Origin of the sequence: Alloprevotella sp. oral taxon 473 str. F0040 (assembly GCF_000318095.2) — a bacterium.
Classification (GTDB): Bacteria; Bacteroidota; Bacteroidia; order Bacteroidales; family Bacteroidaceae; genus Alloprevotella.
In genome coordinates, this window is sequence record NZ_KB290718.1 from 160605 (window position 1) to 205415 (window position 44811).

General features: G+C 43.7%; 36 protein-coding genes and 1 tRNA gene (1 of these 37 cut by a window edge). 35 read left to right on the top strand and 2 right to left on the bottom strand.

The genetic code is table 11. The features are described from left to right. The 27 genes from HMPREF9999_RS10060 to HMPREF9999_RS09160 form a co-directional block, all read left to right on the top strand. Nucleotides 1-206, top strand: partial view of a glycosyltransferase family 32 protein gene (locus HMPREF9999_RS10060; RefSeq protein WP_083475849.1) — the 3' end only. The gene continues 610 nt to the left of window position 1, outside the view; 206 of the gene's 816 nt are visible here — the last part of the coding sequence; the start codon falls outside the window, past its left edge; it ends in the stop codon at nucleotides 204-206. Between the two features lie 20 nt (nucleotides 207-226). Then, nucleotides 227-1228, top strand: a complete 1002-nt coding sequence (locus tag HMPREF9999_RS09035) for a glycosyltransferase family 2 protein (RefSeq protein WP_009752432.1) — start codon at nucleotides 227-229, stop codon at nucleotides 1226-1228. Further along, on the top strand, nucleotides 1225-2214 hold the full coding sequence (locus tag HMPREF9999_RS10065) for a glycosyltransferase family 2 protein (RefSeq protein ID WP_009752433.1): 990 nt from the start codon (nucleotides 1225-1227) through the stop codon (nucleotides 2212-2214). Before HMPREF9999_RS09035 ends, HMPREF9999_RS10065 begins: the two co-directional genes overlap by 4 nt. Before the next feature lie 139 nt (nucleotides 2215-2353). Beyond that, nucleotides 2354-3913 (top strand): lipopolysaccharide biosynthesis protein, encoded by a 1560-nt coding sequence (locus HMPREF9999_RS09045; protein ID WP_009752434.1) that lies wholly within the window; start codon nucleotides 2354-2356, stop codon nucleotides 3911-3913. A 47-nt stretch (nucleotides 3914-3960) separates the two neighbouring features. Then, on the top strand, nucleotides 3961-4947 hold the full coding sequence (locus HMPREF9999_RS09050; protein WP_009752435.1) for a glycosyltransferase family 8 protein: 987 nt from the start codon (nucleotides 3961-3963) through the stop codon (nucleotides 4945-4947). Nucleotides 4948-5152: 205 nt separating this feature from the next. After that, nucleotides 5153-6106 (top strand): glycosyltransferase family 8 protein, encoded by a 954-nt coding sequence (locus HMPREF9999_RS09055; protein WP_009752437.1) that lies wholly within the window; start codon nucleotides 5153-5155, stop codon nucleotides 6104-6106. 7 nt (nucleotides 6107-6113) lie between these two features. Continuing rightward, nucleotides 6114-7154 carry a glycosyltransferase family 2 protein gene (locus HMPREF9999_RS10070; protein WP_198144641.1) on the top strand — a complete coding sequence of 347 codons (1041 nt, stop codon included), beginning with the start codon at nucleotides 6114-6116 and terminating at the stop codon, nucleotides 7152-7154. Further along, entirely contained in the window at nucleotides 7124-8329 is a 1206-nt protein-coding gene (locus tag HMPREF9999_RS09065; protein ID WP_009752439.1) for a glycosyltransferase, read from the top strand. The genes HMPREF9999_RS10070 and HMPREF9999_RS09065 overlap by 31 nt, the downstream gene beginning before the upstream one ends. A 63-nt stretch (nucleotides 8330-8392) precedes the next feature. Further along, nucleotides 8393-9397 (top strand): acyltransferase, encoded by a 1005-nt coding sequence (locus HMPREF9999_RS10940; protein ID WP_009752440.1) that lies wholly within the window; start codon nucleotides 8393-8395, stop codon nucleotides 9395-9397. A 43-nt stretch (nucleotides 9398-9440) separates the two neighbouring features. Then, nucleotides 9441-10154, top strand: coding sequence for a glycosyltransferase family 32 protein (locus tag HMPREF9999_RS09075; protein ID WP_009752441.1), 714 nt, complete (start codon nucleotides 9441-9443; stop codon nucleotides 10152-10154). A 17-nt stretch (nucleotides 10155-10171) separates the two neighbouring features. Continuing rightward, nucleotides 10172-11272, top strand: coding sequence for an EpsG family protein (locus tag HMPREF9999_RS09080; RefSeq protein WP_009752442.1), 1101 nt, complete (start codon nucleotides 10172-10174; stop codon nucleotides 11270-11272). A gap of 26 nt (nucleotides 11273-11298) precedes the next feature. Then, nucleotides 11299-12192, top strand: a complete 894-nt coding sequence (locus HMPREF9999_RS09085; RefSeq protein ID WP_009752443.1) for a glycosyltransferase family 2 protein — start codon at nucleotides 11299-11301, stop codon at nucleotides 12190-12192. Beyond that, entirely contained in the window at nucleotides 12174-13160 is a 987-nt protein-coding gene (locus tag HMPREF9999_RS09090; protein WP_009752444.1) for a glycosyltransferase, read from the top strand. Before HMPREF9999_RS09085 ends, HMPREF9999_RS09090 begins: the two co-directional genes overlap by 19 nt. Before the next feature lie 52 nt (nucleotides 13161-13212). Further along, nucleotides 13213-14274 carry a glycosyltransferase gene (locus tag HMPREF9999_RS09095; protein ID WP_198144643.1) on the top strand — a complete coding sequence of 354 codons (1062 nt, stop codon included), beginning with the start codon at nucleotides 13213-13215 and terminating at the stop codon, nucleotides 14272-14274. Nucleotides 14275-14286: 12 nt separating this feature from the next. Continuing rightward, nucleotides 14287-15450 (top strand): glycosyltransferase family 4 protein, encoded by a 1164-nt coding sequence (locus HMPREF9999_RS09100; RefSeq protein WP_009752446.1) that lies wholly within the window; start codon nucleotides 14287-14289, stop codon nucleotides 15448-15450. Continuing rightward, nucleotides 15447-16058, top strand: a complete 612-nt coding sequence (locus HMPREF9999_RS09105) for a hypothetical protein (RefSeq protein ID WP_009752447.1) — start codon at nucleotides 15447-15449, stop codon at nucleotides 16056-16058. Before HMPREF9999_RS09100 ends, HMPREF9999_RS09105 begins: the two co-directional genes overlap by 4 nt. A gap of 66 nt (nucleotides 16059-16124) precedes the next feature. Then, entirely contained in the window at nucleotides 16125-16700 is a 576-nt protein-coding gene (locus tag HMPREF9999_RS09110; RefSeq protein ID WP_009752448.1) for a sugar transferase, read from the top strand. Next, complete coding sequence (locus HMPREF9999_RS09115; RefSeq protein ID WP_009752449.1) at nucleotides 16697-17851, top strand: DegT/DnrJ/EryC1/StrS family aminotransferase; 1155 nt, start codon at nucleotides 16697-16699, stop codon at nucleotides 17849-17851. Before HMPREF9999_RS09110 ends, HMPREF9999_RS09115 begins: the two co-directional genes overlap by 4 nt. A 608-nt stretch (nucleotides 17852-18459) precedes the next feature. After that, nucleotides 18460-19656, top strand: a complete 1197-nt coding sequence (locus tag HMPREF9999_RS09120) for a polysaccharide biosynthesis protein (RefSeq protein WP_232301296.1) — start codon at nucleotides 18460-18462, stop codon at nucleotides 19654-19656. A gap of 44 nt (nucleotides 19657-19700) precedes the next feature. Further along, complete coding sequence (locus tag HMPREF9999_RS09125) at nucleotides 19701-21515, top strand: hypothetical protein (protein ID WP_009752451.1); 1815 nt, start codon at nucleotides 19701-19703, stop codon at nucleotides 21513-21515. Between the two features lie 184 nt (nucleotides 21516-21699). Then, on the top strand, nucleotides 21700-22017 hold the full coding sequence (locus HMPREF9999_RS09130; RefSeq protein WP_009752452.1) for a YbjQ family protein: 318 nt from the start codon (nucleotides 21700-21702) through the stop codon (nucleotides 22015-22017). A gap of 111 nt (nucleotides 22018-22128) precedes the next feature. After that, a complete protein-coding gene (locus tag HMPREF9999_RS09135; protein WP_044063413.1) occupies nucleotides 22129-22794 on the top strand; it encodes a ribonuclease HII in 666 nt (221 codons plus the stop codon). Nucleotides 22795-22809: 15 nt separating this feature from the next. Then, nucleotides 22810-25293, top strand: a complete 2484-nt coding sequence (priA, locus tag HMPREF9999_RS09140; RefSeq protein WP_009752454.1) for a primosomal protein N' — start codon at nucleotides 22810-22812, stop codon at nucleotides 25291-25293. A gap of 161 nt (nucleotides 25294-25454) precedes the next feature. After that, on the top strand, nucleotides 25455-25898 hold the full coding sequence (locus HMPREF9999_RS09145) for a DUF2946 family protein (RefSeq protein WP_044063414.1): 444 nt from the start codon (nucleotides 25455-25457) through the stop codon (nucleotides 25896-25898). Between the two features lie 254 nt (nucleotides 25899-26152). Next, nucleotides 26153-28489, top strand: coding sequence for a TonB-dependent receptor (locus HMPREF9999_RS09150; RefSeq protein WP_009752456.1), 2337 nt, complete (start codon nucleotides 26153-26155; stop codon nucleotides 28487-28489). Nucleotides 28490-28545: 56 nt separating this feature from the next. Further along, complete coding sequence (locus tag HMPREF9999_RS09155; protein ID WP_009752457.1) at nucleotides 28546-29319, top strand: hypothetical protein; 774 nt, start codon at nucleotides 28546-28548, stop codon at nucleotides 29317-29319. 28 nt (nucleotides 29320-29347) lie between these two features. Further along, the gene (locus tag HMPREF9999_RS09160; RefSeq protein ID WP_009752458.1) at nucleotides 29348-30397 is read left to right on the top strand and encodes a hypothetical protein; all 1050 of its coding nucleotides are present in this window, start codon (nucleotides 29348-29350) and stop codon (nucleotides 30395-30397) included. 242 nt (nucleotides 30398-30639) lie between these two features. Here the strand turns inward: HMPREF9999_RS09160 and HMPREF9999_RS09165 are convergent, their stop codons facing one another. Both HMPREF9999_RS09165 and HMPREF9999_RS09170 read right to left on the bottom strand, forming a co-directional pair. Beyond that, nucleotides 30640-31437 (bottom strand): LEM-3-like GIY-YIG domain-containing protein, encoded by a 798-nt coding sequence (locus tag HMPREF9999_RS09165; protein WP_009752460.1) that lies wholly within the window; start codon nucleotides 31435-31437, stop codon nucleotides 30640-30642. Nucleotides 31438-31475: 38 nt separating this feature from the next. Further along, nucleotides 31476-32813: an NADP-specific glutamate dehydrogenase gene (locus tag HMPREF9999_RS09170; protein WP_009752461.1), complete on the bottom strand. Its 1338-nt coding sequence runs from the start codon at nucleotides 32811-32813 to the stop codon at nucleotides 31476-31478. A 254-nt stretch (nucleotides 32814-33067) separates the two neighbouring features. Here HMPREF9999_RS09170 and HMPREF9999_RS09175 point away from each other — a divergent pair, with 254 nt between their 5' ends. The 8 genes from HMPREF9999_RS09175 to HMPREF9999_RS09210 all read left to right on the top strand — a co-directional run bounded on the left by HMPREF9999_RS09175 (nucleotide 33068) and on the right by HMPREF9999_RS09210 (nucleotide 44793). Next, nucleotides 33068-34060, top strand: a complete 993-nt coding sequence (locus HMPREF9999_RS09175) for a malate dehydrogenase (RefSeq protein ID WP_009752462.1) — start codon at nucleotides 33068-33070, stop codon at nucleotides 34058-34060. Between the two features lie 421 nt (nucleotides 34061-34481). Continuing rightward, nucleotides 34482-34826, top strand: a complete 345-nt coding sequence (locus tag HMPREF9999_RS09180; RefSeq protein ID WP_009752464.1) for a YkvA family protein — start codon at nucleotides 34482-34484, stop codon at nucleotides 34824-34826. A 1068-nt stretch (nucleotides 34827-35894) separates the two neighbouring features. Further along, a tRNA-Gln gene (locus HMPREF9999_RS09185) sits at nucleotides 35895-35965 on the top strand. A gap of 111 nt (nucleotides 35966-36076) precedes the next feature. After that, nucleotides 36077-37558: an oligosaccharide flippase family protein gene (locus tag HMPREF9999_RS09190; RefSeq protein ID WP_009752467.1), complete on the top strand. Its 1482-nt coding sequence runs from the start codon at nucleotides 36077-36079 to the stop codon at nucleotides 37556-37558. Nucleotides 37559-37711: 153 nt separating this feature from the next. Further along, complete coding sequence (locus HMPREF9999_RS09195) at nucleotides 37712-39031, top strand: M16 family metallopeptidase (RefSeq protein ID WP_009752468.1); 1320 nt, start codon at nucleotides 37712-37714, stop codon at nucleotides 39029-39031. A 251-nt stretch (nucleotides 39032-39282) separates the two neighbouring features. After that, a complete protein-coding gene (pnp, locus tag HMPREF9999_RS09200; protein WP_009752469.1) occupies nucleotides 39283-41493 on the top strand; it encodes a polyribonucleotide nucleotidyltransferase in 2211 nt (736 codons plus the stop codon). A gap of 515 nt (nucleotides 41494-42008) precedes the next feature. Beyond that, entirely contained in the window at nucleotides 42009-43436 is a 1428-nt protein-coding gene (locus tag HMPREF9999_RS09205; RefSeq protein WP_009752470.1) for an McrB family protein, read from the top strand. Beyond that, nucleotides 43429-44793, top strand: a complete 1365-nt coding sequence (locus HMPREF9999_RS09210; RefSeq protein ID WP_009752471.1) for a 5-methylcytosine restriction system specificity protein McrC — start codon at nucleotides 43429-43431, stop codon at nucleotides 44791-44793. The genes HMPREF9999_RS09205 and HMPREF9999_RS09210 overlap by 8 nt, the downstream gene beginning before the upstream one ends. Nucleotides 44794-44811: the final 18 nt, after the last annotated feature.

Consider the following 44811-nt stretch of genomic DNA (forward strand, 5'->3'; position numbering starts at 1 on the left):
TCATCGTTTTTCCTAATACCTATTTCGATGCAATAAAAAGCACTCTAAATAGTTTTGGACACCATCATGCGCTCGGCAGTTGGCGTGACTACTACGGAGACAGATTCTCCTATACACTCTCCTACAAAATTAAATGGAGATTACTAGCTCCACTCAAGTGGTTAATCGAAAAATTCTTCGATGCTAACGTCGTGCAGTTGATATAACATTTTACTCATATATTATAATGGCAACAACTGATAAACATAACAATGAGATTCCTCTCGTTAGTATCGTTGTCCCCATATACAATTCAGCCTCCTACCTTCCTCGATGTCTTGATAGCATCTTGAAACAAACATATACAAACTGGGAATGCATTTTAATTAATGACGGCAGTACAGATAATAGTTCTGAGATTGCTCAGAATTATGTTGCAAGAGATAGTCGTTTTAGTCTATATTCTCAGGAGAATCGTGGTCTTTCGGCTGCTCGCAATTTGGGATTAGACCACGCAAAAGGTAAATGGCTTGCTTGTGTAGACAGTGATGATGAGTTACTACCCGAATACCTTGCAGTGCTCTGCGAAACGGGTGAAAAGAACAACGCAGACTTGGTAAATGGAAGCAGACAAACGGTTCATGAGAATGGACCTAGAATTCCTTTCATTATAGAAGCCATTGTCTGCCACACGAAAGATGCACAGCTAGAGTATTTGCACCATGACCATCTGGTCACCATTGTTAAACTCTTCCGAATGGATATCATTCGAGACAATAAACTCCGCTTTAACACTAACATACGCTGGGCGGAGGATATCATTTTTGTTTTAGAGTTTTATCTTCACACCCAATGCTACGCTGCATGCTCACAACCCAACTACTTGTATCACATAAGAAATGATGATAAAAGCCACCTCCACAAACAGTTTTTTGGGCTGCAAGAAGAATTGGCTTTATGGAATACCCTTGTTCCTCTTTGCGAAAAGTTTATTAGCAAGTACCCTCTACTTGCCCATAAACTACCCTATACATTCGGGTTGGCAAGATTTTTGGATAGGCTTTTTAAAACCATTGAACAACAGAAAAAAACAGCCTTTGAACGCTACAAACTGTATCGGCTTATCAATCTCCCTGTTAGGCTAGTATATCCGGAGAGTAAAGCCCAAACCCTTCGCTATTGGTTATTATACAAGAAACAATATTTCCTTTTTGCACTCAGTCGAATATGGTTAAATAGAGATCAATGAAAACTATAACTACTGAAAAACACCACGCAACCTGCTCCGTACTTATTAGTATTGTCATGCCAACTTATAATAGGGCACACTATATTACTCGGTGCATTGAAAGTATCTTAACTCAAAGCTATACCAACTGGGAACTATGGGTTATAGATGATGGGAGCACAGATGAAACCTCGCAAATCGTCCAAGACTATATCTCAAAAGATGAGCGTATCCATCTGTATGCACAAGAAAACCAAGGCCCATCTACCTCTCGAAAAATTGGCATACGATTATCAAAAGGGGCCTGCATCACCTTTGTTGACTCTGACGACTACATTGAACCTCATTATCTCGAGCATTTATTAGAGCCACTAAAAATCTTCCCCAATTTAGAATGTATCAAGGGAGGCTACTGTCGACACGAAAAAGGCAGAACAACCATAATCAGGGCATTAGAAATTAGTAATTATCTTCCGTCTGAGGCGATAGCGCAGCCATTCCATGCTAGGCCAATTTGGAGTATGCTTTGGAGTACATCATTCTTGAAAAGCCATCTAGATGCAATCCCAGACAATATAAATCTGGCCGAAGATGTTATCATGACTCTTCTAATGTACCCACATTTGAAGAATGTGTGCTTTTCTCCTCATGCAGATTATCATTATATTGTTCATGGAAATAATATATCATATAACCCTTACCCAGTAAAACAACTCCTCAATGTTTCTTCGGCTTTAATTACAGCAGCTAAACACCCATATTGGCACAATTCAGTACTAGTTTTCTCACTACAATTTTCCATGATAGCAAAAACTCTCAAAGAAATTGTAAGAACTAGAGGAACAACAAATCAAAAAATAGCCTTATTGAAACAACTCCCAGCCCCAATGCTAGTGTACCGTTTTTTTAAACGACGCGTCGGCTTCGGCTCTTTTTTGTATACATGGCTTTTAAAGCATAGATTATACAAGACACTTCTATTCATTGCGAATTATCGTTTATGTTGATGTTGGATTTATACATTCAAAGACCGACCTCTATATAGCGTAGTAAAGAACTAGGCTGAATCCTTGTAACAACATAGACACGACTAGATAGAAATAGCATCTCGTAAGTTTATCAATAACTATCAGAGCATATATATATATGACAGAAACTAGATTAAATAATCAAGAATTTAATGCGCGCCGCGCTTCAAAAAATGCTGCTCTTCTCATCTTTCGCTCTGTTATCACTGTTATCATTGGATTAATAACTTCACGTATTATTTTTAATGCTCTAGGAATAGAAGATTATGGTATTAATGTCGTAGTTGCAGGTATTCTTCCTGCTTTCACTTTCGTTGGAGGCATTTTGGCCACAGCCACTTCACGTTTCCTCACTTTTGAGATTGGAAGAGGAAACAAACAACTCATCCGAGAGACATTCACAGCGACATTTTATGCTCATTTAGCGTTAGCCGTTATTCTAGTATGCATCTGTGAGTTTGGAGGAGTCTATTTGCTTCATCATAAGCTAAACATCCCTGAGATAAGAGAAGAGGCCGCTATGATAGCTCTACAATGTGCTATTGTTGGGGTATTCTTTAATATTACTCAGGCACCATACAATGCTATTCTTATAGCAAGAGAGCAATTTAAGATTTATGCCTATGTGTCATTGATAAGTGCATTATATGGTCTATTATCTGCTTTACTCGTCAAGTATACAACCTTTGACAAACTTATAATCTACGTCATACTAGGGTTTACCAACAGTGTCGGCAGCACCCTATTCTTACGCTACTATTGTTTACGCCATTATCAAGAAGCGCGCATTTATCGTCGCAGTCGTTTGACGATTCTAAAGCCAATTTTAGTGTATACAGCATGGGAGCTTTTCGGTAATTCCTGTTTGGCAATTTACAATCAATCACGCAACTATTTGGTGAATGTCTTCTTTGGAGTTACCTACAATAGCTCAACAAGTGTAGCTACTACTGTTTCAGGGTCTATCAATGGATTTACAAGCCCCATACAATCTGCATTTTCTCCCTCCATTACCAAGCAATATGCTCAAGGCAATCTAAAGGAGATGCAAAGAGCAATGAAAACAACACTACGATTTAGCCTGATAGTATATGCAATGATTGCTATTCCCTTAGCATTTAACGCAGAATTACTATTTCAATTGTGGTTAAATTCAGTTCCGATTGCTGCTCCTGACGTCCTGCGCTGGATTTTATTAGCGAGTTTTTTCGGACTTATGACTAGCCCTCTAGGGCTAGCTATCCATGCAACTGGAAGAATGCAGTTAATTTCTATTATAGGAGGCATCTATGTACTTGCCCAGTTTTTTATTATCTTTGCGCTATATAGTTACTATCACAACTACCTACACGCATTTATGGTAATCGCTATGGGCAACTTTATTGAAGTTTTTCAGCGCGCCGCTATTCTCAAGAAACAACTCCCACAATTGCCATTACGGCCCTTATTTGTGGTAAATGCTAAAGTGATATCTCTTGTACTCTTTGCTTCTATTTTCCCCTTTATCCTCAAGGACTATATCACAAATCCTATACTCTATTTAGTCATAACAACATTGCTTTACATCACCATACTAGGTAGCACTGCCTTTTTGCTTCTTTTAGAGCAACACGAACGTGATATCATACGGCAGTATGTTTTACAGTTCAGTGTAAAAATACGTGGTTCTCAAAAATAGATATGGCTATCTCAAATCATCCTTGAATATAGAAAATCGTCTCTTTTATGATACAAACTCATTATATAGCCTATGCCTGCAATGAACCTTATGCGCAATACGTTGCCGTGAGTTTGAAATCATTGTGTGATAGTCAACCTTGCCATACCAATGTCTCGTGGGAAATCCACATACTCACTGACGGACTCTCTAAGAAATCAAAACAACAACTTGAAGCTGTTTCCTCATTGCGCAATGACTTTAAGCTAACAATACATACGATTCAAGCAGAGAGATTAAAGGGACTTCCGATAGAACGATTCACACACATCACGTACTTTCGTTTCTTCATAGCTGATGTTATCCCTCATGCTAATCGTGTATTCTATATTGACACAGACTGTTTGGTACTAGATGATTTAAGCGGTTTGTTCAATACACCCTTAGACAAAACAATCGGAGTTGTCACTAAACCAACTGATGAGGATAATAAACGACGGTTAGGGCTATCAGAGAAGAATAATTATTTCATTGCAGCTCCGATACTCATAAATATTCCCCTATGGAATGAGAGAAACTATACTCAACGATTGATTCAGTGGTGTCACGACCACAAGCATATTTTACGATATCCCGATCAGGATGCTCTGAACGTAGTACTACAAGATGATTTGGTCCAACTACCTATGCGCTATAATGTTGCTCCATTTTTTCTAAGTTATCAATTATTTAAGACTAGTGCTTTACTACCACAAATCAGAGACTGCCTTTTCTCTCCTGCCATTGTTCACTTTGCTTCTGGTGCTCCTTGGTATCAAGATGAAGTACAACATCCCTTTGCTCACTTGTGGCACGCGACAAATGAGACTCTAGATAAACCAGCTAAAATCACTTATCGCTGTAAAGGGTGGTTAAGATTAAAACACCAAATCAAATTTTGGCTGTTTCCTGCAAGCCGCCCTAAAGCTCCATCCTTGCAAGAACTACAAGAAAAATTCCTTGAAAGCACTTGTACTAGCCCCCAACAAAGATTAGACACAAGCATAGAACCATAGATATTTATGGACTTTTCTATTTCGGAGGAAATAAAAAATAACTGAGACTTTTGCAGCGATAATCTTCATGTAGCTTGTAGCTCCTCTAAACAGCGCAATAGAGGGACTTACAAGAATCATCAAAATCACCTACCTATATCCAATTAACTCTAACCACAGATACAGAATTATAGGTAGTCCAACACTCACACTAAACTAGCACTCTATGACTACTTATCACATAGCCTTTGCTGCAAATACTGCTTACGTACCATATGCTCTGGTTACGATTCATAGTATTATGGCACATCAGCCTAAGCAAGCAGACGAATCCTATTGTTTCCATTTAATTACAGAAAAGGGAACAAACCATAGGAAAGACGTTCGAGAGTTTTTGGGCACGTATAAGAATGCCCAACTGGTAACCCACCTCATTGATCCCCTAAAATATAAGAAGTTTGATCATCCCGTTTTCACCCTATGGACGAACATTCGTGCGGAACTCCCCAACTTGCTACCGAATGTTGATAGAGTTTTGTATCTAGACACAGACACTTTGGTCGTTGGAGACATACGCCCTCTTTTTAAAATGAACCTTGAAGGTAAATCCTTGGCAATGGTGGAAGAAGCATTCCTTCGCAATAGGACAGATAGGAGTATTCCATCCTACTTGACATTGCCTATATTTAATGCGGGAGTAATGCTTATGGATTTGTCACAACTGCGTGCAGAACAGTTTACAGAATCATTTTGGAACTTCTTGGAAACTAATTATGACACACTTGCTCTTCCCGATCAGAACGTTATCAATATCCTATATAAGGACCGTATCCATCCATTACCCCAGGCCTATAATGTAAATTCAGTCTTTCTATGTAGACAAGAACCATACATACCTCAATATAAAGAGGAGCTGCAACAGTGTTTATGGTCACCAATCATCATTCACTACGCACGTACAGCCCCATGGTTCATTGATGGGCAAAAACATCCTTTTCACCAACTTTGGATTGATTTTAATCATTCTCTCAAGTATCCAGCACCACTCACCTATGAGGCCAAAGGAAAGATTCTACGTTTCAAAGTTTGGCTCAAAATGTGGCTAATGCCTAGCTGCAAGCCACTCCCCATTTCAATCGACTTGCTAAAAGAGCGATGGTCTTCTATCCCTGATGCCTAACCCTGATATGAATTCTCTTTCTGTAATCATCCCTCTGTATAATGTGGCCCCTTATCTTGAGACCACTTTAGACAGTATTGCCCGACAGACACTTCGAGATTTTGAGGTGATTCTGGTGGACGATGGGAGCACTGACGGCACACACAAAATAGCAGAGCATTATTGCCTACAACATCCGACATGGCAACTCATCTCACAACAGTGTCAAGGAGTAAGCGTGGCCAGAAACGTTGGAACCCTCCAAGCTAAAGGTGACTATGTGGTATATGTAGATGGAGATGATTGGTTAATGCCCCAGACTTTACAGACTCTTCTCTACATCGCGACACAAGCACAAGCAGATTTAGTGCAATGTGGGTTTTTCTATGCGTATGATACTCATCTACTTTACGATAGTCGTAGACAACACCCTAGTGGAGAAAAACAATACTTCAACACTGAAAACGCATTGATAGCCCTATGTCGACAACAACCTCTGCTTAACAATTTTCTTTGGGCAAAGCTCATTCGTAGAGACATCGCTCTAGACTGCCCCAATCCTCCTGGAAAAGTGGCACAAGATGCCTTTGTAATGCACGAAATTGTTTCGCGATGCAAGAAACTCGTAACGACTCCACAACCGTTGTGGTATTACCGTCAGCGTAGTACCGGACTTTCAGGTCATTTCTCGGTAAAACGGAAAGACTTACTTGAGGCTTATGAAGTTCGTATCAAATTTTGCCAACAGACTCATCGAGAACATTTGCTAAAAGAGGTTGTTCCAGAATATATTCATCAGATTTTTCTACATCGAGCAGCAGCCAGACGCAGCCAAGATAAAGCTACTGCTTTGGTCTTTGAACAATATGCTCAAGAAGCAAGAAAACACTACGCCTCACTCTTTAAGACATACGCTCCATATATTTGGCTAAAATCACAAATTAAGCACTTATCTCTCATCAATTTTGCCCTTCGTGCGAAGCAAAGATTATCACCTAATCCTATGCTTCGGTATTCATATTCTGAGGTTATTGAAATATGCGCATTTTCATCGCCATCCACTACCTAGAAATAGGAGGAGTAGAAACGAGCCTAATCAATCTACTTCAAGCACTCGATCCTGAACGTGTCGAGGTGGACTTGTTTGTGTATGATCCACGTGGAGAGATGATGGAGTTTATCCCCAATAGGGTAAATCTGCTCAAAGCCCCTAAAGCTTACAACTATATCGAACGCCCAATCAAAGAAGTTCTTCTTGCTGGACAATTCAAGATAGCTTTAGCAAGACTGAAAGCAAAATGGGAGATGCAACAATACACAAGAGTTAAGCATCCAAAAGATTCTAGTGCCATTTTTGGATATATCGGCAAATGTATCACTCCTATTTTGCCCTCACTATATTACCTTGGAGAATATGATTTAGCTATATCTTACCTCATGCCTCATAATATAGTGAAGGAAAAAGTGAATGCACGCAAAAAAATTGCATGGATTCATACGGACTATAGTACTATTGATGTTAATGCAGATCTGGAACTCCCCATTTGGGATAGTTACAACCACATCATCAGTATTTCAGACCACGTGAGCAAAACTTTTAGTACCGTTTTTCCGAGTCTCAGACCTAAATTGCTACGCATAGACAATCTACTGACCTCTGATTTTGTAAGACAACGTGCCCAAGGAGAGAGACCTATAGATATGTCTCTCTATAAGGATGCTATTCATTTACTCACTATAGGTCGATACTCTTACCAAAAAAACATCGAAAGTATCGCACTTCTATGCCGTTTACTTCGAGAGCAGGGATTGAATATCCACTGGTTTGTCATTGGTTATGGAGACGACACGCTGATTCAAAATGCACTCTCGCTAGAGCAGATGGAAGGTTATGTCCATTTATTAGGAAAACGTACTAATCCATACCCCTACATAGCTCATTGCGACTGGTACATCCAACCTTCTCGCTATGAAGGTAAATCAATTGCTGTGACTGAAGCGCAGATTCTTGGCAAACCAGTCATTGTCACAGCCTATCCTACTGCCGCCTCTCAAATAAAACAAGGCAAAGACGGCCTCATCGTGCCTATGGATTCTCCTGAAGTCACGGCCAAGGCTATGGCAAAAGCTCTGCGCGACACTCCGCTTCGAGAACATATATTTACTTATCTTCAAGCTAACGATTATGGCAATGCCGAAGAAGTGGAGAAAATTTATCATCTTGTTAGTGATCTTCATCGGTAAAGAAAAGAATTTCGTAGATATACATTTTATCTCTAAGAGAACCCCTCTCAAAAATAAGAAGCTATGAGTGAAAAAACAACAAGAAATATCAGTTTTGACCTTCTTCGCATCTTGGCTTGTCTAATGGTTCTCACTATGCATGCTCAGCCTACAGTTTCTAACCCTAATGGAATTGTATTATCTGTATCAAGCTATGCCACTGCTCCATGTATAGGATTATTCTTTATGATTTCAGGTGCATTAAGACTGTCTCGTCCCATTTCCAGTTATAGACAATTCTTTGTTGGCATCATACATAAAATCATCTATCCTGTACTTTTATGGAATCTACTATATGGAATCATAAGCACCATTACACTAGAAAAGTCCTGGTTGGAATGGAGTACTTATCACTTTCTATTTGAGTTGAACAATCCTACATTATGGTTTATATTCCCTCTACTAGGTCTTTACCTCTTAACTCCAATTTTACAATCATGGGTACACTCAAGCAATAGAATACACCAACAATACTACTTAATCCTATGGGGAATCACCCTATGCCTACCATGGTTTAAGGACTATATTCCAATAGAAGAGGGACCTCGTAGCGCATTCTACTATTTTTCTGGCTATATAGGATATTTCCTTTTAGGCTATTATATCCACCATTATTCTGCGGATCTTACGAGATACTCACTAATAGCTATTTTTCTGGCATGGTTAATACCCACTATTATCAAAGTAACAAATATCCAGATTAATTTCTATGAGACTTTTTGGTATCTTTCCATTTTTGTAGCTTTCCAGTGCATCTTTTGGATGCAATTAGCCAACCATTCTACTATAGTAAAAAAAATGATGCAATATCAACCTATTGTACAACGACTTTCACAGCTTACTTTTGGGGTTTACTTAGTACATTGGCTGTTTATTGTATTTATCCGTTCCTATCTCTCCGTCCACACGACAGGCACTCCTTTCATCTTCGTATATTTAGGAGCGACTATTTTCAGTCTTATCGGTAGTTTCCTTCTCTCATATTTACTCTCTAAGTTCAGAAGGCTACGATTTATCATAGGTCTATAAAGTTATAGCCCTTTTGTCACACTTGTCTACAAGATACCCTAACATGATTCCACATATCATACATTATTGTTGGTTTGGTGGTCGTCCACTGCCCAAGTCTGCTCTACGATGCATCGCATCATGGAAAAAATGGTTACCAGGCTACGAGATTCGAGAATGGAACGAAGATAATTTTGATGTAAATGCTCATCCTTACACTCGTGAGGCTTATGCTGCTGGAAAATTTGCCTATGTCAGTGACTTCGCTCGTTACAAGATACTAGAAGAATATGGTGGACTCTACTTTGATACGGATGTTGAAGTAATCGCTTCATTGGACGATTTATTAGAGAAAGGAGCTTTTATGGGCATGGAGAAAGCCTTTCCCCCTACGGTGAGTTCTGGTTTGGTGATGGCAGTAGAACCAAAGCATCCGATTATTCAAGAGATGCTCATTTACTACGACAATCAAACGACTCTATCAAAGGAATCAATGCTAAAAGCGGGGTTGGTGGTACGTGGCATGACTGAAATATTCATACACCATGGTTTCATTCCTGAGGATTGCTATCAGGAAGTTGCTCTAATATCAATTTATCCCTCTGAATACTTTGATCCAATGGATAATGCCACAGGACGTGTTACCCTTACCCCCAACACGCGTACTATTCATCATTATGACCGTACATGGAGTAACCAAAGTGCTTTCTACATTTGGTTGTCAAGGCTATGGCACCGTACATGGCTATATCATTTACTCCAATCCTCTAAAGTTTAACTTTCACCGAGTCTACAATGGACGCTTCGCTTTATCATCCGCTATTCTTTGGCCTTTTCTGTCTGTGGGGAGCAATTCTCGCGTTATCATACCGAGCATCATACAAGTCCGCGTTCTTACAAAAAAAAGAATCTTTATTGTGGGGGTGGATTTTCACCGTTATTGTGGCCATTTGGCTAGGATTGCGCCCCATCAGTGCAAGGTATTTCGGAGACATGGCCTCTTATGCTAGGATATATAATAGTCTAAGTAGCGAACACATCGGGTTTGATTTGGAAACAGAATGGCTATGGAATAGCCTAGGGGCTATATGCCACTTATTAAATTTCAGCACACAGATGTATTTTGTAGTTGTCGCATTGCTCTACACCTTATGTGCTTTTGCCGCCCTTCGCATTCTCATCCCAAAGAAACCGCTAACGTCTTTAGTCTTAATCTGCGGCTCGCTCATGTTTTTCTCATTTGCAACCAATGGTCTGCGTAATGGTCTAGCATGCCATATCTCCATGTTGGCTTTTGCATTGTTTTTGAAGGATAAAAAAATCAGTGGGGTTCTTTTAGCCTTCCTGGCCTATGGTGTACACCATAGTGTCGGCATTCCAATTGCAGCCTTTGTGGCCAGTCTCTTCATCTACAGACGTCCACATTGGGCATTATACATTTGGTTACTTTCCATCATAGCATCATTGTTCTTAGGCAATAGTGTCACTGGTTTCATAGAGCAACTGAGCTTTGACGATCGTTTGTCACAGTATACATCCTTAGAACAAGGAGGCCTTGGTACTACATTTTCTCGCTATGGTTTTCGCTGGGACTTCTTGCTCTATAGTGCAATGCCTATAGCCTTGGGTTATTACACTATCATTAAGAGAAGAATTACCGATAATTGGTATTCAGTATTCTTCTCGACCTACTGCCTAGCTAACGCTTTTTGGGTGATTTTCATCCGAGCTGCGTTTTCCAATCGCTTTGCTTATCTCTCTTGGTTTCTTTATCCTGTGATGATAGCCTATCCTTTATTCATTCTTAATATTTGGCCTAACCAAGATAAGAACATTGGGCTAATAATAATGCTCTATGTTGGTTTTACGGCCTTTATGCAATTCATATATTGGTAGCAGTCTTTTAATTATATTCTTCGATTATGGCCTCACCTTTTCTCACAGTCTTCACTCCAACCTACAACCGCGCTCACCTCATCGTTCGCGTGTATGAAAGTCTTTGCCAACAAACTTGCCAAGACTTCGAATGGTTGGTTATTGATGACGGTTCTACAGACAACACGCGTGAAGTCATAGCACAGTACATAGCAGAACACCGCATCGCTATCCGCTACATCTGGAAAGAGAATGGGGGATTGTATACAGGGTATAACACAGCTTATACCAACATCACCTCTCCGCTCAATGTTTGCATCGATAGTGATGACTTTATGCCAGAGAATGCCGTAGAGCTTATCCTTCAAACCTGGAATGAACGTGGAGGAGAACAATATGCAGGTATCATAGGGTTAGACTTTTATGCTGACAAGAAACAACCCATAGGCGGGTACTTCCCTAAAGACTTAAACGAGGTCTATCTTCATGATTTATATTTATATCGCATTCACCTAGGTGATGCAAAACAAGTCATGCGAACCGATTTGATGAGTCACATCGCTCCACAAATAGGTTTTCCCAACGAGAAAGACTTTAATCCTATATACATGTTGCTTCAAGTTTGTGACACCCTCCCTCTCCTTGTCATCAATGAAAACCTTTGTTGGGTAGACTACCAAAAAACAGGTATGGCAGCCGATATATTCAAACAATATGTTCGCTCTCCTCATAGTCTTATTAAAATGAGAAAGATGGAGATGAATCTTCAGCGCAATACGTTTTGCAACCTTCTTAGACTTAATATACACTATGTTTCTAGCTGTCTTATTGCCTGCAATAAGCATTGGTTGAAGGATTCTCCCAAACCCCTACTTTCCCTTCTGATGGCTCCATTCGGTTTTATACTTTATCTCTTCATTTTATGGAAAAATCGCCACTAACCTACTCTATAGCCATTCGCACATTGGGGACTGGTGGAGAAAAATATCGCATACTCCTAGAAAGTATCTCCACACAAACCCTTGTTCCTGAACGAGTAGTGGTGTATATTGCTGAAGGATACGACATCCCCAACTACAGAATAGGCAAAGAAGAATATGTAGTTGTCCCCAAGGGAATGGCTAAGCAGCGCATTCTTCCTTATCAAGAAATCTCTAGCGATTGTATATTACTATTGGATGATGATTTAAAATTAAATCCACAAGTAGCTAAAACTATGCTAGAGGCACTGCAGAAGCATAACATGGATTGTGTAGGATGTGATATCTACCGCAATCAGAATATGTCGCTATCAGAAAAGATACGCGCGATTCTTGTTAACGGTGTTTTTCCTCGTGTCAATGATTCTCATGCTTTTATCGTTCAGCCCACAGGATCCTTTAGCTACAATAATAAACCGCAGCCTAGCATCTATGAATCTGAAAGTTGTGCAGGGGCAGCTGCAATGTGGAAAAGGAAGACTTTTCTCAAATTGCATTTGGAAGATGAACTATGGTTAGACGACCTTGGATTCCCATATGGAGAAGATTTCGTTCAATTTTATAAGCTTGTGGTCAATGGATACAAATTAGGTATTCACTATGGTGTAGACATCGAACACATGGATGGCAAAACTTCAAGTGCTCGATATAAACAACAATCCAATCGCTTGCAACTCCGCACTAAGGCACAATTCATCATCTGGTGGAGATGCTTCTGGCAAACAGACCGCTTCTCAAAGTCGACAATGCTTTTGCGATTTTCGCTTAAAATGGTTTATCAATTTCTGCTCATACTGGTGGCTGTCCCTTTCTTGAGAAGGTGGGATTTTCCTGCGCAGGTGATAAAAGGACTGAGAGAGGGCTGGCAATTTGTACATACTCCTGAATTTATCGCGCTCCGTCCTTATCAGTTTAAGAAATCTTCTTAGCTATAACTCCAAAATTCGTATCAACATGCCATCACAACCAAAAACTCTTCACGTGATAACCTCTCTTCGCACCGGTGGTGCGGAGCGTTTGATGGTAGATTTACTCCCAAGATTACAAGAACGAGGATTGCAAGTGGAACTGGCAGTTTTGGATGGCACAGCCACTGACTTCTATTCTGCTTTAGAAGCTCAAGGAATTCCGATTCACGCGCTAGGCATGGGTGTCAGAGCGATGCATTCTCCTTGCTGTATTCCTGCTTTGCGCCGTTTGATGCGTCAATTTGATATAGTACATACACACAACACTCCTAGCCAATACTTTGTGGCAATTGCTAGCATGGGGATGAAACTAGCCCCAAAACTTGTCACAACGGAGCACAACACAACAAACACCAGAAGAAATATCCCTTGGCTGCGTTGTGTCGATAGCTGGATGTACAGCCGATATGCTGAGATCATAGGCGTGAGCCAAAGCACCACTCAAGCTTTATTAGACTACCTCCCACAGCTACCTCACTGCCTGACCATCAACAACGGTATTGTGGTTACTAAATTTCAAGAAGCATTTCCAGCAAACGATATAATAGAACAATATAGCCAATATAAACGCTTGGTGGTGGCAGCTGCATTCCGCGCACAAAAGGATCATGAAACAATTATTCGTGCGCTACATCTGCTTCCTGATGATTATCATCTCCTTCTCGCAGGAGATGGAAATCGCAGAAAAATAGTTGAGGAGTTCGGAGCACAAGAGCAGCTTTCACAGCGCGTGCATTTTCTAGGTAATCGAAATGATGTTGCCAATGTACTTAAAGCGGCTGATGTCATTGTTATGTCAAGTCGATATGAGGGGCTCTCTCTCTCATCATTAGAAGGCTTAGCTTCTGGTCGCCCAGTTGTGGCAAGTGACGTTCCTGGATTACGTGAAATTGTGGGCAATGCAGGGATTCTCTTCCCACAAGGTGATGCTCAAGCCTTAGCCAAGACTATACTGGCCTTAGAAGAACATCCCAAACTTAGACAACAGACCATTGAGAAGGGCTTGCAGCGTGCTCATCAATACGACATCTCCACGATGATTGAGGCTTATTGGCAAGTATATCAGAGCCTATAATGCATAGATAAAATGAAGAAAATCATTCGCATTTCAACAGTCCCCATCTCTCTCAATATATTTTGTAAAGGATTACTATACGATTTGTCGAGCCAATACGAAATTATAGCTGTTTCTTCTCCAGGAGAAGCCCTAAATGAAATAGCAGCGCGCGAAAAGATACGCACGATAGTTGTACCTATGCATCGCCAAATAGCCCCTGTTCGCGATTTGATTGCTTTATGGCAACTTATAAAACTCTTTTATAAAGAACGTCCCGACATGGTGCACAGTATTACCCCAAAAGCTGGGCTGCTAGCTATGACAGCAGCAAAGTTAGCGAGAGTTCCTGTACGCCTTCACACTTTTACTGGGCTCATCTGGCCAACCTCCAAAGGGATTAAACGCAAAGTCCTAATCACAATGGATAAATTGCTTTGTGCATGTGCCACCCATATTAATCCAGAGGGAAAAGGTGTCGCTGACGATCTTCGTAAAGAAAAAATCACGAATAAGCCTCTTACGGTATTGGGACACGGTAATGTACGAGGTATAGACTTCAATTACTACTATCCCTCCCAAGAGATAAAGCTTTCAGCCAAAGCTTTGCGCGAGAAACTGGGCATCACCTCCGATACCTTTCTCTTTCTCTTCGTTGGACGCATTGTCCGTGACAAGGGAATAACAGAGTTAATAGAGGCTTTCCAAAAACTCTCCGAGAATTTGTCACGAGATGCTGAGTCTTTCTCTAAAACTGCACTACTACTCGTAGGAAACGAAGAAAAAAATCTCGATCCGCTTCCTTGCACTACAAAACAACTTATAAAAACGCTGCCCAACATATATCAGTTACCCCACCTCACCGATATTCGTCCTATATACGCAGCAGCACAGGCCCTCGTTTTTCCTAGCTATCGAGAGGGTTTTCCAAATGTCGTGCTTGAAGCAGGGGCATTTTCTCTACCTAGCATCGTTACTGACATCAATGGTTCGCGAGAGATTATCACGCAAGGAGAGAATGGTTTCATCGTTCCGCCTCACGATAATGTCGCTCTTGCTCGAGCCATGCTAGAAATGAGATATTATCCTTATAGAAAAGAGATGGGAATAGCCGCACTCCACCATGTGCAGGAACATTTTGCACAACCCTTGGTGTGGAAAAATCTCAAGTGTTACTATCAACAACTGCTATCATGACTGCTATCCTACTCTTCATCAAGCACCACTTCCACTGGATTTGGCACATAATAGAAGAACTCAATGGACTAATATTCAACTGGCGGTATCCATCTCTACAGTCTACTACAAATCACATTTTGAAATCAGAGGACGAAAAAGTCCCCCTTGATTTACATTGGTCCATAGTAGAGGCAGACGATTTACCACTACTAGCCCAATGGCTTCAACAACTACCCAAGACTAGTTTGCAATTCTTTCACCCTCATAGTTTTGAGACTGAAGAACTGAAACGTCTATGGAAGAATCCAGCTTTTCTTTTTATCAAAGTTTGTAAGACAAATGATCCTCGTAACATAGTTGGGTATCATTTTTTGAGAGGTTTCTTCATCGGTCGAGCCTTTCATGGGCTACTCGTTGACCCTAGCATGGGCGGACAAGGAATTGGTGGACAAATGTGGCGCATAGCCATACTAATCTCCGAGGCACTAAAGCTTGACTTATATGCCACCATTTCTGACTTAAACATTGCTTCTTTAAAATCAGCTCAGAAAAGTGCTTTTCTCAAAGAACAGCGACAACTAGCCAACGATTATCGTCTATATAAAGTCTTGGGACTCCGAACCTAGCTCCGTGTTTCTACACCACTGAGAAAGTCTGATATTTGTTGCCTCTTAAGCATTTATTCTTCACACATGGTCAAAAAAATATTTGATTTCACATTTGCCCTCATCGGCCTATTATTATGTTGGCCAATCTTGCTCGTCGTAGCCCTCTTAATACAATGGAAAATGCCAGACGGCCCCATATTATTTCGTCAAAAACGGGTGGGACAATATGGCAAACTATTTACCATAATCAAGTTTCGCACAATGTCGGTATCACACCATGGGTCTTCCATTAGTGTAGCTGGTGAATCACGTATCACACCATTAGGAGCAAAGCTAAGGAAATATAAACTAGATGAGCTCCCTGAATTGTGGAATGTGCTCATCGGTGATATGAGTTTTGTGGGGCCTCGTCCTGATGTCCCTGGCTATGCAGACCTGCTCAAAGGGGAAGATAAAGATATCTTACGTTTGAAGCCAGGTATCACAGGCCCAGCAACTTTGAAATATCGCAATGAAGAGGAACTACTAGCTCAACAAATAGATCCACAACGCTATAATAACGAAGTGATTTTTCCAGATAAAGTAAAAATCAACCTTGATTATTTTCATCATCATTCCTTTTGGGGAGATCTTTGCATCATCATAAAAACAATCTTATGAAAAAACCTATATACCTCTGCTTAGCCCATATGGGAGGTAGCGAGCAACGCTACATTCAAGAAGCCTTCGATACTAATTGGGTCGTGCCTCTTGGTCCCAATGTCAATGGGTTTGAAGAAGATTTAGAACGCTTCCTACAATCAGGCACGACTTCTACTTCAGCCTCTCATGTTTGTGCATTGTCCGCAGGCACAGCCGCATTACACCTTGCCATGGTGCTTTTAGGCATAAAAGTAGGAGATGAAGTGATATGCCAGAGTTTCACTTTTGCTGCCTCAGCCAATCCTATTACCTATCAAGGAGCTACTCCCGTCTTCGTAGACAGCGAGACCGAGACATGGAACATATCCCCCCAACTCTTGCAAGAGGCTATTGAAGATCGCATATCAAAAACGGGTAAAAAACCCAAAGCGATCATAGTGGTACACCTTTATGGTATGCCAGCCAAGATGAAAGAAATCAAGGCAATAGCTGAACACTACGATATTCCAATTGTGGAAGATGCAGCAGAAGCTCTAGGTTCTTCTTACAATGGACAACATTGTGGCACATTTGGTGAATATGGCATCCTAAGTTTCAATGGTAACAAGATGATCACCACAGGTGGAGGAGGTGCTATAGTCTGCAAAACTCAAGAGGCCAAACAACGAGCTCTGTTCTATGCGACTCAAGCGAGAGAGAGTTTCCCTTACTACCAGCATGAATACATAGGCTATAATTATCGCCTAAGTAACATCTGTGCAGGCATAGGACGCGGTCAAATGGAGGTGCTAGATCAGCACATATCCCATCATCAACACATTGCGGAGCTTTATGCTCAGGCCTTTACTGATAATCCGTTTATCACTCTTCATACTAATCCTGACACTATCTCTAATAGCAACTATTGGCTCAACACTATCATCCTCTCAGAAAATGCTCCTTGTTCTCCCGATGACATACGTGAAGCACTTGCAAAAGAAAATATAGAAAGTCGCCCTTTGTGGAAGCCAATGCACCTCCAACCAGTCTTTCAGAATGCTCCAGCGTACGTAAATGGTGTAAGCGAAAAAATATTTCAACATGGATTATGCCTCCCAAGTGGCCCTTGGGTATCAGACAAAGATGTTCAGCGAATCGTAGATATTTGCTTATCAACATTATCAGTATAGAAAGCATTCAAAATGAACATAGACATATCAGAATAGCCTCTAATAGTCATATTTAACTATAGGACAGCTCTAGAGATAAGAAACTACAATTATAACAGTTGGATAATTGAAGCTAATATACTATTTTTGCAGTAGTGTAAGATTTTATAGAAAACAGAGGCCTACGATATTACTAACAACATTACACACCCCACCCAAGAAATGGGCACTAAAACCTAAAATTCATGCTAACCAAAATTATCCGTTGGTACCTATCACATGATGCTCTGCCCTATTGGTATTTACTTATTGCAGATTGTGTACTTATTTTCTTAGCAGGGATTGTAGCATTCTATGCAAATCATAGTGCAGAATCTGTAAACTTACGTCCTGTCTTACTAGCTCTACTAGCTTACCTCCCATGCTATCTTGTGGGCTTTCGAATCTTCCACACATACCTTGCTCCTGCGCGGAGAATGGCCCCTATTGATATACTTCGCATTAGCGGAGCACTATTTTTAGGCTTTATTCTCATTATGCTATTGAGGGTCTTCTTCCACACTGACAACATCGTACAAATGGTCAGGATGCGCGATCTTTTATTGCAGTGCATATTATCCATTGTTCTCATGATTTGTCTACGTATCATGGTGCGCATCAATTTTGAAGGTTATATAAAGAGAAATCACCTCACTGGACTTTATGGACTGTCGAATAGAAGTCTACTTGATATAGAATTATCCTCATTACTCCCTCGTAAAGAGATTGAGGTGGACATGATCACTATACGTAACAAGATGCAGAATAAATGCATTCTTGTCACAGGTGCTGCAGGTAGCATAGGAAAAGAATTAGTGCGTCTTTTAGCCCAACTCTCCCCGAAGAGCCTACTCCTCTTGGACATGGCTGAGACACCTCTCCATGATGTTCGCGTAATGATGCAACGAGAATTTGCCAATGTTCCTTGTAAAACAGTAGTATGCAACATCTGTCACCATCATCGTTTGGAAGATTTTTTCAAGCATAACCGTCCCGATATAATCTTTCATGCGGCGGCCTATAAGCACGTTCCTATGATGGAGGACAACCCTACAGAGAGTGTACTCAATAACATCGATGGTACTATAAAGTTAGCTAATCTTGCAGTAAAGTATGAAGTACAAACCTTTGTGATGGTAAGTACAGACAAAGCTGTCAATCCCACTAGTATCATGGGATGTTCAAAAAGAGTCTGCGAGATTTACTGCCAAAGTCTCAACAACTCTCCACGCAACACTTCTCAATGTAACTTTGTCACCACAAGATTTGGCAATGTTCTAGGCTCTAACGGTTCTGTTGTCCCCGCCTTCCGTGAACAAATTCGCAATGGGGGACCAGTTTATGTGACGCATCCAGAGATTGTACGCTATTTCATGCTCATTTCTGAAGCCTGCAAACTGGTACTTCAAGCTGCCACGATAGGAAAAGGAGGCTGCATTTATGTTTTTGACATGGGGCATTCAGTAAAAATTGCGGAGTTGGCACAGCGCATGATCAAACTTAGTGGTAAGCAAAATATTAATATCGTTTATACTGGCCTTCACCCTGGGGAAAAGCTCTATGAGGAAGTTCTTAATGATCTAGAGACAGTGGTTCCTACTAGCCACGAACGTATCAAAATTGCACGAGTACGTGAGTATGATTTCAATAAGATTGAAAATGAAATTCTCCATCTAGTTGAAACAGCCAAAACATATGATGCAACAATGACAGTTAAATCTCTTAAGGCTATCATTCCAGAATATAACCCACAGAATCCCGACTATCAAACACTTTGTCAGTCATGAGACTGTTACATAACAAGAAACAACCAAGTATTTATAAATAACAGATGAAATCTTATTTTTCAGTACTAGCCCTTTCGGCTGCTGCCTTTTATGGCACAACGGCTATGGCACAAACAGACGATTACAAAAACTATCGTGAAGTGTCTCGTGACACAGTAGACAACGTATCCACCACTCGTGTTGTCGTAGATTCAGTCTATTCAACTAAGCAAACCATGACAAATGGTTTCTTTGACAACTGGTTTGTCTTTGCTACAGGTGGAGCACATAGTTTCTATGGCGACCACTCTCATCTTGGTGGTTTCTCTGGAACCCTTTCTCCCGACTTTAGCCTTGGTATTGGTAAGTGGGTTACTCCTGGCTTCGGTTTCAAAGCCGAATTCATTCGTAGCAACTCAAAGGGTTATACTCTTCCCGGTTATGGCTATCGTTACGGCGACATACTTACAAATAGCAAGGGAGAAAAGTATCAAAAAATGAAAACCAATTGGTGGGATTTCAGCATCAATGGTATTTTCAACCTCTCTCGTCTTATTGCTGGCTACGAAGGTAATAATAGCAGCCGTCTCATGAATCAGTTCTGGCTCAACCTAGGTCTTGGTGCAGTTCATCATATGGGACTACAAGGCACTGGTTCAGACAACGAATGGAGCGGACATGCAGAATTCCAATATAGCCGCTTCTTCAATAAAAAGAAGAACTTCTCTATTGACCTTAAAGCCCGCGCACTCGTCTACCAAACTAATTTCGATCTCGAATATGGTAACCGCGACTATTCTGCCAATAAATTTGATGCCAACATTGGTCTAGCTGTCGGATTCACCTACTATCTTGGTGGCACAAAGCATAATACTTGGCAAACCGCTGGCCAAACCATTTACAAGACAGACTATCGTGAACGTAAAATCGAGATTGTTAAGATTCCCGAAGGTGTAAATCCCGTGAATTATAGCACCTTGACATTCTATGTATTCTATCCTAATAACTACTCTGGTCGCAACGACGCTCCACTAGTAGCTACTTCTAAGGTTAACGCAATTGACTACCTTGCTGGCGGTATTTACACTCAGAAGAAATTTACAGACAACGCTGCTGTTACAGCTCGTTTGAATCGCAATGCCAACACTAATGGTCTTGCATTTGTAGACATTCCCACTGAACCTGCTAACCGCAACTTCGCTGTAAACTACGTACCCCGTGGTTACGAAATGTCTACTAAGCCTCTTTCGCTCAGCCTCCAAGCTGATGAAATGGTAAGTTTCCAACGTCATGCAGGCTACTTCTATGCTCCTATCTTTGATGGCAACAATGCATGGCAGTATCGTGTCGACAACGAAACTTGGAAACAACGTCTTGCTACTGAAGACAATTACAAAGAAACAAACTCTTACCAACTCAATGCTCACGCTGGTCTTGGCACTGTACGCCAATACCTCAAGGTTGAAAATGGTGATGAGCTCGTAAGCTTTGCTGACATCTACGCAGCAATGATGAGCAACGTAGGTCACATCTCTCAATACACTGATGCAGCCACTGTTGCACGCATTAAGAACATCCTTGAGAAGGGTACTATCACCATGATTCAAGCAGAAGGTCTTGCTACAAGTCAAGATAACTACTCTGGTGCTGATGCAGCACAAGTAGGCCTACAACGCAACAATGCTCTTTCTCAAAACCGTGCTAACACTGTTATCACATGGTTGAAGGGTAAAGATCGCTTGCAACAAGTGGCTTCTCAAATCTTCCTCGTAAATAGCCTTGATGGTGCAGTACGTAATGTTCAAGACAACAGCACTCGTAGCCTCAACGCAAAACTCAACCGTTGCGTGAAAGTACGTATCCACTATATGCTTAAGTAAGAGAATATAGATGCTTCAATTCCTCAACTGAGGTTTCCATTTAGAGTGACATTCTTTAGGGAATGTCACTCTTTTTTTGTGGAAACAGAAAAAAAGCTAAGCTCGATTACACCAAATGTATTACCTTTGCAGAAGGAGTTAGCACTCCAATTCATTTTCATTCACCACTTAAAATCTACGTTCCATGCTCATCACAACGACCTATCAGGTGGATGGACAGCCCATCCGACAATATCTTGGCGTCATCAGTGCAGAAAGCATTATTGGTGCCAACTTTCTCAAAGACATTCTAGCCAGCCTCACAGACTTTTTCGGCGGTCGCTCCAACACTTATGAAAAGGTACTCCGTGAAGGTAAAGAGACAGTGCTCCGCGAACTTCAAAATCAAGCCTCTATGATGGGGGCAAATGCTATTGTAGGCGTGGACATCGACTACAACACCGTAGGCGCTAATGGTTCTATGCTCATGATAGTAGCCACAGGCACAGCCGTTATCATCTAACGTCCCTCTCTTACGACCTCTCGCTGTAAATAGACACGCAACACCAACCGTTCTTCTTTGCAGATTTTAGACTAGTTCTGCGCGTCTGCAAAGAAGAACATGATTATTCTTATGCTACAATCTCATTTCAACTCAGAAGGACTCATCGAAGCCGGTTGCGACGAGGCTGGCCGCGGATGCCTAGCAGGTGCTGTCTTCGCCGCAGCTGTCATCTTTCCAGCAGACTATGAGAATACACTTCTCAATGACTCCAAACAATTGTCTGCTAAAAAACGAGAAGAACTTCGTATGATCATTGAACGAGATGCACTGGCTTGGTGCGTGGCACAAGTGGATCCCGAAGAGATAGACCGCATCAATATCCTCAATGCTGCCATTCTCGCTATGCACCGCGCTCTCGATGGTCTCACTATTTGCCCCGAACACATCATTGTCGATGGTAATCGGTTCAAGCCTTATGTCAAAAAACGAGAGCAACAGACTGTTAAGAAACCAGCCAACACCGAAAAAGCTACAATAATCCCTCACACGACCATCGTGAAAGGCGATGCAAAATACCTCTCTATCGCAGCAGCTTCCATCTTAGCCAAGACCTATCGCGATGATTATATGACGAAGCTCCACCAACAACACCCTCACTATGGCTGGGATCGCAATGCAGGTTACCCAACGCGCCAACATCGTGCTGGGATTGCCGTACATGGCACCACACCCTACCATCGCATGACCTTCAACCTCCTAGGCGATCGAGCGCAACTCGAATTAGATTTCAAATAGTTTACCACTCTTCCCATGCCCCACTACGCAGACATCGTACTTCCCTTGGCTGTTCCTGGTGCCTACACCTATCGCGTTCCCCCTACCTTAGGGGATAGTCTTGTCGTAGGCTCACGCGTAGTGGTACCGTTGGGAAAATCCAAACGCTACACCGGGATTGTTATCCGTCTACATGATGGGAACAACACCGTTGAAGCCGAAAAAATAAAGGATATAGAGGAGTTGGTAGATGAACAGCCATTACTCTTACCTCAACAGATAGCACTGTGGCGTTGGATGGCGCAATACTATCTCTGCTGTCCAGGAGAGGTCATGAAAGCAGCTCTACCTGCGGGCTTAAAGCTCGAGAGCGAAACACTCCTTGTAGCCACCGACGATGCAGACCCTCATGATGAACTACTAAGCAAGACTGAACAAGCCCTCCTTCGTGCACTCACCAAAGCGCAGAGTTTGCTCCAAGTGCGAAAGGCACTGCCACTTCCAGGACTGACCCGAGCAGCTAAAAGGCTCATCGAAAACGGATTGATTGAGGTAGAAGAACGAGTGAGCCAAGGCTTCAAAAGTAAAACAACTACGATGCTTCGTCTTTCCGAGTCCTATCATTCGGAAGAAGCCCTTCTTGCACTTGACAATCAATTAAAGCGAGCAGAACGCCAGCGTGAAGCTCTCTTAGCTTTCCTCGATATGGCAGGCATTGATAGTGCCACTGCTTTGAAAAATTTCTCTTTGCTTCAGCCCGTACAGCGAAACCTTCTCCAAGAACAGCTTGGAGATTCTACGGCTGGCATTCCCGCCCTCATAAAGCGTGGAGTGCTCGAATCATACCATGTTGAAGTTGGACGGCTCAAACTACACAAGGCTCTCCCCGAAAGCCTGCACCATCCTCTCAGCGAAGCGCAACAAAATGCGCACGATAAAATTGTGGCTTTGTGGGAAAAGCAGCATGTAGTGTTGTTGCATGGTGTCACCTCTAGTGGAAAGACTGAAGTCTACATCCAATTAATAAAGGAAACGATTGCGCGCGGACAACAAGTCTTGTTTCTCCTCCCCGAAATTGCCCTCACCACCCAAATCACCGATCGTCTCGGACGTGTATTCGGAGAGAAACTAGGAGTCTATCATTCCAAATTTCCAGACAATGAGCGCGTAGAACTGTGGAAGAAACAACTGTCCGAAACCCCTTTCCCTCTCATCCTCGGAGTCCGTTCTTCCCTCTTCCTCCCCTTCCAAAACCTCGGTTTGGTGATTATTGACGAAGAGCACGAATCGAGCTACAAACAGCAAGACCCTGCACCGCGCTATCATGCACGTGACACCGCCATTCTCATGGCGCATCAAGCAGGAGCAAAAGTACTTCTCGGCACTGCCACACCTGCCGTAGAGACTTATGCACATGCCCAAGATGGGAAATATGGCTATGTCGCCATGAATCAACGCTTTGGTGACGTGGCGATGCCAGAAATCGTGGTAGAAGACGTGGCAGAACTACGGAGAAAACGCCTCATGCCTACCCCCTTCTCCCCTCGACTTCGCGACGAGATAGAAGCTGCTCTCCAACAAGGACAGCAGGCTATCCTATTTCTCAATCGCCGCGGCTACAGTCCAGTACTTCAATGCCGCAGTTGTGGATGGTCACCTCACTGCACACGCTGCGATGTGCCGCTGACCCTCCATTTGAAGATGAACAAAATGGTGTGTCACTATTGCGGCACCCACTACGATGTGCCCACCCACTGTCCACAATGTGAGCAAGCTGACCTACGCGACATGGGAGCTGGAACAGAAAAGATTGAGGCTGCTATCGAAACCTGCTTTCCCCAAGCGAAAGTAGGGCGAATGGACCTCGACACCACGCGCTCACGCTCTGCCTACGAACGCATCATTCACGATTTCCAACACGGACAAACGAATCTTTTGGTAGGCACGCAGATGGTGACCAAGGGATTAGACTTCGGTGGAGTGAGCGTGGTGGGCATCCTCAATGCTGATCAACTGCTGAACCAATGTGATTTCCGCGCCCACGAACGTGCTTTTCAAATGCTATCACAGGTAGCTGGCAGAGCTGGCAGACGTGGCAAACAAGGCCGCGTGGTGCTCCAAACACGACAAGCAACACTTCCAGTGGTGCAACAGATTGTGGATGGCGACTATGGTGCGATGTTTCAACAAGAGATGCGCAACCGTCAACGATTCCGTTTTCCTCCTGTCGTGCGCCTCATCGCCATTTATCTGAAACATCGAGAAGAACGTGTGGTGGCCGGCGCAGCCCGCCAGATGGCTGCATGGTTGCAACCTCAATTTGGGGAAGATCTTCTCGGGCCCGACCGACCACATGTGGGATATGTGCAACTGCTCCACATCCGCAAAATACTCTTGAAAGTGGATTCGTCGCGAAGCGCAACAGAAGTTCGCCAAATGCTACGTGCTTATCGCGAGGGCCTCATCGCCCTACCCCAATTTCGCAATGTAACCATCTACTTTGACGTCGATCCAGTCTAACCTTTTAGGCTGGATCGCTTTTCTTTTCCACAATCGAGAGGAGGAATATAGAAACTTCTCTTTGCTGAATTGCAAGAAAAACAGAAAATTCCTCCTACTTTTAGCTACACCGCTTGCCACTTTCGAAAATTCGTTCTACCTTTGCCCCTATCATGCTACGAATGTTCAAACGAAAATACAAGGCTATGATGATGGCATGGATCATGCTATTGTCATTTTTGCCTCAAGTGTTGGTGAAGGGATTTCACCAGCATGGAACTTCGTTGGACAAAGTGGAATGCAATTTGGTGGCACGCACCCTGCATGCCCCTTCTGCTTCGACGGCTGAGGACAGCAATGCTCAATCCAATCAAAAACAGCATGATAACCTGCGTAAACAGCTCGCTCAACATCAGAAAAACTCTCCAGATGAAGGACAAAGCGACAGCACGGATGGACATGATTGCGCCATCTGCCACTTCTTGATTTCGCCCTTCACGCCACCCACTTTCACGGCCTTTTCTTTTTATGCTCCCACGGTGCGTGTTGCCTACCAGCAACAAGCCGAAGCGGTGTATGCGGTTGCCGTGACCACTCCCCAACTCCGTGGCCCTCCGCAGGCCTAATTTATTGTGATAGACTAGTTTCCTACTGCTCTTATCTTCTTTTTTGATAGGCAAAACTCACTAGTCTAAATTTTGATTTGCCCTTTTTCGGCAAATCCTTTCCTCTATTTTTCTTCTTTTTTGTGTTCTCATGACGGAAATACCCCTCCTATTTAGAGGTGTTTCTGCGGCTTCGGCATTCGCACTAGGAATAACGCTAAAAGTGCATTCCTCTGCTACTGCCGAAGAGTGAGATGATGACTTAGAATTTCTCTATGAAGCGATTTTTCTCGAAGAATTTCGCCTTGTGGTCGATGGTCGTGCTTAGCCTACTATCCACCACACTGCCCGCATTTGCACAAAACTCTAATTCCTTTCGCATCATTGTATTCGATGCAGAAAGCCAACTTCCCGTGATAGGAGTTAGCCTATCGCGCCACAAAGACATCGCCCCAACGAAAGGAGATGGGATATTGCAGATATCCCCCTCCTTACTTAAGGGAGATAGTCTGCACCTTCATGCCATCGGCTACCTTCCTCTCACAGTAGCGGTGCAGGAAGTGCGCCACCACCAACCTCTTCGTGTGCAATTGCGCCCGATGAGCAATCAGCTCAACGAAGCTGTAGTCAGCGGACAACGCGTGCTTCACACTCAAAATGCTGTGTCCAATAGCATCACCACAGCCGATATCGCAAAAAACTTGGGAAACACTTTTGCCGGCATGCTAGAACAGGTGAGTGGTGTGAGTATGATTCAGACAGGATCGACCATCGCCAAACCCGTGGTACATGGCATGTATGGCAACCGCTTGTTGATTATGAACAATGGAGTGCGCCAGCAAGGACAACAATGGGGCGTGGATCACGCGCCCGAGCTCGACGCCAGTGCAGCAGGCCGCGTCACCGTGGTGAAAGGTGCAGAAGCTGTGCGCTATGGTTCAGAAGCCCTTGGCGGTGTCGTCTTGATGGATGCTCAGCCCTTGCCCTATGGTCAACGAAAGATCATGGGTAAGCTAAGTGGACTCTACGGTACCAATGGACGAAAATATGCCGTAACCCAGCATTTGAGTCAAAGTTTTCCACTCTTCGGCGGCGATGCGGCTTGGCGCGCACAAGGCACTTATGTTAATGGTGGAGACCGCAGCACTGGTAGCTATCTCCTCAACAACACTGGCATGCGAGAAGTCACCGCATCCGCAGCGTTGGGTTGGCGCAACTCACGTCTAGAACTACAAGGATTCTATAGTTTTTACTCCACCCAAGTGGGCGTACTCTACAGTGCACAGATGGGTGATGAAGAATTGCTACGTGAACGCATCAAGATAGGACAGCCAGTCAATTTCTACCCTTGGACACGCAGCATCGACTATCCGCACCAAAAGGTCGTGCACCACGTTGGTAAGCTGGAAGGTCGCTACACCTTTGCCAACAAGAGTCGATTGTCTGTGAAGACAGCCTGGCAACATGACGACCGCCGCGAATACAATCAGCGCAGAAACTATCGCTCCATGGTGCCTACCTTGGATTTGCGCCTCAACAACTTTCAGACTGATGCTCAATGGAAACACACTTACGCTGACAACTGGTCTAGTGAAATCGGTGCTTTCTACGGCGCAATCGACAATTACAATGAGCCTGGCACAGGAGTTGTGCCCATCATCCCCAACTACACTCAACAAAACCTCGGTGCCTACGCCATTCAGAAATACACGGGCCACGATTGGGGAGCAGAACTTGGAGCACGTGCAGATCATCAAACCATTGATGCACGCGGTAAAAACATCTTTGGTGAAAACTATGGAAACTTGACCCGCTACACCAACTTCACCTACTCTGCTGGCGCGCACTATCACGTGCTACCTCAACTAGATGTACTCACTAATTTCGGCACGGCTTGGCGTGCTCCTCACGTGCATGAGTTGTATAGCTATGGCGTGGAACAATCCAGTGGTCTATTTGCTCGAGGAGACTCCACACTCCGCCCAGAAGTGAGTGCGAAATGGGTAACCTCCTTGCGCTATGCTTCTAAGCGCATCACCGCTTCGGTCGATGCTTATCTGCAATGGATAGACCACTACATCTACGATGAGCCTACCAAGGAAGTTATCACGATGGTGTCAGGAGCTTATCCTGTGTTTCAATATCGCAGTGACAATGCTTTCTTCCGAGGCATCGATGCTGATTTCTCTGCAAGAATCACCCCAAAACTCCATTACACCGTAGGTGGAAGCATGGTATGGGCGAATGAAACAAAGACTAATCGTCCTCTCCCCTACATCCCCTCCTTCCGAGCCACGCAAAGTTTAGCTTATCACTTCGGACACCTCGGACATCTCCACGACATCCATGCGAAAGTGACGCATCGCTTCGTGGCCAAACAAACACGATTTGATGCAAAAGCCGACTTGATTGACCACACCCCACCTGCCTATCAACTTTGGGGGGCCGAGTTGAGTGCAAACTTCGTGATGCGCAACGGACATCACCTCCACATTCTCCTCACGGCCGACAATCTTTTCAATCTCACCTATCGTGAATACACCAATCGTTTCCGCTATTATGCCCACGACCTCGGACGAGATGTGCGATTGATGCTCACGTGGGATTTCTAACATCACTATAATTCTCAGTAAAAACGAGGCAAAGCCTCTCTAACATCGCCTATAATATGAACAAAACCTTCTCTCTCCTATCACTGACGTTTGCACTTCTCATGGGCTTCGTCAGCTGCAACTCCACCGTCCGCGAACCAGTGGACGAACGAAAGAGCAAAGATCATGGTGATCCTATCAGTGTGGTATTGACGCTCACTCCCGGCACTCTCGTAAATCAAGTGTTCACTCCACAGCTCAATCCCACGATGCCACAACGTAGTCGTCAGACCATCGAATACTCCCTCCAAAAAGAGATTGGTTGGGCTCCCAAGGCAGGCAGCAATGCAGGCTTTGAGGTGTATCAAGCTAGCGAAGACCCCACACAAGTCTACCGTCTCGACATCCACTACTACGATCTTGAACACAAAGATATTACGTATCAGTTTGTAGAAAACGGACAAGATAAAATTCACCAACACTTCTTCACAGCCGAAAATGTGAAGACCGCCGACGGCACGCTCGAGCATAAAGAAGTCAGATCCAATGCTGTGTTTGACTATGTGTATGGCGACACAGATCCATGGTCACAAGAAATGGGCAACAATGGGGTGCGCTGGATTGGCAAAGACAATCCCATCGGCTTTAAAGGATATTTTCGCTTCAAGCAAGTGCGCAATTTTGAAATTAATACGCGTCTCATGCACGCACGCATCTCAAAATACAGCCGCCGCGACCACACGGTTTCTCCCTTCTATGCTCCCACACCAGGACAACGCAGCGAAGATGCTTGGGATGTGACCATGCGTTTCCCAGTATCAGTGTCCGCAGCTTCTACCACACAAAAATAATCACGAACTTCTATAACACAATATCAAGATGAACAAGAAGATTCTCTCTCTCCTCATTGTTTTGCTCTGCGGTTTCTCCTTTACAGCCTGTGAGAAGGATGAAACTTGGATTCGCCCCAATCAGAACAAACCTCTCCAACCTGATAACGGAAAATCAGAAACTCCTCACGAGGACGAAGATGCGCCAGCTAAAGTTGAACTCACCCTTGCTGGTGGTCACTTCCACGGAGTAGCCTTTCACCAGGATGCCGATGCAAAGGGCATTCTCTATAAGAAAGCAGTGCAGCACATCACCTATGTGCGAGAAGGCGACCAATGGAAGCTGGCAGAAGGCAGTGATTCCGTGTTCCGCGTGATGAGTTCCAACGAATATCGCTACCCATATGGTTTGTGGATCAAATACTATGACAAGGACGGTAAGGACATCACGAGCACCATCGCAGAAAACGGCGAAAGCAAAGCCCATCAGCATTTCTTCCAAGCCAGCAACGTGCGCCCCACTTTCGATGGCAAAGCGCAAGAATATGACAACGTCACAGATTCTTTGCTGGACTACACCTACATGGACACCAATCCCACCAATGGCATATTGAAACAGACCACCGTCGATGGGAAAATTGTTCCTGCTGCCACACTTCGTGGCTCACGTGTTGTTGGCAAAAAAGGCGATGACTTGATTTTCACCCCTGAAAATCCAATTGGCATGAAAGGTTTCTTCCAATTCAAACGCCAGCGCAAACAGTTTGACATGACCATCAGTCTCTACCACTTTGAAGGAAACGCCAAGTTCCTCGACGGCAGCCCTTCAGGCTTTGTGGCCCCTCGCACTGGTCAGCGCAATCTCAGCCACTTAGAAGTGCAATTCAAGATTCCTTTCATTGTTTATGCTTCACGCGAAGAGACTGGCCTTTGGGAAAAAACCGACCGTGTGCCTTTCGACAAACTCAATGCTGACGAAAAACGCCTTGTCACTTCTACAGCGCGTGCCTACAACATCAACCTCATTCAAGCTCTGAACGAATGGTTTGAGCAAATCTTGGGCGAAGTAGACAAAGAAAGCGGTAGTCTTTGGTTCTAATCCTCCATCTCACTAAGACCTACTCCTCACAACATGAAAAAATCCGTGGACGATATAAGAATCGTCCACGGATATTTTGTTTTATCAAAGAGTGATACGGAGTCTACTGTAGAAGGATTTCGATAGTATTCTAAAGTTGTGTGTAAGCACCAAAGTTCTTATTATTGTGGTGAAAAAAGAAACAAATGGTACTATCGGAAAAAAACTTGTAAGATTCTCTGTTCTCTCTCCCTTTTGTCAGGCTAAATATATCTAATAGCTCCACCACTACCGAAAGGGTAATCACTGACATCTTTATTCATATATGGAGAGTCCAGACAGTTTTCCCCTTCAAAGCAGCAACGAGGTTTTGAAAAGAGGGTTCCATCATCAGCTTGCGTAACAAATGAATGGTTGTCAACCTTAATAACACATCTCACAACACCTTTATACACGCCAAGTACATAGTCTATTTGTTTAGCCTTTTCACGGCATATTTTCCAATACTTTCGCGTTGACTCGTAGATATTGTTTCTCTTATACACTCCTTTTGCTTTGGTCTGATTGTAACTTCGATTGAGATTTACCAAAAGTATATTATCTCCTTTCTTTACTTCAATATTATCTCCTTTCTTTACTTCAATCTTTTCGCAATCATATAAGACATTGATTTCTTCTATTGTCTTAATACCTTCATCCCATTGATGGTGACCGGCTACGAGATTTGTTAACTGGTTATCATGATTGAATGGCGAATATGTCAGCACATCTATCAAGGTGGATTCTACTAGATATGCTTCTTTTTCCTCAAGATTGTGACGAATAATGTAATAGGCAACCTTTTTTCCCTCTGATATGATGCTTCTAATGGTGTCAAGCTTTAAATTAGGAGCATTCTCAGAAAGAGCATCCTCTAGAATATCGTCTAGAGCACCCTTTGCATGTTGGAAAACCCTGTTTTCCTTACCTTTGCCTATGTAGAATATTTTACTATTTCTTGGATCAACCAAGGCATACACATAATTCCCTAAGGCCTCTTTGACTGTATGGCTGAATTTCATATCTACTATTATTAGTTGATGATTGCCAGCATTCCGGATTAAATCACGCCTTGCGCCATCATAGCTTTGGCCACCTTCATGAAACCTGCGATGTTCGCTCCTTTCACATAGTTCACATAGCCATCGGCCTCTGTGCCATATTGCACACAAGCCTCATGGATACTCTCCATGATTTGGTGCAAACGCGCGTCCACTTCTTCTGCCGTCCATGACAGACGCGCTGAGTTTTGACTCATCTCCAAACCAGACACCGAAACACCGCCTGCGTTGGCAGCTTTGCCCGGTGCATAGAGGATTTTAGCTTCCTGGAACACATGGATAGCATCAGGAGTAGAAGGCATATTTGCCCCTTCACTCACTGCAATGCAACCATTTGCCACCAGTGTCTTCGCGTGCTCGCCATCGAGTTCGTTTTGAGTGGCTGAAGGAAGCGCAATATCTGCCTTGATGCCCCAAGGCTTCTGCCCTTCAAAGTATTGCGCAGTGGGATATTCCTCGGCGTATTCGCGGATGCGGCCACGATAGAGATTCTTCAACTCCATCACATAGTCCAGTTTCTCGCGGTCGATGCCATCGGGGTCGTAGATAAATCCGTCACTATCGGAGAGAGTGAGCACCTTACCACCGAGTTGGAGCACTTTCTCAGCAGTGTATTGCGCCACATTGCCTGCGCCAGAGATGAGGACTGTCTTGCCTTCGAGTGTTTCACCACGAGTGGCCAACATCTGCTGGAGGAAATAGACATTGCCATATCCTGTGGCTTCTGGACGAATGAGGCTACCGCCAAATTCTCTACCTTTACCAGTGAATACACCTTCAAATTGGCGCGTATATTTTTTGTAAGCTCCAAACATATAGCCCACTTCGCGACCGCCCACACCGATGTCGCCAGCAGGAACGTCGCAGTCTGCGCCAATGTTGCGATGCAACTCTAGCATGAAGGCTTGGCAGAAACGCATCACCTCAGCAGCACTCTTGCCACGGGGCGAGAAGTCCGAACCACCCTTTGCACCACCCATGGGGAGCGTGGTGAGTGCATTCTTGAACACTTGCTCAAAAGCCAAGAACTTCAAGATACCGAGATTGACCGAAGCATGGAAGCGCAATCCTCCTTTGTAGGGGCCAATGGCGTTGTTGTGCTGCACCCGATAGCCCATGTTGGTGCGGATATTACCCTGATCGTCCATCCATGTCACTCGGAAGGTATACACTCGCTCTGGGATGCAGAGACGCTCGATGAGATTCACCTTGTCAAACTCAGGATGCTTGTTGTATTCCTCTTCGATGGTGGAGAGTACTTCTTCCACGGCCTGATGATACTCAGGTTCGTTAGGAAAACGATGTTTAAGGTCTTCGAGAACTTTTGAAGCGTTCATAGGGGATATTTTTGAAAGGAAGGAGAAAAATCAGAAGTATTACTTTCTTTTCGCTGCAAAATTATCACTTTTCATAAACACGCGCAAGCAAAGACCTATTTATTTTATTGCATCTACTTTATTTTTTAGGAAATCGTCCGAAAAAAGTTTCCACAATACTCCATGATTCCAAAAGTAATGAGTAAATTTGCTCCATAGTTCACCGACATATCAATAGAATAAACATCTATTCATCTATTATAACCCCAACAACAATGGCATTTTTAACTGACGAAAAATTGGTAATCGTTGGCGCAGCTGGCATGATCGGCTCCAACATGGTACAAAGTGCGCTCATGATGGGCCTCACTTCCAACATCTGCCTCTACGACGTATTCTCTCCCGAAGGTGTGGCTGAAGAAATGCGCCAATGCGGCTTCAACGATGCTCGCATCACTGCTACTACTGATGTAGCTGAAGCCTTCAAGGATGCCAAATACATCATCTCTTCTGGTGGTGCTCCCCGTAAGGAAGGTATGACTCGTGAAGACCTCCTCGCTGGTAACTGCAAAATCGCTGAAGAACTCGGTAAGAACATCAAGACTTACTGCCCCGACGTGAAGCACGTGGTGATTATCTTCAACCCTGCCGACCTCACAGGTCTCGTGACTCTCCTCTACTCTGGTCTCAAGCCTGGTCAAGTGACCACTCTCGCTGCGCTCGACTCTACTCGTCTTCAAAGCGCACTCGCTAAGAAGTTCGGCGTGATGCAAAACGAAGTGAAGGGTTGCGCTACTTATGGTGGCCACGGCGAACAAATGGCTGTATTCGGTTCTGCTGTTGAAATCGCTGGCCGCAAGCTCAGCGACATCGTTGGCACTGCTGAATTCCCCGAAGAAGAATGGGCACAAATGCGTAAGGACGTGACTCAAGGTGGTGCTGCTATCATCAAGCTCCGCGGTCGCTCTTCTTTCCAAAGCCCCTCTTACCTCTCTGTAGAAATGATCCGCAGCGTGATGGGCGGCGAAACTTTCCGCTACCCTGCTGGTACTTACGTAAAGAACGAAAAGTACCAAAACATCATGATGGCTATGGACACTGTCCTCGATGCAAACGGCTGCAGCTACAAGATGCCCGTGGGCACTGCTGAAGAAGTCGCTGCTCTCGATGCTAGCTACGAACACCTCTGCAAGATGCGCGACGAACTCGTTACGCTCAACATCGTTCCTCCCGTATCTGAATGGAACACTATCAACCCCAACCTCTAATCTCAGAGGATATCTTACTACAAATCGCGCTCAAGCATTGCTTGGGCGCGATTTTTGCTGATGCCACTATAGGAACCCTTACCATATAAGGCAGTAAAACTGCATACTCCATCTCCCTCTACCTCAAGAGAACTATCATTCACATAATATAAAAGCATTAGCCAAAGCCTACTTACCTCGACGCATGCTAATATAGGAGTAGCTGGATTAAAAACAATTTATTGCTGATGCAAATTTGTTCACCCCATATTTTTATGTAAATTCGCCTCTGAATCAAAAGACTAAACCTTACAAAGCAAATCTACTAAACCCCTCTACAACACTCTCAAATGAAGACTCTAAATCATAAATTCTTTCGGACATACTAATCTGTTTGATTTATATGTCCGAATCATCACTTACAATCTCATACCAATATTCTATGTCAGACTACAACAAATATGGAACAGAATATTCAGACGGGAACCTCTGGAAAACCATAAAGAAGTGGGGCAGTAAATTGGGTGAAGAAGTTATCTACAACATTTGCTTACTTTTCTATCTAGCTAAATCTCCCAATCTGCCAACCACCGAAAAGATGAAGGTATTAGGTGTCTTAGGCTATCTCATACTCCCTTTAGATGCGATTCCTGATTTCATCCCCATGGGTGGACTGACCGATGACATCGGAGCAATAGCATATCTAATTAAGAGTTTAACTACTTACATCACACCTGATATAAAAAAACTAGCAAGAGATCGTGCGCATAAAATAACCCACAAATAAGCGTAGCTTTCTGTTGGCGTGTTGATGGGCTTTAGGTACTGCCGATGCTATATCTTAACCTGATAAGAAAGAGCTTAATTGGTGAGCACGCTAGATATTAAGCGCACGACAAACTCGCTTAGATAGCAGGAGAAAAGAATCCTATAGATTAAATATCTCCGAGGTGTTGAAAAACATCTCGGAGATTTCTTTATATATCTCCCACATTATTGAGAGAATGTCAGAGAATTTCGAGAAAAAGTCGCACGAAATATGGAACAACTTGTAAGCGTAAAAAGCAAGAGACGAAGGCGACAAGGAATAGTTCAACTCTGTGAATGTGAACAACCCCTAAATAGTCCTTCTCACGCGTGCGCGCACGCGCACACTACAGCGATTTTCGTATTTTATCCTTCACAACCTTCACAGAAATCGCTGGAACGCGATGAAAAACAAGGAGTTATAAGAGAGTTTCGGACATATTTTAACACTCTAACCAAAGAATAAAAGAACATAAGAGCAAGAGGACTAGGAAAAAACCGATTAATAGTGCTCATTATAAATCAATTACAAAGAAGTCTGTGAAGGTTGTGAAAGCAAAAAGTAAGAAATCGCTGTAGTGCGCGCATACGCGTGCGTGTAAGTCTCAACCTCTCAGACAGTCATAATACACTGCCAGGATAGAATCTACCCATTATGCAAAGCATACATAGCAAAACATAGTGTATCCAATGAAAAATCTTCACTTTTTCCTGGATTTTTCTCTCTTTGCCCTAATATCAACCCATATATACATGTAGGGCTATGCCAAACTACATGAAACATCAGAAACTAGCTCCTTGCTAATCATGTCGGCAAAATGAAAAGGCAGGGAAGAAGCAAGACAAGCATCGCCCCGAAGTCAAAACATTCCTCCCTACTCACAATTTTGTGAATCCATATATCGCAAAGTTTTGCGCATTTTCCACCCAAACCGGTCTTTACTCCCATTCAATTCGGCTCAAAAAGACAAAAATCGGACATTTTCTGCACATTTTTCGCCGAAAGACTTGCATGTTTCAAAAAGAGTTCGTACTTTTGCATCGCAATTGGGTCATGGTGTAATGGTAACACTACAGGTTTTGGTTCTGTCATTCTGGGTTCGAATCCCGGTGACCCAACAAAATGCGCTGATTGGCTGCGTTATCGACGCTGACGATTAGCGCGTTTTTGTATATATACCCCTACTTCTTTTTTTGTTAGTCTTCCACCTTTCTTTCCCATCTCGGACTATGGCATCACTACAATCGCTCGCCAAAGATACAGCCATCTACGGTATGAGCTCCATTGTGGGGCGTTTTCTCAACTACCTCTTATTTCCACTTTACACCCACGTATTTGCAGCAAGCACGGGGGCTAATGGCGTTATCACCAACGTCTACTCTTACACCGCACTACTCTTTGTCATACTCACTTTTGGCATGGAGACTACGCTCTTTCGATTTCTCAACAAGAATGGAGAAAACGACCCTGAGCGTGTTTACACCACCGTTTTAGCGATGGTAGGTAGCGTGGGATTACTCTTTGTGGCACTAGTTGGGGCTTTTATCGATCCTATTGCAACACAAATGGGCTATCCCGACCATCACAACTACGTGATGATGATGGCTGCTGTGGTGGCACTAGATGCTTTTCAAGCTGTGCCCTTCTGCTATTTGCGCTATCAGAAACGACCTCTCAAGTTTGCAGCGCTCAAGCTGAGCTTTATCGTGCTAAACATCCTACTCAATCTGCTATACTTTGTGGTGCTTCCACGTCTGGTGCCGAGTTGGCAAATCGAAGTAGGACACGTGTTTTTTGTCAATCTGATTTGTACAGGCCTCATCACTCTCGGATTTTGGAAAGAGCTCTTTGGCGTACGTTGGCGTATTGACCGTAAGCTCATCCGCCCAATGTTAGTTTACTCTTGGCCCATGCTTGTGCTCGGCATTGCAGGTATTTTGAATCAGACAATCGACAAAATCATCTTCCCATGGCTCGTTCCTGGCGCAGAAGGACGTGTACAACTCGGCATCTATGGAGCCGCAGTGAAAATAGCCATGATTATGGCACTCATCACGCAAGCTTTCCGCTATGCCTACGAACCCTTTGTTTTTGCAGCTGCAAAGAATGATAGTTCAGGCGACAACCGCGCCACCTATGCAGCCACGATGAAATACTTCATCATCTTTACGCTGGCTGCATTTCTCCTCGTGATGGCGTATATAGACGTGCTCAAACACCTCATGGGGCGCGACTACTGGGAAGGACTGCCTACAGTGGCAGTGGTGATGGTAGGCGAAATCATCAAAGGCATATATTTTAATCTTTCCTTCTGGTATAAACTCACCGACCGCACCATTTGGGGAGCATGGTTCTCCACCGCTGGTTGCCTGGTATTGGTGGCTTGCAATCTTTATTTCATTCCACAATATGGCTACATGGCTTGCGCCTGGTCGGGCGTGGCGGGTTATAGCGTAGCGATGCTGCTGAGCTACTTCGTGGGACAAAAATACTATCCTATCAACTATCCACTCAAAAGCATTTTCCGCTACGTGGCACTCACCGCGGCACTGTACATTGGAATGGTGATTTTTGCCGATTTTATCAACAATAGTTTTCTACGTTTAGTCTTCAACACGCTTCTCATCGGAATATTTCTCACCTATATTGTGCGCACTGACTTTCCACTTTCCTCACTTCCCGTAGTGGGCAAGTATTTCCGCAAACGATAACCTCTATCAGCAAAAGTAAGGAGTTCTTATTTTACCCTTGCCTTTATGGGGCTACCCTCCTAAGGGTAGCTAAAAAATGTACGAATTCATCGCATAACATCTCATTTTTTCTTCGATTTCATCGGTTTCATCCCTTTTCACACCCATACATCCATGAAGAGTTTCCGCTTAGAAAATGGTCTCCGCGTGGTGGTGCATTACCGCTCCTCTGACGTGCTCCACTGTGGCTATGTGCTCTGCACAGGCACCCGCCACGAAGATGCAGCCGACAGTGGCATGGCGCACTTCATCGAACACATGACTTTCAAGGGAACATCTCGCCGCCGCTCACGACAAGTGAACGACTATCTGGAGCGCGTAGGTGGAGAACTCAATGCTTTCACCAGCAAACAAGAAACGGTGTATTCTGCCACGGTGCTACGCAAGGATTTCTCACGCGCAGTGGATGTGCTCACCGACATTGTTTTCCACAGCACCTATCCGCAGGCAGAAATCGACAAAGAAGTGGAGGTGATCATCGATGAAATCGACAGTTATCGCGACAGCCCTGCTGAATTGATTTTCGATGAGTTTGAACAACTGGTTTATGGTGACGCACCTCTTGGTCGCGACATTTTGGGGGATCCCGAACGTCTGCGCACATACACTACTGCCGATGCGATGCGATTTACTAAACAGCACTACACTCCTAAAAACGCGGTGTTTTATGTGCATGGAGAAGTAGAGATGCGCACTATCATTCGCCAACTCCAGAAATGGCACAACTGCAAAATGTTCGGTTCCATCGAAGACTCAGAAGATTTTAATACAGAACCCGTAGAGCATTTTTCTATCAAACCCAAGAGAGAATTAGGAACAAATAACGATGAAATCGGCAATTCTGAAACCACTAAGGAGGTAAAAGGCTCAATTACCCCGGCATTACCGACTGTGCGCCGTGTTAATCGTGGCACTCACCAAGCACACGTCATGATGGGAGGACTCACCTTCGGAAGTGATGACGAACGTCGCTTCACGCTTCTTTTACTCAATAATATATTAGGAGGCCCTGCCATGAATTCTCGCTTAAACATGGCCGTGAGAGAGAAATGTGGTTTGGTCTATAGCATCGATGCCTATCTCAACACTTATCCCGACACAGGATTCTGGAATGTATATTTTGGTTGTGATCTGGAAGATGTGAATCGCTGCTGCAAACTGGTGGAGCGTGAGCTTGCTAAACTAGCGCAACACCCACTCACCCCGCGACAACTTCATGCAGCTCAAGAGCAGCTCTGTGGACAGATTGGTATCTCTGGCGATAACTCTGAAAGCGCGGCACTCGCAATGGCTAAACAGTTTGCACATTTCGGCACATATCGCAATATTTCACGACTCTATAAAAAGATTCGCAACATATCTGCGGAGCAACTCCAACAGCTAGCCAAAGAGATTTATCGACCAGAAGCAAGATACACACTGATATATCACTAATTGCATTTGAAGCCTACCTGTTATAGTGAAAAAAAATATTTCCCGATGAAATCGGAGTTTTTAGTATAAACAGGATGGTAGACAAAAGTATTACCCGAAATATCAGCACCCGAAAGGCCTCAAAATCAAATTAAATTAGTAAATTTGCGCTTGTGCGTGTAAAATAAACTGACTACAAAAATTCAGCACATTCACATGGGGCGCAAATAAGCGGCCATACTCAACGAAATTATCCATTATAAAAGTATAAGATGAACGTTATTACAAAGACTGTCTCCCTGCCTGATGGACGTACCATCAGCATTGAGACCGGTAAGCTCGCGAAGCAAGCGGACGGCGCGGTGATGCTGCGCATGAACAACACGATGCTTCTCGCTACCGTTTGCGGTGCCAAAGACGCTGCCCCCGGCACCGATTTCATGCCCTTGCAATGTGACTATAAAGAAAAATACTCCGCTGTGGGTCGCTTCCCCGGTGGATTCACCAAACGCGAAGGTCGTGCTGGCGACTACGAGATCCTCACTTCTCGTCTCGTTGACCGCGCCCTCCGTCCCCTCTTCCCTTCTGACTATCACGCAGAAGTGTTTGTGAACATCACACTCTTCAGTGCTGATGGCGTGGATATGCCCGATGCTCTCGCTGGTTTCGCTGCCTCTGCAGCTTTGGCTTGCACCGACATTCCTTTTGATGGTCCTATCTCTGAAGTGCGCGTGGCTCGCATCAACGGAGAGTTTGTGATCAACCCTACCTTCGAACAACTCAAGGGTGCCGACATGGATCTCATGGTTGCGGCTACTGAAGAGAACATCATGATGGTGGAAGGTGAAATGGACGAGGTGCCCGAAAGCGCACTCCTCGAAGCACTCAAGGTGGCTCACGCTGCTATCAAACCCATGTGCCAAATCCAAAAGGAACTCTCTAAGGAATTGGGCAAGGATGTGAAGCGCGAATACTGCCACGAAGTGAACGACGAAGATCTCCGTGCACAAGTGAAGAACGACTGCTACCAAAAGTGCTACGACATCACGAAGTCTGCACTCGAAAAGCACGATCGTTTCGATGCTTTCGAAGCTGTTCGTGAAGAATTTAAGGTGGCTTACGCTGCTGCTCACACCGAGCTTACTGAAGACGAATTGGCTGAAAAGAATGCACTCATTGATCGTTACTACCACGATGTTGAGAAGGACGCTATGCGTCGTTGCATCCTCGACGAAGGCGTGCGTCTCGATGGTCGTAAGACTACTGACATCCGTCCTATCTGGTGCGAGGTGAATCCTCTCCCCGGTCCTCACGGTAGCGCTATCTTCACTCGTGGTGAAACACAAAGCCTTTCTACCACAACGCTCGGTACGAAGCTCGATGAAAAGATGGTGGACGATGTACTCGATAAGAGCTACATGCGCTTCCTCCTTCACTATAACTTCCCTCCCTTCTCTACCGGTGAAGCTCGCGTTCAACGCGGTGTAGGTCGTCGCGAAATCGGTCACGGTCACTTGGCATGGCGCGGTTTGAAGGGGCAAATCCCTGCTAACTTCCCTTACACTGTACGTGTGGTAAGTGATATCCTCGAGTCTAACGGTTCTTCTTCTATGGCTACCGTTTGCGCGGGTACTCTTTCGCTCATGGACGCTGGTGTTCCCTTGAAGGCTCCTGTTTCTGGTATCGCAATGGGCTTGATTAAGAACCCCGGTGAAGACAAGTATGCTGTCCTCTCTGACATCCTCGGTGACGAAGACCACCTTGGTGACATGGACTTCAAGACCACGGGTACGCTCAAGGGCTTGACCGCTACTCAAATGGATATCAAGTGCGATGGTCTTTCTTACGAAATCCTCGAAAAGGCACTTGCTCAAGCTAAGGCTGGCCGTGAACACATCCTCGGTGAGATGATGAAGACCATGGATCACCCACGTGAAGACTACAAGCCTCACGTTCCTCGCATCGAAGCCTTCGAAATTCCTAAGGAATTCATCGGTGCCGTTATCGGCCCTGGTGGTAAGATCATCCAAGGTATGCAAGAAGAAACTGGTGCTACCATCACTATCGAAGAAGTGGATGGCGTAGGTAAGATTCAAGTTTCTGCTCCTAACAAGAACAGTATTGATGCTGCCGTTGCTAAGATCCGCGCTATCGTAGCTATCCCCGAAGTGGGTGAAGTGTACGATGCCAAGGTCATCAGCATCATGCCTTACGGTTGCTTCGTAGAGTTCATGCCTTCTAAGGAAGGTCTCCTCCACATCTCAGAAATCTCTTGGAATCGCCTCGAAAGCGTTGAAGACGCTGGCATCAAGGAAGGTGACAAGCTCCAAGTGAAGCTCCTCGAAATCGACCAAAAGACTGGTAAGTTCCGTCTTTCTCACAAGGTTTTGACCGAGAAGCCCGAGGGTTGGGAAGAACGTCCTGCACGCCGTCCTCGCCGCGAAGATGGTGAGCGTCGTCCCCGTCGTGAACAACGCGACTAATCTCACGCTTTTTAACCTAGTAGGCTGCTTTAGCCTATAAGCTGAGTTTTAGCAGCCTATTAGCTGCATATTGTCTATACCTTGCATTCTGCAGCATAGGATAATATACAATTTGTCCTCACACTCCGTTGGGAGTGTGAGGACATTTTTATTATGGATAACCATAAGAGAAGACCACTAACTTTTGTGATAGGAGACTTTCAGCCAAACACATGAAATTGGATATCTATAGTTCCTTCCAATTACATTTCTAATTGTCGCATTTTGAGGGCTAATACTTTTTACAAGGTACTCACGATGGTTTTGATAACATGGAAATTATAAGTAACTTTGCGGAAGAAATTAGCCTCTTTTGGAACTGTTGACTACGAGCTCACCTAAAGTTATTCGTCAGCCTCTTATGAACAGCAGTATAGGATTTACTGTCGTATCGATATTATCCCTAACCAGTACAATTCCAACCAAGTTAGGAAAGCACCTGATCTCATTATTAAACACCTATTACACAAAACAATATGAAAGCAGAAGAGTTCTTTGGGGAAATCTGTAAAAAAGCAATAGCCTTTGGTATGTCCCCAAAAAACAAAGGGCAGCAGATAGAGAACCCAATAGGAAATACCATTATTAGAACAAACTTACAATCAGAGGCATTTACTAGTGGTACTGCATATTTTGGATTCCTCAATCCAGAAGAAGAAACTTCTGGGCCATACTCTGATTTCTCTTTTGTCGTTTTTCCAAATTCAGTAGACAACGTGACGACTTGTGTGGTTTGTCTTGCTGTAGGTTCGTCTGGATTCCGCAACGATTATCAGTTGGCAGCACTTCCAGGTCTTCGCAGAATGTTCCTTAAACTCAAGGGGCAGAATACGTTTTTCAAGGCATCGTTTAATGATATAGAAAATACGTCAACTGATTTGTTGAAAGAAATTCGCGCATCATATACTCAATTAGCCAGTGTCATAGAGAAGTATAAGACTGTTTTGCCCGCTAGTTGCATTGTTAATCCTCAAGAGGAAGAAGGAATAAACACCATTTCTGCATGGCTGGCTACCTACGCTAAGATACGATCTTGGGGGACGAAAGAGAAAAAAGAACTGGTAGATGCCTGCTTGTCAAGTATTCTCTCCACAAGCGTTCCAAACGAAGAACAGGAGGTAAAAGACCTTCTCAAAAGACGTAAGTATATCGTATTGCAAGGAGCTCCAGGAACAGGAAAGACCTATACAGCATTGAATATCGCTAATAGTTACGATAAAACATTCTTTGAACAATTCCACGCAGAAACGACCTTCTCCGATTTTGTCTACGGTATAGAGCCTAATATGTCTGGGGATATGTCGCAACCACAGTTCACAGCGAAGGAAGGTGTGCTTTATCAAGCCATAAGATATGCAGCCGGCAATGAAGACAAAAATGTGCTACTGATCATCGATGAAATCAACCGCGCCAATTTGTCTAACGTGCTTGGTCCAGTATTTTATCTTTTCGAATATCAATCGGGGGAGAGAGACGTTGAAATATCAGTTGGTAAAATGAAGCTTACTCAGCTTCCTGATAATCTTCATGTGATAGCAACCATGAATACCGCTGACAGAAGTTTGGCTGTCGTAGACTTTGCATTGCGCCGCCGCTTTGCATGGTACACTCTCCGTCCTCACGAGATAACGCCCGGAAGTGGTAAGAAGTTCATGAAAGATAGCTACAATAAATTTGCTAATATTTTTTTCCAATACGCTACTGATGATGAACTTAATCTCCAACCTGGTCAATCTTATTTTATTGTAAGCAAACAGGAAGCTAACAAGGAAATGAAGGAGCGTATGATATATGAATTAATGCCCTTGATAAAAGAATACTTGGCTGAAGGTTATCTATTGAAGGCGAAAGACTCCTTCTGCGACTTATTCCTAAAAGAAACAGGAAAATTGATGTATGAGTAAAATGCAGGTGTTATCTTTGGGACAGCTACCAACTTTGTCTTCTACAATATGGACTTGCGATAAGGTGAAGCAAAGTTGGAAATGGAAAGGCCGCTCAATGGAAGCTGTCATGCAGAGATTTGTGGATCTGAATCAGAAGAATTTATCCTATCTTGATATTTCTGCATGTATAGAGTCCGTCAATGGCAAGCCTGCTATCAAACTCACAACATCTAGGTTTGTGGGTGCAATCCCTATTATTTCTCCTATGAATGGTAAAGCGGTGGGAGATCTAACTGTTATCGGCCGATTTGGAGAGGATGTAGGAGAACTAATAAGTTTACTTGATAGTACCATAAAACCTGAATATTCCGATGAACTTCAGTTGCTTCAGGATTCTCAGATGACGCCACCCATATTTATTGAGTGCTGCAAATACTTGGAACTTTATGAGCAAGCGGAAAAGTTCAAATGGGGAAAGTTTACCAATGAAGTCAGAACCAGTCGCCAACCAAGTGGTTCTACGCTGTGGTCGGAACATGCCATAAGAACAGCGCGCAATCCTATGGAATTCTCTGTTTTCCATAACAAATGCAATATACTCACCTCGGATCATCCTGAGTGGCAGCAATTAAACTACGTCCTCCAACTTGCTATAGAAGAACTAGAATCTCAAAGAACGCCACTTAGAACGCGGGCTGTCTATTCTTCACAGATCGCCAGAATGAAGATAAAACTTCGTGATAAACGTTGCTCTCCTATAGACCAAATAAAACTCCGTACATCAGACCCTTATATCATTAAACAGCTTAAAGAACTAGCAAATAACATCTTACGCAATAGTACTAACGAAAAGTTGGCATGGCGTATGGATTATGCAGAGTTTTTTGAGAGGTATATTCAGTACTTATTGAGCGATGTATCTAAAAAGAAAGGGGCAAGAGAAGTGAACAATCCTCATTATAGTATCCGCATGAGAAATCGTCCCTCATGGGCACTTAACTATCTGGAACCAGATATGATTATTCAGAAAGGAGACAAACAGATAGTAGTTGACGCAAAGTACAAAAGTCATCTTTTTAATTGGAACAAAGATAGCGAAGATATCAAGGAAACCTTCCGCCATGATCTTCATCAAATACTAGCCTATTGTTCCTTAAATGGTATGACTCAAAAACAAGCCATACTAGTCTACCCGTTCAGTGATTTCATTTGTCATGAAGTGAAGATATACAGTTCAGTCACAACTTCAGAAGTCAAAGTTTTGATGGTTGGTATTCCAATGGTGAAGAATAAAATAGAAGAAGTGAAGACTAGGCTTAATGAGGTCATTAACTTCGATAATAAGTTCCACCACAAACAAGTTCTTATCTGTTAAATCCCTCTGTCTCCAATC

What these genes read in the sequence shown, in the direction of transcription:
- HMPREF9999_RS09035 (WP_009752432.1), top strand. Translation starts at nt 227, where the DNA reads ATGGCAACAACTGATAAACATAACAATGAGATTCCTCTCGTTAGTATC.
- HMPREF9999_RS10065 (WP_009752433.1), top strand. Translation starts at nt 1,225, where the DNA reads ATGAAAACTATAACTACTGAAAAACACCACGCAACCTGCTCCGTACTT.
- HMPREF9999_RS09045 (WP_009752434.1), top strand. Translation starts at nt 2,354, where the DNA reads ATGACAGAAACTAGATTAAATAATCAAGAATTTAATGCGCGCCGCGCT.
- HMPREF9999_RS09050 (WP_009752435.1), top strand. Translation starts at nt 3,961, where the DNA reads ATGATACAAACTCATTATATAGCCTATGCCTGCAATGAACCTTATGCG.
- HMPREF9999_RS09055 (WP_009752437.1), top strand. Translation starts at nt 5,153, where the DNA reads ATGACTACTTATCACATAGCCTTTGCTGCAAATACTGCTTACGTACCA.
- HMPREF9999_RS10070 (WP_198144641.1), top strand. Translation starts at nt 6,114, where the DNA reads ATGAATTCTCTTTCTGTAATCATCCCTCTGTATAATGTGGCCCCTTAT.
- HMPREF9999_RS09065 (WP_009752439.1), top strand. Translation starts at nt 7,124, where the DNA reads ATGCGCATTTTCATCGCCATCCACTACCTAGAAATAGGAGGAGTAGAA.
- HMPREF9999_RS10940 (WP_009752440.1), top strand. Translation starts at nt 8,393, where the DNA reads ATGAGTGAAAAAACAACAAGAAATATCAGTTTTGACCTTCTTCGCATC.
- HMPREF9999_RS09075 (WP_009752441.1), top strand. Translation starts at nt 9,441, where the DNA reads ATGATTCCACATATCATACATTATTGTTGGTTTGGTGGTCGTCCACTG.
- HMPREF9999_RS09080 (WP_009752442.1), top strand. Translation starts at nt 10,172, where the DNA reads ATGGACGCTTCGCTTTATCATCCGCTATTCTTTGGCCTTTTCTGTCTG.
- HMPREF9999_RS09085 (WP_009752443.1), top strand. Translation starts at nt 11,299, where the DNA reads ATGGCCTCACCTTTTCTCACAGTCTTCACTCCAACCTACAACCGCGCT.
- HMPREF9999_RS09090 (WP_009752444.1), top strand. Translation starts at nt 12,174, where the DNA reads ATGGAAAAATCGCCACTAACCTACTCTATAGCCATTCGCACATTGGGG.
- HMPREF9999_RS09100 (WP_009752446.1), top strand. Translation starts at nt 14,287, where the DNA reads ATGAAGAAAATCATTCGCATTTCAACAGTCCCCATCTCTCTCAATATA.
- HMPREF9999_RS09105 (WP_009752447.1), top strand. Translation starts at nt 15,447, where the DNA reads ATGACTGCTATCCTACTCTTCATCAAGCACCACTTCCACTGGATTTGG.
- HMPREF9999_RS09110 (WP_009752448.1), top strand. Translation starts at nt 16,125, where the DNA reads ATGGTCAAAAAAATATTTGATTTCACATTTGCCCTCATCGGCCTATTA.
- HMPREF9999_RS09115 (WP_009752449.1), top strand. Translation starts at nt 16,697, where the DNA reads ATGAAAAAACCTATATACCTCTGCTTAGCCCATATGGGAGGTAGCGAG.
- HMPREF9999_RS09120 (WP_232301296.1), top strand. Translation starts at nt 18,460, where the DNA reads ATGATTTGTCTACGTATCATGGTGCGCATCAATTTTGAAGGTTATATA.
- HMPREF9999_RS09125 (WP_009752451.1), top strand. Translation starts at nt 19,701, where the DNA reads ATGAAATCTTATTTTTCAGTACTAGCCCTTTCGGCTGCTGCCTTTTAT.
- HMPREF9999_RS09130 (WP_009752452.1), top strand. Translation starts at nt 21,700, where the DNA reads ATGCTCATCACAACGACCTATCAGGTGGATGGACAGCCCATCCGACAA.
- HMPREF9999_RS09135 (WP_044063413.1), top strand. Translation starts at nt 22,129, where the DNA reads ATGCTACAATCTCATTTCAACTCAGAAGGACTCATCGAAGCCGGTTGC.
- priA (WP_009752454.1), top strand. Translation starts at nt 22,810, where the DNA reads ATGCCCCACTACGCAGACATCGTACTTCCCTTGGCTGTTCCTGGTGCC.
- HMPREF9999_RS09145 (WP_044063414.1), top strand. Translation starts at nt 25,455, where the DNA reads ATGTTCAAACGAAAATACAAGGCTATGATGATGGCATGGATCATGCTA.
- HMPREF9999_RS09150 (WP_009752456.1), top strand. Translation starts at nt 26,153, where the DNA reads ATGAAGCGATTTTTCTCGAAGAATTTCGCCTTGTGGTCGATGGTCGTG.
- HMPREF9999_RS09155 (WP_009752457.1), top strand. Translation starts at nt 28,546, where the DNA reads ATGAACAAAACCTTCTCTCTCCTATCACTGACGTTTGCACTTCTCATG.
- HMPREF9999_RS09160 (WP_009752458.1), top strand. Translation starts at nt 29,348, where the DNA reads ATGAACAAGAAGATTCTCTCTCTCCTCATTGTTTTGCTCTGCGGTTTC.
- HMPREF9999_RS09165 (WP_009752460.1), bottom strand. Translation starts at nt 31,437, where the DNA reads ATGAAATTCAGCCATACAGTCAAAGAGGCCTTAGGGAATTATGTGTAT.
- HMPREF9999_RS09170 (WP_009752461.1), bottom strand. Translation starts at nt 32,813, where the DNA reads ATGAACGCTTCAAAAGTTCTCGAAGACCTTAAACATCGTTTTCCTAAC.
- HMPREF9999_RS09175 (WP_009752462.1), top strand. Translation starts at nt 33,068, where the DNA reads ATGGCATTTTTAACTGACGAAAAATTGGTAATCGTTGGCGCAGCTGGC.
- HMPREF9999_RS09180 (WP_009752464.1), top strand. Translation starts at nt 34,482, where the DNA reads ATGTCAGACTACAACAAATATGGAACAGAATATTCAGACGGGAACCTC.
- HMPREF9999_RS09190 (WP_009752467.1), top strand. Translation starts at nt 36,077, where the DNA reads ATGGCATCACTACAATCGCTCGCCAAAGATACAGCCATCTACGGTATG.
- HMPREF9999_RS09195 (WP_009752468.1), top strand. Translation starts at nt 37,712, where the DNA reads ATGAAGAGTTTCCGCTTAGAAAATGGTCTCCGCGTGGTGGTGCATTAC.
- pnp (WP_009752469.1), top strand. Translation starts at nt 39,283, where the DNA reads ATGAACGTTATTACAAAGACTGTCTCCCTGCCTGATGGACGTACCATC.
- HMPREF9999_RS09205 (WP_009752470.1), top strand. Translation starts at nt 42,009, where the DNA reads ATGAAAGCAGAAGAGTTCTTTGGGGAAATCTGTAAAAAAGCAATAGCC.
- HMPREF9999_RS09210 (WP_009752471.1), top strand. Translation starts at nt 43,429, where the DNA reads ATGAGTAAAATGCAGGTGTTATCTTTGGGACAGCTACCAACTTTGTCT.